This window comes from Paenibacillus solanacearum, assembly GCF_910593845.1.
GTDB classification, from domain to species: domain Bacteria; phylum Bacillota; class Bacilli; order Paenibacillales; family NBRC-103111; genus Paenibacillus_G; species Paenibacillus_G solanacearum.
In genome coordinates, this window is record NZ_CAJVAS010000045.1 from 1 (window position 1) to 46,483 (window position 46,483).

Annotated in this window: 32 protein-coding genes, 15 tRNA genes, 2 rRNA genes, 2 pseudogenes and 1 riboswitch; of the genes and pseudogenes, 8 read left to right on the forward strand and 43 right to left on the reverse strand. The window is 54.1% G+C overall.

All coding sequences use genetic code 11. From position 1 onward, the window contains the following. Positions 1–142 precede the first annotated feature (142 nt). A complete protein-coding gene (locus KXG62_RS28480; protein WP_218095416.1) occupies positions 143–433 on the reverse strand; it encodes a transposase in 291 nt (96 codons plus the stop codon). A 168-nt stretch (positions 434–601) separates the two neighbouring features. Between KXG62_RS28480 and KXG62_RS34240 the strand changes: the two are divergent. The 3 genes and pseudogenes from KXG62_RS34240 (at position 602) to KXG62_RS28500 (ending at position 4,016) form a co-directional block, all read left to right on the forward strand. Further along, positions 602–1,008, forward strand: a pseudogene (locus KXG62_RS34240) (transposase). A gap of 211 nt (positions 1,009–1,219) precedes the next feature. Next, positions 1,220–1,479, forward strand: a pseudogene (locus tag KXG62_RS34725) (transposase); the annotation flags it as partial. A gap of 44 nt (positions 1,480–1,523) precedes the next feature. Beyond that, positions 1,524–4,016: an O-antigen ligase family protein gene (locus tag KXG62_RS28500; protein WP_218095419.1), complete on the forward strand. Its 2,493-nt coding sequence runs from the start codon at positions 1,524–1,526 to the stop codon at positions 4,014–4,016. Between the two features lie 320 nt (positions 4,017–4,336). On the opposite strand, the gene groL is transcribed toward KXG62_RS28500, so the two are convergent. The 9 genes from groL to KXG62_RS28545 form a co-directional block, all read right to left on the reverse strand. Next, entirely contained in the window at positions 4,337–5,971 is a 1,635-nt protein-coding gene (gene groL, locus KXG62_RS28505; protein WP_218095420.1) for a chaperonin GroEL, read from the reverse strand. Positions 5,972–6,160: 189 nt separating this feature from the next. Beyond that, on the reverse strand, positions 6,161–6,442 hold the full coding sequence (gene groES, locus KXG62_RS28510; RefSeq protein WP_218095421.1) for a co-chaperone GroES: 282 nt from the start codon (positions 6,440–6,442) through the stop codon (positions 6,161–6,163). A gap of 277 nt (positions 6,443–6,719) precedes the next feature. Further along, positions 6,720–7,472 (reverse strand): twin-arginine translocase subunit TatC, encoded by a 753-nt coding sequence (tatC, locus tag KXG62_RS28515; protein ID WP_218095422.1) that lies wholly within the window; start codon positions 7,470–7,472, stop codon positions 6,720–6,722. A gap of 40 nt (positions 7,473–7,512) precedes the next feature. Beyond that, a complete protein-coding gene (tatA, locus tag KXG62_RS28520) occupies positions 7,513–7,818 on the reverse strand; it encodes a twin-arginine translocase TatA/TatE family subunit (protein ID WP_218095423.1) in 306 nt (101 codons plus the stop codon). A 36-nt stretch (positions 7,819–7,854) separates the two neighbouring features. Further along, positions 7,855–8,859, reverse strand: a complete 1,005-nt coding sequence (locus KXG62_RS28525; RefSeq protein ID WP_218095424.1) for a molybdopterin-binding protein — start codon at positions 8,857–8,859, stop codon at positions 7,855–7,857. After that, complete coding sequence (gene mog, locus KXG62_RS28530) at positions 8,859–9,350, reverse strand: molybdopterin adenylyltransferase (RefSeq protein ID WP_218095425.1); 492 nt, start codon at positions 9,348–9,350, stop codon at positions 8,859–8,861. The genes KXG62_RS28525 and mog overlap by 1 nt, the downstream gene beginning before the upstream one ends. Before the next feature lie 115 nt (positions 9,351–9,465). Next, complete coding sequence (gene moaC, locus KXG62_RS28535; RefSeq protein WP_218095426.1) at positions 9,466–9,972, reverse strand: cyclic pyranopterin monophosphate synthase MoaC; 507 nt, start codon at positions 9,970–9,972, stop codon at positions 9,466–9,468. Further along, positions 9,965–10,597 carry a 5-formyltetrahydrofolate cyclo-ligase gene (locus tag KXG62_RS28540; RefSeq protein ID WP_218095427.1) on the reverse strand — a complete coding sequence of 211 codons (633 nt, stop codon included), beginning with the start codon at positions 10,595–10,597 and terminating at the stop codon, positions 9,965–9,967. The genes moaC and KXG62_RS28540 overlap by 8 nt, the downstream gene beginning before the upstream one ends. A gap of 201 nt (positions 10,598–10,798) precedes the next feature. Next, positions 10,799–11,494: an endonuclease/exonuclease/phosphatase family protein gene (locus tag KXG62_RS28545; RefSeq protein ID WP_218095428.1), complete on the reverse strand. Its 696-nt coding sequence runs from the start codon at positions 11,492–11,494 to the stop codon at positions 10,799–10,801. A 298-nt stretch (positions 11,495–11,792) separates the two neighbouring features. Here KXG62_RS28545 and KXG62_RS28550 point away from each other — a divergent pair, with 298 nt between their 5' ends. Further along, positions 11,793–13,760, forward strand: coding sequence for an ABC-F family ATP-binding cassette domain-containing protein (locus KXG62_RS28550; protein WP_218095429.1), 1,968 nt, complete (start codon positions 11,793–11,795; stop codon positions 13,758–13,760). A gap of 273 nt (positions 13,761–14,033) precedes the next feature. Here the strand turns inward: KXG62_RS28550 and KXG62_RS28555 are convergent, their stop codons facing one another. The 12 genes from KXG62_RS28555 to KXG62_RS28610 all read right to left on the reverse strand — a co-directional run bounded on the left by KXG62_RS28555 (position 14,034) and on the right by KXG62_RS28610 (position 31,568). Further along, positions 14,034–16,514: a hypothetical protein gene (locus KXG62_RS28555; protein WP_218095430.1), complete on the reverse strand. Its 2,481-nt coding sequence runs from the start codon at positions 16,512–16,514 to the stop codon at positions 14,034–14,036. 608 nt (positions 16,515–17,122) lie between these two features. Next, complete coding sequence (locus KXG62_RS28560; RefSeq protein ID WP_218095431.1) at positions 17,123–18,538, reverse strand: NCS2 family permease; 1,416 nt, start codon at positions 18,536–18,538, stop codon at positions 17,123–17,125. 100 nt (positions 18,539–18,638) lie between these two features. Then, positions 18,639–18,739, reverse strand: a riboswitch (purine riboswitch). Positions 18,740–19,012: 273 nt separating this feature from the next. After that, a complete protein-coding gene (gene guaA / locus KXG62_RS28565) occupies positions 19,013–20,551 on the reverse strand; it encodes a glutamine-hydrolyzing GMP synthase (RefSeq protein WP_218095432.1) in 1,539 nt (512 codons plus the stop codon). Between the two features lie 461 nt (positions 20,552–21,012). After that, positions 21,013–23,433, reverse strand: a complete 2,421-nt coding sequence (locus KXG62_RS28570; RefSeq protein ID WP_218095433.1) for a transglutaminase-like domain-containing protein — start codon at positions 23,431–23,433, stop codon at positions 21,013–21,015. Next, positions 23,414–24,652, reverse strand: a complete 1,239-nt coding sequence (locus KXG62_RS28575; protein ID WP_218095434.1) for a DUF58 domain-containing protein — start codon at positions 24,650–24,652, stop codon at positions 23,414–23,416. The genes KXG62_RS28570 and KXG62_RS28575 overlap by 20 nt, the downstream gene beginning before the upstream one ends. Before the next feature lie 9 nt (positions 24,653–24,661). Then, on the reverse strand, positions 24,662–25,630 hold the full coding sequence (locus KXG62_RS28580; RefSeq protein WP_425517385.1) for an AAA family ATPase: 969 nt from the start codon (positions 25,628–25,630) through the stop codon (positions 24,662–24,664). Between the two features lie 132 nt (positions 25,631–25,762). Then, positions 25,763–27,202 carry a polysaccharide deacetylase family protein gene (locus KXG62_RS28585; RefSeq protein WP_246627680.1) on the reverse strand — a complete coding sequence of 480 codons (1,440 nt, stop codon included), beginning with the start codon at positions 27,200–27,202 and terminating at the stop codon, positions 25,763–25,765. A gap of 134 nt (positions 27,203–27,336) precedes the next feature. Continuing rightward, complete coding sequence (locus tag KXG62_RS28590) at positions 27,337–27,804, reverse strand: peroxiredoxin (RefSeq protein WP_218095437.1); 468 nt, start codon at positions 27,802–27,804, stop codon at positions 27,337–27,339. A gap of 144 nt (positions 27,805–27,948) precedes the next feature. Next, the gene (locus KXG62_RS28595; RefSeq protein ID WP_218095438.1) at positions 27,949–28,632 is read right to left on the reverse strand and encodes a hypothetical protein; all 684 of its coding nucleotides are present in this window, start codon (positions 28,630–28,632) and stop codon (positions 27,949–27,951) included. A gap of 308 nt (positions 28,633–28,940) precedes the next feature. Next, the gene (locus KXG62_RS28600) at positions 28,941–29,726 is read right to left on the reverse strand and encodes an ABC transporter permease (RefSeq protein WP_218095439.1); all 786 of its coding nucleotides are present in this window, start codon (positions 29,724–29,726) and stop codon (positions 28,941–28,943) included. Positions 29,727–29,731: 5 nt separating this feature from the next. Beyond that, positions 29,732–30,526 carry an ABC transporter permease gene (locus KXG62_RS28605; protein WP_218095440.1) on the reverse strand — a complete coding sequence of 265 codons (795 nt, stop codon included), beginning with the start codon at positions 30,524–30,526 and terminating at the stop codon, positions 29,732–29,734. Beyond that, complete coding sequence (locus KXG62_RS28610) at positions 30,519–31,568, reverse strand: ABC transporter ATP-binding protein (RefSeq protein WP_218095441.1); 1,050 nt, start codon at positions 31,566–31,568, stop codon at positions 30,519–30,521. The genes KXG62_RS28605 and KXG62_RS28610 overlap by 8 nt, the downstream gene beginning before the upstream one ends. Positions 31,569–31,769: 201 nt before the next feature. Between KXG62_RS28610 and KXG62_RS28615 the strand changes: the two genes are divergently transcribed. The 3 genes from KXG62_RS28615 to KXG62_RS28625 all read left to right on the forward strand — a co-directional run bounded on the left by KXG62_RS28615 (position 31,770) and on the right by KXG62_RS28625 (position 39,584). Next, positions 31,770–32,822, forward strand: coding sequence for an LCP family protein (locus KXG62_RS28615; RefSeq protein ID WP_218095442.1), 1,053 nt, complete (start codon positions 31,770–31,772; stop codon positions 32,820–32,822). A gap of 326 nt (positions 32,823–33,148) precedes the next feature. Beyond that, positions 33,149–34,474, forward strand: a complete 1,326-nt coding sequence (locus tag KXG62_RS28620; protein ID WP_218095448.1) for a glutamate-1-semialdehyde 2,1-aminomutase — start codon at positions 33,149–33,151, stop codon at positions 34,472–34,474. 559 nt (positions 34,475–35,033) lie between these two features. Next, complete coding sequence (locus KXG62_RS28625; RefSeq protein WP_246627681.1) at positions 35,034–39,584, forward strand: glutamate synthase-related protein; 4,551 nt, start codon at positions 35,034–35,036, stop codon at positions 39,582–39,584. Between the two features lie 654 nt (positions 39,585–40,238). On the opposite strand, the gene KXG62_RS28630 is transcribed toward KXG62_RS28625, so the two are convergent. The 4 genes from KXG62_RS28630 to bioB form a co-directional block, all read right to left on the reverse strand. Further along, complete coding sequence (locus KXG62_RS28630; RefSeq protein WP_218095443.1) at positions 40,239–40,901, reverse strand: bifunctional 2-keto-4-hydroxyglutarate aldolase/2-keto-3-deoxy-6-phosphogluconate aldolase; 663 nt, start codon at positions 40,899–40,901, stop codon at positions 40,239–40,241. Positions 40,902–40,937: 36 nt separating this feature from the next. Next, entirely contained in the window at positions 40,938–41,921 is a 984-nt protein-coding gene (locus KXG62_RS28635) for a sugar kinase (RefSeq protein WP_246627682.1), read from the reverse strand. Next, positions 41,921–42,676 (reverse strand): 2-dehydro-3-deoxy-D-gluconate 5-dehydrogenase KduD, encoded by a 756-nt coding sequence (gene kduD / locus KXG62_RS28640; protein WP_218095444.1) that lies wholly within the window; start codon positions 42,674–42,676, stop codon positions 41,921–41,923. The genes KXG62_RS28635 and kduD overlap by 1 nt, the downstream gene beginning before the upstream one ends. Positions 42,677–42,939: 263 nt before the next feature. Further along, complete coding sequence (gene bioB / locus KXG62_RS28645) at positions 42,940–43,917, reverse strand: biotin synthase BioB (protein WP_425517386.1); 978 nt, start codon at positions 43,915–43,917, stop codon at positions 42,940–42,942. A gap of 324 nt (positions 43,918–44,241) precedes the next feature. Between bioB and KXG62_RS28650 the strand changes: the two genes are divergently transcribed. Then, complete coding sequence (locus KXG62_RS28650) at positions 44,242–44,457, forward strand: hypothetical protein (RefSeq protein ID WP_218095446.1); 216 nt, start codon at positions 44,242–44,244, stop codon at positions 44,455–44,457. A gap of 194 nt (positions 44,458–44,651) precedes the next feature. Here the strand turns inward: KXG62_RS28650 and KXG62_RS28655 are convergent. The 17 genes from KXG62_RS28655 to KXG62_RS28735 all read right to left on the reverse strand — a co-directional run. Then, positions 44,652–44,725: transfer RNA gene (locus KXG62_RS28655), tRNA-Arg, on the reverse strand. Between the two features lie 5 nt (positions 44,726–44,730). After that, positions 44,731–44,804, reverse strand: a tRNA-Gly gene (locus tag KXG62_RS28660). 6 nt (positions 44,805–44,810) lie between these two features. Then, positions 44,811–44,887, reverse strand: a tRNA-Pro gene (locus tag KXG62_RS28665). 10 nt (positions 44,888–44,897) lie between these two features. Next, positions 44,898–44,977: transfer RNA gene (locus KXG62_RS28670), tRNA-Leu, on the reverse strand. 8 nt (positions 44,978–44,985) lie between these two features. Continuing rightward, positions 44,986–45,060: transfer RNA gene (locus KXG62_RS28675), tRNA-Gly, on the reverse strand. 20 nt (positions 45,061–45,080) lie between these two features. Then, positions 45,081–45,153 (reverse strand) — tRNA-Lys (locus KXG62_RS28680). A 7-nt stretch (positions 45,154–45,160) separates the two neighbouring features. Further along, positions 45,161–45,235, reverse strand: a tRNA-Gln gene (locus KXG62_RS28685). An 18-nt stretch (positions 45,236–45,253) separates the two neighbouring features. After that, a tRNA-His gene (locus KXG62_RS28690) sits at positions 45,254–45,329 on the reverse strand. 13 nt (positions 45,330–45,342) lie between these two features. Next, positions 45,343–45,414 (reverse strand) — tRNA-Thr (locus KXG62_RS28695). Between the two features lie 79 nt (positions 45,415–45,493). Further along, a tRNA-Asp gene (locus KXG62_RS28700) sits at positions 45,494–45,570 on the reverse strand. A gap of 14 nt (positions 45,571–45,584) precedes the next feature. Further along, positions 45,585–45,661, reverse strand: a tRNA-Met gene (locus KXG62_RS28705). A gap of 16 nt (positions 45,662–45,677) precedes the next feature. After that, positions 45,678–45,753: transfer RNA gene (locus KXG62_RS28710), tRNA-Val, on the reverse strand. Positions 45,754–45,764: 11 nt separating this feature from the next. Continuing rightward, positions 45,765–45,836: transfer RNA gene (locus KXG62_RS28715), tRNA-Glu, on the reverse strand. Between the two features lie 30 nt (positions 45,837–45,866). Next, a tRNA-Ser gene (locus KXG62_RS28720) sits at positions 45,867–45,955 on the reverse strand. Between the two features lie 9 nt (positions 45,956–45,964). After that, positions 45,965–46,040: transfer RNA gene (locus KXG62_RS28725), tRNA-Asn, on the reverse strand. Positions 46,041–46,079: 39 nt separating this feature from the next. After that, positions 46,080–46,196, reverse strand: a 5S ribosomal RNA gene (rrf, locus tag KXG62_RS28730). Between the two features lie 178 nt (positions 46,197–46,374). Then, positions 46,375–46,483: ribosomal RNA gene (locus tag KXG62_RS28735) — 23S ribosomal RNA — on the reverse strand; the annotation flags it as partial.

Here is a 46,483-nt window from a genome sequence, read left to right on the forward strand (position 1 = left end):
TGCCGCGAAGGCAGGAAAGCGAATCTCAATGCTAATTCATCGTCAACTCCAGAATTGGACTGCCGGTTTGCCTAGCTACATCAAGGCTTATTTGCCAATTTCAAGCTGCGAAAGTTGAGTTCATAAATAAAATTGAACGTATTTATTTCAGATATTTCGCGAAGTAGGCCGCCGCTTTTTTTAAGATTTCATTCTCTTCCTTAAGATCAGCCAACTGCTTACGAAGTTTCCGAAGCTCTTCGTCTTCGGGCTTAAGGTTTCCGCTGCATGGAAAGGCGCTTATTCCATCCTGCTTGTAGTTCTTCACCCAGTCTCGAACTGTGGTGTAATGAACACCAATCTCCTTTGCTGTCTCCGAAGCTGTCGATTCTCCACTAAGAATACGGAGTACAGCCTGTTCTTTAAACGCCTTATCAAATTTCTTCTGCCCCATTCGAATCCCTCCATCATTTATTTTAGAGATTTTCTATGTGTCTATCTATTTGGGGCAGGGTCAGGATGAAGTGAAATAGTTTGTGTAACAAAATTCGTAGCCTTCACAGACAACAAAAAAGTAGGGTATTCTCGGGTTTGCTGAAGTCACCAAGAAAAGAACCTACTCATGAACACTTTACATGAAATAGGCCTTATTGATCTACTTGAAAATCTTGTTAGGAACTTTGTCAAAGAAAAGCTAAAGCACATTATGAACGAAGAAATTCGAAACTTCATCCATGTCGAGCAGGCGAACGAACGCAACTCACGTAACGGCTACTATAAACGGACATTAGACACACGCTACGGTAAAATTGACGTTCTACAGGTGCCACGAGACCGTAGAGGCAAGTTTCAAACGCATGGATTCGAACCTGCCAGCGCCGTGATGGCTGGCTAGAAGAGGCCGTTATCCACAAGTACAAGGGTGGTATGAGCACACGTGACGTAGCTCGCTTTATCGAAGGGATGTTCGGACTCTCTTCCACAGTAGGAAACATAACGGGCACGGTGCTGGAAGACATTGAACAATGAGAGAAGGGCCGCTAGAGAACCGTTATTCGGTCATCTATCTGGATGGGCTCTACTGCAAATTGAAGCGGCAAAGCATTCAAAGCGAAGTCATTTACTTCGCTATGGGGATCATTTGAACAAGGGTACCGACAAATCCTCGGCTTCTACATATTTGTGGCCATGAAAGTTCAAACGGCTGGCGAGACGTTCTTAAGGACTTACACGCTGCGGAGCTACGGAAGTCTTGCTTGGTATCTTCGATGGCTTACCGGGATTGGAAGAAGCCTTTAAAGAAACGTATCCGAAAGCAGATGTTCCGCGTTCCATTACGCACAAAATGCGGAACACGTTCCCAAAGATCCGAGGAAAGTTGAAGTCATGAACGATCTGAAGACGATCTACAACGCGGCTGACGCCGACTTGGCACAGTCTGCATATAAACTTCTTGACGCTTCCACTAAAGCTAATGATTTAAACCAAATAATATGCTAAAATGAAAAGGATTGTCAGGTAATATCGAATAAAAGGAGTTAATCATGAAAACCAAGAAGAATCAGACTTACGGGTATTCATCAGGCACAAAAAAAAACGCCACTTTATCCGAAAATAATTCATTACTCTTTTGGCTTCTAAGTTCTTTCACTATACTATTTCTTATCTGGTCCCCTTTTCAGAAAGGCTTATTCAATGGAAACAGCTTCGACTTCGAAAGACCGATCTACTCAGCCTTCGTTTGGTCGAGCATCATCCTTTTACTAATAGCGATTTACGGCTTTTATTATTGGAAGATGAAGACAACATCCGACATGGTTAGCGTGGCCGCTTGGCTCATTCCACTAACTTATGTAATATCTCTTGTTAATGCAGGTTCGCACTATAATGCAATCAATATGATTTACATCCAATCGATCTATATCATCTTTTTGTTGCTAGCATATTATGTCGCCAGAAATGACCTTGGGGCGGCAATTCTCAAGAATGGCTTCATAACTTCAGCCTATATTATCGTATTGTTCGGGGTATTTAATTGGCTTGGAAACAAAATCACGACATATAACTGGATCAAATGGTTCGCTTCAGGCATGGTTGAACCTTATTATCGCGATGCTGTAATGATAGACTCAAACGGTCTGCGGCTTACATCCGTATTCCAATATGCAAACAGCTATGCCGCTTTTTTGATTGCCGCGTTACTCTGCACTTTATTTTTAGTGTTATCATCAAAGAAATGGTACAGTGTCGGAATACATGGCTTTATGGCAATTCCAATTATCATTTCGTTTTTTCTAACGTTATCTCGCGGCGGTTTAGTCATCCTCCCTGTTGTGCTGTTGTTGGTGCTTCCATTCTTGAAACCATACAGACAAGTGCTTTATATCATTCATTTAATAGTTTCATTTGGCTTATCACTCATTATCCTTACAAAAATAACAAATCTGGGTATTCAACTCAACAAAGACTTTAATGTAAGTCAGTACATCACAGGCTGGACTACGCTGCTTACTGTTTCTTTGATAAATGCTATACTTGCGGTTTTAATTCAAAAATTTGCTGCTTCCTGGTTGCAGAAAATACTGGATCGTTTTAACAAGTTTCGTTTCGCTAATATTGCAATTCCCGTCGTAGCCATCGTAGTCGGCGGAATCGGTGTTACGGTTCTATTCAGTGATCTTGGATTAACCAAACTGCTTCCGGAAAATGTACGGACCCGGATCGAAAATATCAATTTCCAGCAGCACAGCGTTCTTGAACGCGGAACATTCTATATAGATGCATTAAAACTTTCGGCCGACTACCCGGTATTTGGGGCCGGCGGTGGTGCTTGGTCCGCGTTATATGAAAAATATCAAAATAACCCGTATACCAGCCGACAAGCACATAACTTCTTTCTTCAATATCTCGTAGAGGTCGGAATTGTCGGACTATTGGTTTTCATATTGATTTTAGCAGCTATATTGTACGTTTATATTCGAAATTTTATAAAGCAGGACGATACGACAAGGGACAGACGATTTATTTTTTACATTCTTGCGATCTCTTTGCTCGTGCATAGTATGATTGACTTTGATTTAAGTTATGTATATTTAGGAATGCTGGTTTTCTTAAGTTTGGGAGTCATGATCTCTTCCGATGCGATTGAATTAAAAGGAAATTGGAAGGAACGAGTAATCAAATACAGATGGATATATCCCTCCATACTTATCGTGTTATCTGTCATATGCTTCGTAGCCGCGGTCAAATCGCTTTCAGCAAACAGCTTATTTCGAGCGGCGGCTGCCGCATCGTCCAGCGGCAAAGGACTTACTGAGATTACAACGCCGTTAGATAAAGCTTTAAAAAATCGTCCGCTTCATCCGGATTATACGAACAGTAAAATAGATATGCTCTTGCAGCTCTACAACCAAAGCAAAGACGAGAAATATTACACAGAGGCCTTGGCTTTACTTGAGCAACTGAAGCGGCAAGAGCCTCATAACAGACCGGCTGTCGATAAACAAATATACGCTTATGCTGTAAAAGAGCAGCTACCAAAGGCGTTAGAGGTTGCCAAGGCTGAAATTAATAATTTCAAATGGGATATCTCTTTATATGAAAAAAGCATTTCATTAGCAGCCGATCTGGGAAATAAAGCTAGAGCGGAAAAGAACACGCAATTACAAAACCAGTATTGGGATGTAGCATTTGAAACTTATAATATTGTACTGAATAAAATGAAAACATTGGAATCCCTGCCAAAAGAACAAGCGCAAGGCCGAGAGTTTTCTGTCACGCCGAATATAGGGCTTGGTTTGGGACAAATCGAATTCATTCGGGGCAATTACCCTGCCGCGGAAAATTTCCTTCGAATTGGCATCAATGGCTCACTGGATGATCCTCAAACAGCAGCCCAGACGCGTATGATTATCCGCTATTACCTCGCCACGCTTCAGAAGCAAGGCAAGAACGATCAAGCTTTAATGGATAAGCTGGCGGCTAAAGATCCTAACGAAAAGCAGCAAGTTCAAAATTTAGTTAACGCGCAGTTTTAGTGCTTCGAACAAAGACCATTCTCCGTCTGGTAAAGACGGATGAATGGTCTTTTCATTTGGATTCGGCCGTTATGGAGAGCAATGTTTTAAAAAGTTCAACGACAGGCAGTTAAGAAGAACTCCCTCACATCAACACTCTCCTCGGCCTAACCTTTCTGTTATATATATCATCACCGATGCCTTATGCTCTACCTGCTGGCAACCTGCACGTATCGACGTTTCGCATAGGGGATGATGTCATCCTAGGTGGACGCGCCTCATTAACATAAAAAAACGGCAGCCATCCCAAGGGATGCTGCCGTTTCTCCATCATGGCCGGATTAGAATCCGCCCATGCCACCCATACCGCCCATGCCACCCATATCAGGCATAGCTGGCTTTTCTTTTTCCGGTTTGTCTGCGATAACCGCTTCAGTCGTCAGGAACATCGCCGCAACGGAAGCTGCGTTTTGCAGTGCGGAGCGAGTCACTTTCGCAGGGTCAACGATACCTGCTTCGATCATGTTCACCCATTCGCCGCTTGCTGCGTTGTAGCCTACGCCTACAGCTTCTTTTTTCAGGCGCTCAACGATAACGGAGCCTTCTTGACCTGCGTTCGCTGCGATCGTGCGTACAGGCTCTTCCAGAGCGCGGAGAACGATGTTTACGCCTGTTTGCTCGTCGCCGTTCGCTTGAACAGCGGTAACCGCGTTATACACGTTTACAAGCGCTGTACCGCCGCCTGCAACGATACCTTCTTCTACTGCTGCGCGAGTCGCGTTCAGCGCGTCCTCGATGCGCAGTTTGCGCTCTTTCAGCTCGGTTTCGGTAGCTGCGCCTACTTTTACTACGGCTACGCCGCCAGCAAGCTTAGCAAGACGCTCTTGCAGCTTTTCTTTATCGAAGTCGGAAGTCGTTTCTTCCAATTGTGCACGGATTTGCGTGATGCGTGCGCCGATGTCTTTTTTGTCGCCAGCGCCGTCCACGATGATCGTGTTTTCTTTTGTTACGCGAATTTGACGTGCGGAACCGAGTTGGTCAACAGTCGTCGATTTCAGCTCAAGGCCGAGTTCTTCGGTGATCAGTTGGCCACCCGTAAGAGCCGCGATATCGCCCAGCATCGCTTTGCGGCGGTCGCCAAAGCCAGGAGCTTTAACGGCTACGCAAGTGAAGGTGCCGCGCAGTTTGTTCACGACGAGCGTAGCGTTAGCTTCGCCTTCTACGTCTTCTGCGATGATCAAGAGCTGCTTGCCGGATTGAACGACTTTCTCAAGCACAGGCAAGATCTCTTGGATGTTGGAGATTTTTTTGTCCGTGATCAAGATGAACGGATTGTCGAGAACAGCTTCCATTTTATCCGTGTCCGTGATCATGTACGGGGAAATGTAGCCGCGGTCGAATTGCATCCCTTCAACCACTTCCAGCTCCGTAGCGAAGCCTTTGGACTCTTCCACGGTGATAACGCCGTCTTTACCTACTTTTTCCATGGCTTCGGCGATCAGTTGACCTACCTCTTCGTCAGCAGCGGAGATGGCCGCTACTTGAGCGATAGAGTTTTTGCCTTCGATCGGCTTCGCGATCTTTTGCAGCTCCTCTACAGCCGCTTTAACGGCCTTGTCGATGCCTTTGCGAATGACCATCGGGTTTGCGCCTGCAGTTACGTTTTTCAGGCCTTCGCGGATCATCGCTTGAGCGAGTACCGTAGCTGTCGTCGTACCGTCGCCGGCAACGTCGTTCGTTTTCGTAGCGACTTCTTTAACGAGTTGTGCGCCCATGTTCTCGAATGCGTCTTCGAGCTCGATTTCTTTGGCGATCGTTACACCGTCGTTCGTGATCAGCGGGCTGCCGAATTTTTTCTCCAGCACCACGTTGCGGCCTTTTGGACCCAAAGTAACTTTAACGGCATTTGCAAGCGCGTCAACCCCGCGAAGCATGCCGCGGCGAGCTTCTTCACTGAACTTGATTTCTTTAGCCATGTGTGTACCCTCCCAAGATAATGGTTTGAATGTATTTTGCGTTTCGGATATTTTCCTAAGTAATTGCACAAAACTTAAGTATGTGCGCTGCAACGGCTAGATCAAATGCAACGATCTCCGTTGTTAACGAATTGCAACGGTTAGATCGTTTGCCGCGATCTCAGTTGCCAACAGGTTTTGGCGATGGTCTTAGCCCAGAATGGCCAGAACGTCGCTTTCGCGCATAATGAGCAGCTCGCGGCCGTCGAATTTCACTTCAGTACCGGCATATTTGGAGAAAATGACGCGGTCGCCTTCCTTCAACTCAAGCGCAACACGTTCGCCGTCCTTGAGTGTACCGCTGCCTACGGCTACGACTTTGCCTTCTTGCGGCTTTTCTTTCGCCGTGTCAGGCAGTACGATTCCGCTTGCAGTCGTTTCCTCCTTAGCGATGGCTTCGATAACTACGCGATCACCCAATGGTTTGATCATGAGAAAATAGCCTCCTTTGATATGGTGGTACGGTCTTATCAGCACTCGAATGTGGCTAGTGCTAACAACAATTCTTATAATAATCACTTCGCGACAATTTTGCAAGTAGTTTTGTATTGTTTTGTTGTCAAATTAAGATAAACCCGCACTCACCTCATTGTATCCACACCATTCGAAAATATACGACATTTTCCAACAAGAACTGCCGGCTCTCCTGCAAAATGCAGTTGTGAAAGCCGGCAGCCCATGAGGTATATATTCGGTTAAAATAGCGAGATTAGCCCCGCTCCGTCTCCCACTGCTGATCCTGCAGCAGCTGCTTGCGGTATACGATACCGGACAAGAAGACGCTGAACTCGTACAGCACGATCATCGGCACGGCGACGATAATGGCCGATGTGGCGTCTGGCGGCGTAATCATCGTGGCCACGACCACCAGCAGCAAATAGGCATACCGGCGCATTTTGCGCAGCCTCATCGGATTGAGCAGCCGCAGCTTGGTCAAAAACATGACGACGATCGGCAGCTCAAACAAGAGGGACAGCGGCAATATAATGTTGAACATGAAAGAGAAATACTGCGTAATGCCGTAGGTCTCCTGCAGCTGCAAATTTTTCGTAACAGCGGACGTAAAAAGAAATGCCATCTTGAACACGACGAAATAGCCGAAAGCCAGGCCGATCAAAAACAAAACGAGCGCGAACGGAACGAACATCAGCGAAGCTTTCTGTTCCTCTTCCCGCAGGCCCGGTTTGAGAAAAGACCACAGCTGATACATCGTAAAAGGAAGCGCAATGATAAGTCCCATGACGAAGGCAAAGTTCATGTACATTTTGATCGCATCCCACGGCGAGAACACGTTCCAAAAAATTTGGTTGGCCGGGGGGACGCTTTTTAAATAGACGATCAGCGGTTGAGCAAATATAAGTCCGATTACCATACCGACGACAAGTACGAGGGCCACCCATATCAGTCTTTTGCGCAGCTCTGTCAGGTGCTCGACAAGCGACATGCCTTCATCGTTTTCCATGTAACGATCACCAACCTACCATTCCAAAGTCTCCAGTCCGTTAATCGGGAAGTCTGCGTGAATCTTGACGATCGGCTTGCGGCTGCGAAGCGGATGGCTCCGTTCCCGCTCCCGGCGGCTTTGGAGCGTCCGGTTCCGGTGCCTGCGCTGGCGCCGGCGGCGTCACATCTTTGCGCGCGCGCGGCGCCTCTGGCTCGTCTCCGAGCAGATCACGTGCTCCCTGCTTGAATTCGCGGATCGTTTTCCCCAGGGAGCGGCCCAGCTCCGGCAGTTTATTCGGCCCGAACAAAATCAGTGCAAGAAGCCCGATCAGCAGCAATTCTCCGAAGCCTATGTTTCCAAACATCGGAATCGTTCCTTTCCGGTAAAAGTATGTGCAAGTTTAACAGCCATACAGGCCGCTATACCCCATCTCCATAATATCTTCGCGGGTAATCTCCTCGCCGGCGCAAATACGCGGCAGCAGCACGTCGAAGGACGTGTACGGATCATGCATCACGCAGCCTGGCAAGCCCATTACCGGCACATCGCCCAAATAGCCGATGAGCAGCATCGAGCCGGGAAGCATCGGCGTACCATAACTGACAACGCGCGCACCGGCCTGTTTGATCGCTCCCGGTGTCCGGTCATCGGGATCTACCGACATGCCTCCGGTGACAAGAATGAGATCCGCACGGTCTTCGTGCAAAAACCGGTGAATCTCGCGAACAATCGTGTCGCTGTCGTCCGGTGCCATACGCTGCTCGATCACCTCCGAGCCAAGCGCTGCCAGCTTCTCACGGACGATCGGCCCGAATTTATCTTGTATCCGGCCTTTGAATACTTCGCTTCCTGTCGTGATGAGACCGGCCCGCAGCTTGCGGAACGGTTTCACCTCGACGATCGGCCCATCCCCATCCGCGGCAATCCGTTCCACTGCGGCTATTTTGGCTTCTTCCATAATGAGCGGAATCACCCGGGTACCCATCAGCGGTTTGCCTGGCGCTACGACCGTATTGGTCTTGATCGTTGACATAATCACTTGATCCAACGCATTGACCCGGTCAATGCGGGCTTTATCGATTTTGGCCAGCCCATGAATAGCCGCTTTTAGCGTAATTTTGCCTTCATGAGGGTCCGTCAGCTCCACCTGAGACCCTTGCGCCGCTTTCGCCATGCGGAAAGCAGCCTCGTCCTCGTGCAAATATCCTGCCTCCAGCCGAATCGTATAAATATGTTCCTTCCCGATGCTGAGGAGCGCAGGAATATCTTCCTCACGAATCACATGACCTTTTTTGAACAAACGTCCTTTGAATTGCCCCGGGATGATTTGCGTCAAATCATGCGCCAGCACCATGCCGACGGCCTCTTCGACCTTAACCTCCTCCAGCATCGATTGCTGCTTCATCAGCCGTGATCCCCTTCCCGTCCAGTCAAAATCCCAAGCGCATGCGGCAGTTGATCGATAATGGCGGAGAGATTCTCAGAGACGCCCTTGGGGCTGCCTGGAAGGTTAATGATCAGCGTCCGGCCGCGAATGCCCGAGACAGCGCGGGAAAGCATCGCACGCGGCGTCTTCGTCATCGAATACATGCGCATCGCTTCGGCGAAGCCGGGGGCATGGCGGTCGATCACCTCCAGCGTCGCTTCCGGCGTCACATCGCGGACAGCCATTCCTGTCCCTCCGGTCGTCAATATGAGATCGGCTTTGAAGTAATCCGTCATCTCGATGAGCGCAGCCATAATCTCATCCTTCTCGTCCGGGACGACGCGATACTCGATAATCTCTCCGCTCATCTCCTCCTCGATCAGCTCCCGGATCACCTGTGCACTAGTGTCTTCTCTTTCTCCACGGAAACCGCGGTCGCTAGCGGTTAAGATAGCCACTTTCCAGCGCATAAGCCTGCTCCTCTCCCGTACAGTTCCTTGTCATTATAATATGTATGAAAAGCTTCTATTCGAAGCTATCCGATGATGATATATCCGTTATCCGTGCCTATGCAAAGCTTCCGTTCTAGGATGATAACGACGGATGATGGAAATCGCCGCTCTTTCCGCCGGTTTTGCTGACGAGCAGCGTCGGTCCGATCTGCATTGCTTTCTCCGCCGCCTTACACATATCATATACAGTGAGCGCAGCCGCGGATACAGCGGTAAGAGCCTCCATCTCCACGCCGGTCGGCCCCTTTGTTTTGACAGTCGCTTCGATTTGCAGACGCCCGTCCTCAAAGTCGGCAAACCGAACGTCCACGCCGCTTAACGACAGCGGATGGCACATCGGAATCCAGTCGGATGTTTTTTTCGCCGCCATCACGGCCGCTACTTGCGCGACGGCCAGCACGTCGCCTTTGCCGATCTTCCCCTGCTTGATCAGCGCAAGCGTAGAAGGCTGCATGGAGACCGTCGTTCGAGCGGTCGCCGTCCGGACAGTGTCCTGCTTCTCCGTGATGTCCACCATGCGGGCGCGCCCCTGCTCGTTAAAATGAGTCAAACTTCCGGCTTGCTCCATGGAATCAGACATTTGTCTCCGCCCCTCTCCCTACTACACGTAGATCCGTAACGAGTTCGTCAATCCGAAAGTCAAACAGTCCCATCGGAACCTCATCGATCACCTGCTCGTCGAAGGCAGCGGCGATAATATACGGTTTCGGTAGTCCCGTACGCACGTACTGCTGCATGAACCGGTCGTAAAAGCCTCCGCCGTATCCGAGCCTGCCCATCTTCAAATCAAATGCAAGACCTGGCACAAGCGCCACGTCAAGCTGACGGATATCGTACAGCTGCGGCGCTTTGGCCACCGGTTCGGGGATGCCCCACGTCCCTTGCTCCAAATCCTCGTAAGATCGGATTTCGAACAATTTGAGCTGCTTGTACGCCGGAACGACCTTCGGAACGACGACGCGCCATGACCGCTTCCAGCAAGCTTCCAATACGGGCGTTACATCCACTTCTGTTTTGACTGGCATGTAAGTAAACAGTGTCGGCTTTCGTCTGACCGAAGGATCCGGCCTCAGCAGATCTTCCAGCCGGCCGAGCAGCGTTTCACATATTTTATTCGATTTCTGCCTGCGTCCTTCCTCCGTAATGGCGGCGCGGACGGCCTCCGCCTGTCGGCGAAGCTCGATCTTTTTCTCTTTTATATTCATGAAACGGCCTCTCTTCAGCGGGTCGATTCTTGGTTAACCACATTCTAATGCTGCGAACGATTTATGGCAAATCTTTTCTTGCGAGTGTTAACATACGAACGTCTTTGTATATATAGTGTACCATAATTGCTTGTAAAATCGCGAATAAAGGCGGGAATCGAATATTTCCCGGGAAAACTGCCTCTGCGCCGATGTTGCGGCTTATCTTTCGCCTTTTAGAACAAGATCGGCTACAACAGGAACATGATCGGATGCCTTGCTCGGTACGACGGCGGCCGGCGTCTCATAAGCAAGCTCGGAGCTTATGAAAATATGATCGATTTCTCCACCCTTCAGGACCGTGGGAGTCGGTTCGGGAAACTTCAGACGAAGAAGCCCTGGGCCTTCCATTCCTGGCGATTCGCTGTTAAAATCCCCCATAAGCAGCAGCGGTTCCTGAATATCCCCTAACCAATGACTCAACTGCGGCATTTGCAAATGCCTGTCTGCAGCCGCGACTCCGAGATGCGTCGTCGCAATGGTAATGGTCCGCCCGCCAAGATTCAGCTCTGCCGTCAATAGACTTCTTGGCTCCCGACCTCCGCTCAGCTTATACTGCCGCGGCGCCTTCAGCGGATAACGGCTTAACAAGGCAATGCCATATGCAGATATTCCGCTCCGGATCGAAGGCGCGAACACATAATGCATCCCCGCCTCGCGGGCCAAATACGCCGCCTGATCGCGAAACCCGCTGCGCCACTTATAACGGTCGACTTCCTGCAGCGCGATGACGTCCGCATGGAGCCAGCGGAGCTGCTCGGCAATGGCCTCAGCACTTACCTTCCCGTCCAAGCCTTCTGCATGCCGTATATTATATGTTGCGACGCGCAGCTCAGCCGGAGCTTCATCCCGTTTCAAAGCGGAGGTAGCCACCTGGGCTGTCGTTAATGAATCTATGAGCATCATGGTTCCTATCCACATCATGAGCAAAAGCAAGAATCGGCCAGCGGTTCTGCTCAGCACAGCAGTCGGCAGCATAGCGATTCAACCCCATTTTTCGTAAAATGGTTCAGACAGTACACCGAGCATACGTTACAGCGATTCCGTTTGTATACAAGTAAACCGTTGGAAATCGAAATCAGGCGCAGAATGTGCTACACTGATGGAGCATACTCTACATTTTTAATAGAAGAAACCGAGATTCGGGAGGCTTATCATGCTGCTGCAAGTATCAGGAATTCAGAAGAGCTACGGCGTCACGGCCGTGCTTTCCAATATATCACTCCAAGTCGAGCCGCGGGAACGCATCGGGCTCGTCGGCGTGAACGGCGCCGGCAAGTCAACCCTGCTGCAAATTATCGCCGGCGAGCTCTCCTATGACAGCGGAAACATATTTAAAGCAAAAGAAACAAAGGTCGGCTATTTGAAGCAAAACAGCGGCCTGCATTCCAACCGTTCGATATGGGACGAGCTGTTGAGTGTGTTTTCGGGGCTGATCGAAACCGAGCGCGAGCTTCGCCGGCTGGAAACGTTAATGTCCGACCCGCTCATCCTCGAGGATGAAAAAAAGACCGAGGAAACGATGTCGCGCTACGCCAAACTGTCGGACACGTTCCGCGAACAGGGCGGCTATGAAATTGAGGCGAAAATTCGCGGGATTTTAAGCGGTATGGGCTTTGGCGAGATGGACCCCTCCACTCCGTGTCAAGCGTTAAGCGGCGGTCAGAAGACCCGGCTCGCCCTTGCCAAAATGCTGCTTGAAGCGCCAGACCTTCTCCTGCTGGACGAGCCGACCAACCATCTGGATATTGCGACCTTGACATGGCTCGAGCAATATTTGCGATCGTATGCCGGCGCAATTGTCGTTGTATCGCACGACCGGTATTTTCTGGATGCACTCGTGGATGCCATCTATGAAATCGAACGAACGTCCTCCCGCCGTTACACCGGCAATTACTCCCGCTTCATTGAACTGAAGGCGGCCGATTACGAGGTACAGCTGAAGCAGTTCGAGAAGCAGCAGGAAGAAATCGCCAAGATGGAGGAGTTCATTCAGCGCAACATCGTCCGTGCTTCCACGACCAAGCGGGCGCAGAGCCGCCGCAAAGCGCTCGATAAGATGGAACGTCTGGATAAGCCGCAGGGCGAATTGAAACGAGCGAGCTTCTCGTTCGAGGTCGAAACGCCTTCCGGGCGCGATGTACTTGACGTGCGCAATGTCGCCGTGTCGTATGACGGCAGCAAGCCGCTGGTGAAAAACGTCACGTTCCAGCTGCACCGCGGGGATACGGCCGCCTTGATCGGACCGAACGGTGTAGGCAAGTCGACACTGCTCAAAACGTTAATCGGACAGCACCAACCGGACCGCGGGGCATTCGAATGGGGCGCCAATGTGCGTATCGGCTACTACGATCAGGAACAAACGGGGCTGAATCCGAATCATACCGTTCTGGACGAGCTTTGGAACGCGTATCCCCATATGGAAGAAGCGCGCATCCGGACCGTTCTCGGCAACTTCCTGTTCAGCGGCGAGGATGTGTTCAAAAAAGTCAGCTCGCTCAGCGGCGGGGAGAAAGCACGTGTGGCGCTCGCCAAGCTGATGCTGCAAAAAGCAAACGTCCTTATTCTCGACGAGCCGACCAACCACTTGGACTTGTACAGCAAGGAAGTGCTTGAATCCGCCCTGATCGATTACGAAGGCACGCTGCTGTTCATTTCTCATGACCGGTATTTCCTCAATAAAATGGCCGAAAGCATGCTGGAGCTGAGTCCGGAAGGCATCACCGGCTATTTGGGCAACTACGACGACTACGTGGAGAAAAAGCAGGAGCTCGCGGAGATGGAACAGCAGCGACTGGCCGAAGAAACGGCGAAGCGAACGGCGGCAGGCGGCCAAGCGGGCGCAAGCCCGGCCAGGGAGAGCGCCGGTGCTGACGGGATCGGAAGCGACTACGAAGCCGGCAAGCAAGCAAGGCGCGAAGAGCGGAACCGCCAGCGGAAGCTGGAGCAGCTCGAGCAGCGGATTGCACAGCTGGAGGAGGAGACCGGCGCGATCGAAGCGGAGCTGGCGCTGCCTGAAGTGTACAACAACTATGTGCTCGTGCAGGAGAAAAATGCGCTGCTCGAAGCGAAAAAAACGGAGCTGGCCGATTGCTATGAGCAGTGGGAGCAGCTTGCGGAATAAAGGGACGATCTGTGCGCGGAGCTGTTTAACGGAGGATCGCATGGATCTGCTTGGCCGAGTAAGAAGCAGCGTTGATTGATTGAGCAAAAGCGGCGGCGTTCCATGCGCTGCCCGGTCAAACGACGAGTCATGATACGAGCATATCTTGGCAAGCGGTTCAACGTAGGCATAGGAATCACAACGTAACTTTACAATCGACAAAAAGACCTTGGAGTTCATTCGGCATGATGATGACTCCAAGGTCTTCTTTTTAGGAGATAGGGAATAGAAGGACTATGTCTCTCCCGCCTCCGCCAATCGCAGCAGCAGCAGCGGCACGCTGCTGTACACAATCATGGCGGCGGCGGCAACGATGCCCGAATCATTGAGGGCCAAGGCGGCGAAGACGCCGATCACGCTCGCGTAGAACCCGTGCATCAAATACGGGTACCGCTCTCCCCACCGGCGCAGCCGGCCCTTCGGCCGCAGCACCAGCACGGCCATGACGACAAGGCCGGTGAGCAGCACCTTACTCCAGGCGGAGACGCGGATCAAGTGCAGGTTCATCGCAAGCTTGCGCGCGATCATGGCACGGATGGCGTCGTACCGCCCCTCGCGCAGCGCCTCGAAGGCACGGCCAATATGGCTGCCGTGCCCGCCGGTGACGCCGCCGGAGCCGGCAGCCGCCGAGGCAGGCGCGCTTGCGGCTGCGACAGAGCCTGGCCCGCCGGCGGAGCCGGGGAGCCAGGCGACGTTGAGCAGCCACAAGCCCGCGAGCGCCGCGGCCATCGGCAGCGCGAGCGCAAGGGCGAGCCGGCGTCCACCCAAGGCGCCGCCGGCATGTAGGCGCGCGACGAGCGCGCCGAACGCCGCGGCCGCGGACAGGGCGCCGCCGGCGTTCGTGCCCAGCGCCGGCGCCGCAAGATAGCCGGCGATGCCGACGCCCGCGAGCGCGACCGGCGTGATCGCCTGCCGACGCGGCATGGACGGCGGCAGGCATGGATCCCGCTCCGCCCGTACCTGCAGCAAGGCGGTGAGCCCGAGCACCGCCGCACCGAGCAGCACGCCCATGAACTCGTTGCCGATGCCGTAGTAGCGTGCGCCGATCATGACATCGTAGCCGAGTACGGAATATTTCATCGCCGGTGCACCGATGAGTCCGTCTACCAATATAAGCAGTGCAACAACGGCTCCCGCCCAGCCACAAGCCCGAATCAATCGAGGCTTCGACGTGGCATAGAAGGAGGCGGCGCAGCCCCCCGCAAGCATGCCGGCCACGACCATCACCGTCACGCCGGAAATATCCCCGCGAATAAGCCATCCCATCATCAACAGCGCAGCCGGAAGCAGCAGAACCCCGAATAGCAACGACCGCGTGACCGCTTGCAGCAGGACGGAGCGTCCGTTCGTCCAGATCGCATAAAGCCCCAGCAGCATAGCTCCTACCTCGAACACGGCAAGCCCATAGAGCAGCGGCGGACGAAGCTTATACACTTGCGCCTTGCGCTTCACGTCCTGCAAAAGTGCATCAAACGCCGCCACATCAGCGTCGCTCTTCCACTGCCCTTGGGCGGCCGCCCGTGCCCCCAGCCCGATATATTTAGCATCCAACCGGTCGTCCGCCTCCACCGGGAGACCCGCCATGGAATGCGGGACCGGCAAGCCGAATTCCCGCAGCATCGTAGGGGCAATATCGGCAGCCGCGATAACGCCCGGTCTTTGCGTCGTCCCCGAGACAAGCAGCCCGCCAGCTGCCGTCACCGCCTGAGCCTGCCATCGCACGGCCGGCGTTAGCATCCATTTCTCCTTCATCGCCTCCGGATGTACCTGCGGGCTGAGCAGCCACAGCACTCCGTCGTTTCCATAAGTACGGAGGTCCATCAGCAACCGGCCGAGAAAACGATCGATACGGGCCATAATTTCTTGTTTCAGCCGAAGGAACTGCTCGGGCACATAGTTATCTTTTTCCTCATACAACCGGTATAAATCCCCGATTTCCACAACCGCCAATACTCCGTTGTCGCCCCGCTTCAGTTCCCGCTCCCATTGGTCATACAGCAGCTCGTACCGCGTAATCACGCCATAAGGCATCCGGCCATCCGTCTCCAGCATGCCGCTGCCGACGGTTCCGTGCTCGACCGTTCCCCGCTCGTCCATCACCATCAGCGACGCGGGCCGGCGCGCATGGACCTTTCCGCTGAGCGGGATGTCCAGCGCACTCCATACGGCGAGGCGAACGCCATGACGTCTGAGCGTTTCGCCGAGCTGTCCCGGCACGGCTTCGCTGCCGCCGGATTGTTTGCGCCGAATCGCCTCGATGGAGGGAACCGTCACGCCAGACAATGATTGTCCCGCATTCCGCCTGGCATATCGTTCCAGCATCGCCGCAGCCGTTTGACCGTCCCGCCGTTCCGAAGCGCCCCACACCTCCGCCCCGCGTGCGTCAACCGACTGCCCCGCCCCCCATGTGGCATACACAGACTCCAGCCCTTTGTACGGCAAACGAACATTCATCGCAGCCCAGCTGCCGTTCGACGCAAGCTCGCGAAAGCCAGGGTACGCTTCCAACCCGCTTGCATCCAATTCCATAAACGAAAGATACGGAATGGAAACAATCGTAACTCGGCGATGCATGCCCGCGCTCGAATCATTCGATGCCCTATACTCCTGTAATGGCACATCGCTTTCCCCATTGGGCAGCGGAAGCGCATAACCAAGAAGCGGATCAGCCGCCGTCATCAGAAGGAGCCCTAGTACGAAAACCCGCACAGCCAAGGGCAACCCGGCTTCCCCTCGTATCCAACCATATCCGCAGCCACGCATCGTCATGCTCCCCCGTTTCCGCTCATTACGGTGCGCTCGTCACAGTGGAAAGCTTGAGGCACGAACCGTACCGAGCAGTGCACTTGCCGTATCGAACCGGCTTATTTACCCGTACTTTGCCCATTTTCAACCGCTTTATCCGGCATGTGCATAAGGAGGAGGCTGCTTACCTTTATCCCCAACATTATCCCCAGAAAAAAATGTCGTTTTCCCCAGAAAAATCAGCGTTTATTTTTAAATCCACAGACTTATTCACACTATCCACAGACCTCTTGTGAAAAAATTATCCACTCGCCTGCAGTATGCCAGTGTATATTTTTCATGATTATAACGCCATTTTTTCGACTTATCCCCATTATCCACAAAGGCTGTGGATAACTAATATCCACAGCCTTTTCGGTCCATTATGAGATTGGATTAGTATGCGATCACACCGTTGTCAAATGCCTCATCGCGTGCTCTGTCGTTTCGTATACTTCCCTATAAAAAAGCCCCGATACCCGAACATTGTCGGATACCGAGGCTGGTCACACGAGTAAAGAAACGCCGTCAGCGAATGCTTAACCTTCGCCGCCAATCAACACATAGCGCAGAACGATCAGAATTGCCAAAACCCACATAAGCCAGTGAACCTTATATTGCCCTTTGCCGCTCGCATTCGCTACGGTACCAAGGATGACATACGTCACGATACCGAACGAAATGCCGTTAGCGATATTGTAAGTGAAAGGCATCAGCGCAATCGTCAAGAAGGACGGAATCGCGTACACCATGTCTTGAAAATCGATTTCGCGTACCGCTTGCATCATGAGCACGCCAACGACGATTAAGGCCGCCGATGTCGCTGCGCCCGGAATCAACGCCGCAATCGGAGCGAGGAACAGCGCGAGCAGGAAGCATACGCCTGTCGTTACCGCCGTCAAGCCCGTGCGTCCGCCTTCCGCGATCCCTGCCGAGCTTTCCACATAGGCCGTCACGGTGCTTGTCCCGACAAGCGCGCCGCCGCTTACGCCGATCGCGTCGACCATCATTGCTTTACCGACTTTTTTGTTGCCTTCTTCTTTATTTTTCATAAAGCCGGCGCGGTTAGCCGTACCGACCATCGTACCGAACGTATCGAACAATTCAACGAACGTAAACGTCGCAATAACAGATACAATCCCTGCATTCATTATGCCTGCAAAATCAAAGTGGGCAAATGCCAGTTTGCTGAGATCCGGCACCCAGGTGGTTTTATCCGATCCCAGGTTCGCGAAGTTGACAACCGGGCTGCCATCCGGATTGTGCAGGAAGACGCCGATCAGCGTCGTAAGCAGAATGCCGAACAAAATCGCGCCACGCACGCGCATGACCATCAGGATGGAAATGAGAATTAGCCCGATGACGCAAAGAATGACGTTGACATCATGCATGCTGCCGATATGGAATACGGTCTCGAACGACAGGACGTCCGTATATTTGCCTTTTGGAATATCGTTTGCCGCCTCTACGGCAACCGTCAGCAGGCCGCTGTTTTTCAAGCCGATAATCGTAATGAACAAGCCAATCCCGACGGTGATTGCATGCTTGATGCTGTCCGGAACCGCCACGAGCAGCAGTTGTCGAACCTTCGTCACCGTAAGAATGATAAAGATAATACCGGAAATAAATACTGCCGTAAGCGCCATTTGATACGTAAACTGGCCTTGCGAAGACAAAATCACCGTAGCGAAATACGCATTTAAGCCCATGCCCGGCGCCAAAGCGACCGGAAAGTTAACGAACAACCCCATGGCAATGGTCATGACCCCTGCCGCAATCGCGGTCGCAAGGAACACGGCCGTCCAATCCATACCGGTCGCACCCGAGCCGAATGCGCTAAGGATGTTCGGATTTACGGCGAGCACATACGCCATCGTCATGAACGTCGTCAATCCGGCCATAATCTCGGTGCGTACCGTGGTGCCGTTTTCCTTCAGCTTAAAATACCGATCCATTCCCGAATCCCTCCAAATGGTTTATCGGAACAACGAAAAGCCCGGGTGCGCGAATGCCCCAGGCTCCAAGCAAAAGAACGCTCCACAGCATATCCCCCGTGAACCGTCATTTCTTGTTCGTAGCCAGATCATTTACGGTGACCTCGTAGAAACTCCCGGGCCCATTCCCGGGATTATACGAAACTTGTTATTCCCTTGATTTCCATACCTTATTCTAAGAGGGAAGTCGAATGTTGTCAATCGTTTTTCCGAACATTATGGCTAAAAATTTATTTTATGTTCGGATAACGCAAATTCTTATAATCTCTGCAGACGCACACACCGCAGCCGCGGATCTTATTTTCGGATAGCCTTCCTTCACGCATCAAGCTCCTCCTGGCCTTGGGCTCAATGCCCTGTCATCGCAAAAAGACCTGTCTCTCCATTCGAGAGTCCAGGTCTTGCTGCATCCGGATCGAGGATGCGACTATTCGGTTATTCCCACTCAATCGTCGCCGGCGGCTTCGACGTGATGTCGTACACGACGCGGTTGACGTTGTCGACTTCGTTAACGATACGCACGGAGATTTTCTCCAGCACGTCCCACGGAATTCGGGCCCAGTCCGCCGTCATCCCGTCAATGGACGTCACGGCGCGGATGCCGACGGTATAGGAGTAAGTGCGCGCGTCGCCCATTACGCCGACGCTCTTCATGTTCGGCAATGCCGTAAAGTACTGCCAAATCTCGCGATCGAGGCCCGCTTTGGCAATTTCGTCGCGCAGAATCGCATCCGATTCCCGTACGATCTCCAGCTTCTCTTCCGTCACTTCGCCGAGCACGCGAATCGCAAGCCCCGGTCCCGGGAACGGCTGGCGCCATACGATCGCCGCAGGCAGGCCGCATTCCTCGCCCACTTTGCGCACTTCGTCCTTAAACAGCGCTTTGAGCGGCTCGACGAGCTCGAATTTCATGTCTTCCGGTAAACCGCCGACGTTATGATGAGACTTGATCGTCTGTGCCGTTGCCGTGCCGCTTTCCACGATATCCGTGTACAGCGTGCCTTGCGCGAGGAATGCAAAGTCGTCAAACTGAGCCGATTCCTCTTCGAACACGCGGATGAATTCATTGCCGATAATTTTCCGTTTTTGCTCCGGATCGTCCACGCCGGTCAGCTTGCCGAGAAACCGTTCGCGAGCATCGATCTTGACGACCTTCATATCGAACTTGCCGACGAACGTCTCCATTACGCTCTCGGCTTCCCCCTTGCGAAGAAGGCCATGATCGATAAACATACATGTAAGCTGGTCGCCGATCGCCTTATGAATAAGCATCGCCACGACGGAGGAGTCTACGCCGCCGCTAAGCGCGCACAATACTTTCTTGTCGCCCACTTGATTGCGAATGTCGCGCACGGTGTCTTCGATGAACGTTGTCATGCTCCACGTCCCCTCGCAGCCGCACACTTGATACAGGAAATTGCGGATCATTTCGTTGCCGTACACAGAGTGGCGCACTTCCGGATGAAACTGAACCGCGAACATGCGGCGCTCCGGATGGCTCATCGCGGCGATCGGCGCATGCTCCGTGCTGGCGTCAACGACGAAACCGGCCGGCGGCTGAACGACCAGATCGCTGTGGCTCATCCATACCGTCTGTTTTTTGTCGAGCCCGTGCACCAAGCCGCAAGCATCGGCAAAATCGACCTCCGCTTTGCCGTACTCCCGCTTCGATGCCCGCTCCACTTTACCTTCCAGCTGATGGGCCATCATTTGCATGCCGTAGCAAATGCCAAAAATCGGCACGCCGATGTCATACACAGCCGGGTCAACCAGCGGCGAGTTCTCCCCGTATACGCTGGCAGGGCCTCCTGAGAAGATAATGCCTTTGGGCTGGAGCGCTTTGATTTTCTCAGCCGGCGTGTTGAAAGGAAGCAGTTCGCTATATACCCCCAGATCGCGGATGCGGCGCGCAATCAACTGGTTGTACTGTCCGCCAAAGTCGAGCACCACAATAATTTCATTCGGCTTGTCCATTGATAATTTTGATCCTCCTGATATTCGTTCGATTTCATAATGAACTATATTATAAGCTTACGATGGAGAAAGGGCAATGCGTCCCGGGGAAAAGTGTTGTCCATTCGGCAACAAATCGGCTTGTGGATTGTGAATAAACTGCACTTAGCTTTGGCGGATGCACACAAGGGATAACTCGCGCAATGTGCAGCATGCTGGGGATAAGTGTATAAATTAGAAAAGACAGGCCGACCATCCCAACAACAAACAGACGCTTACATCGCCTTGAAGAAGCATAAGGCCATGAAAGCGTCTTTCGCGTTGCAGATTCCCATCTCGAAACAACGGACGGTATAGCAACCCCTGGAATGCAAGGCGCAGCGATACGGCCGTGCTTGCTCTTGCATCCAAAAGGCCAATCCATTAAACGCAGCCGCAACGCGCTGCGTTTGAACTGGCGGTTGCGTGCAGCGGGCCGCGTCTTATTTGGCCCGCTTGAGCTTGGCCCACGCGGCCGACAGCTCGCGGCGCGTCACAAGCAGCGCTGCACGGTTCGGTTCAGCATAGCGCGATGCTTCGAGCAGCTCTGTCAACCGGAGCAGCTCCTCCCGCTTCGCTTCGCTGTCGACCTCGCGGGTGCCTGCGTACTCGCGCAGCGTCTGCTGCGGCTTCGCTTTCCCGTACACTCGCTGCAGCCGCCGCCATAGGCGGTCGCTGAAGCGAAGCAGCCGGTCCCGGCCATACCCGGAAGCCGCCAAGCCTTCAACAAGCGAACGCGGCGCCAAGTCCGTTCCGGAGCGGTCGGGTGCATGCGCTAGCCGCGTCCACAAGTGGACAACCGCCGCAAGTCCCAGAATCACAGCGACACCTAAGCCCCCGGCCGTCCACAAGGATACGCCCGCCAAGGCGTTCCGTATGCTGTCAGCCATCGACCGTAGCGATGAACGTGCGGCAGCAGCCACATGCTGCGCGGTAAATTTCGCCGACAGCATCGCTTGCTCCAGCTGGCGCTGCATAGCTTGAAACCGGGTTTCAGTTTGCGGCTCTGCGGCAGTAGCCACCACAGCAGACGGCTTGACTTGCGCTGCGCTGCCCGCCGCATAGCTCGGCGTAGGCTCGAATGTAACCCAGCCCGCGCCAGGGAAATATACCTCCGTCCACGCATGCGCATCCTTTTGCCGCACCTGCACCGTAAATGTGCTGCGCTCCCCCTCCGCTTCGACCGACAGCACCTCTCCGGGCGCAAAGCCCTTTACCCAGCGGGCCGGCACACCAACCGAACGCAGCAGGACCACCATGGCCGTCGAGAAATGGTCGCAGTAGCCCGCCATTTGCGTGAACAAGAAATGATCGACGAAATCTTCATCCGCCCCGGGCTCCCGGCTGTTCTCGAGATTATAAGCATAGTGCTCCTTCAAATACCGCTCGACCGCGATTGCCTTCGCATACGGCGTCTTCTCCTGACCTGCGATCGTCTCCCCCAGCTCCCTCACGCGCAGCGGCAGCGATTCGGGAAGCTGCAAGTACCGCTCGGCAATTTCCGCGCCGTACGGAAGCTCTGGCATTGTTTCAAGCTGCGAACGATCGGCCAGTACGAACGATTCAATGGTGTACGAAGCGAGCGGATCGGTTAGCACCGGAAGCGCGTAGCGGTCCGTCGCCGACTCCCGCCACACCCAGTCGGCCGGGATCGCCTTGCCGCTCGCCGCTTGCAGCGACGTCACCGATCGCAGCTCGCCGCCGGCAAACAGCTGCCGCGACAAATCGCCCGATTGGAGTCTCACTTGCTGAATCACCATTTCTTTCGCCAGTCCGCCGCCCGGAGACGAGAGCGGGGCCGCAGCGGCATTGGCATCAGCGCCCGCAGGTATGAAGGTGTTGTCCGCCGTCGCCCATCCTTTTCCCGTATAGACGCTTCTCGTCTCGCCACGCCAATACGTCAGCATCGTCGTCACCGCGGTGAATGCCGGTCGGTCGTCCGCCCGCAGCGGTCTCCCGAGCTCGGCGTCATCCGAGCTGTAGCCCGTAACGCCCCAGCGGGCGGAGCCGCCGTTTGCGAGGTACTGATCGGTCCAGGTGTGGCTCTGCAACCGGTTCTCCCACGCAGCGATATAACGGGACCAGTCCATCGCCTTCATGGCGGACGGGTGGAAGCCCGACCCCAGCCAGCCTACGGCCAGGCAGACAGCGGCAAACGCGACGCCGGCCATGAGCGATGAAGAACGGCCGGCCGAACGCTCCTCGGTATGGGCCGGTGCCGGGGAAGGTCCATGCCCGGCTCCGGCTTCATGCGCGTCCGCCTCCTCCTGCCACCGGGTCCAATACCCGCGCTGCAGGAGCGTCTGAAGCAGCAGGCCGATGCCGAACGCGCGCAGCATGGAGACGGAAGAATCGACAGCGAACACGAGCTGAATCAACACCAGGAAGGAACCGGTCAACATGAGAAACCAGAGCACCGACCGGCGCTCCAGCACAAACGATTGAACGACGGAGATGAAGAACGACCATCCCGTCAAAAACAGCAGCGTCCGCGTCGCCGGCTCCCACGCCGCCAAATGGCCCTGCAATCCTTCAACTACATCGGTCAGGAGCCCGCGACTCCATTCGCCCCACCAGTCTGCGGAGGGCAGCGCCTGTCCGTTATGCAGCCAAGCCGTAACTGCTACGATCCACAGCATCTTGGCCGGCCATACGAGCCAGGGGTTCCAGCGAAATGTATCGACGAGCACGAACACGCTGAACGCCATGACAAACGGACGGATGGAATACACTTCGGTGATGGCCACCAGCTCGCGCAGCGGATACAGCCACTCCAGCAGCACAAGCAGCAGCAGGCCCGACAGCAGCGCATCCGCAGCCAAGCGAGCGGGCGTCCGCGCAAAGTCACTCGCCGATGACGGCATAGCCTGCACCCCCTTGCCGCGGAGCAAACGCAGCGGTCGCGGCGCCTGCCGCGAACATCGTCACTCGGCAGCCGATCGCTTCAAGCTGCCGTTTCCAGCCGTGCACGGCGTCAGGCAGCGCCCGCCCCGGCTCGTGCACGAACACGACCTGCGCGGCGCCTCGGGGCAGCCCGCGCATCGCCGCCGGCAGCCGCGCATCGGCCCGGGCGGTGACGAGCGCTACCGCCTCGGCGTGCCGCCGCGTCTCGCGCCGCACGAGCGCGGCGAACGCGCCCGGGTCGCAGCCGCCCTGCGGCACCGCGGCCAGCGGCTGCAGCAGCTCAGGCAGCCGAGCCCGCCCTTGCGCCTCGGCGGCACTGCCCTGCGCGTCGCTGACGGCGAGGCGCACGCGCTGCCCGCGCTCCAGCCCGCGCCGGGCCAGACCGGCCGCGGCCTCCACCGCCGCCGCAAGCAGCGGGTCCGCCCACAGGGCGGCCCCTTCGCTGCCGCCGCTGCCTGCCGCGTCGAGCAGCACGAGCTGCCGCCCGCCCGCGGGCAGCTCCGTCTCCGTCGCGCGCAGCTCGCCCGTGCGCGCAGTGCTGCGCCAATGGATCCGTTTCAGCGGATCCCCGGGCGCATACGGACGCGTGCCGCTCACCTGCGGCACGGCAGGGTTCGCTGCCGGCGAAGCCGCTTTCCGCCCCCCCACGGGGGCCCCGGAAAGCCCGGCCGCCGCGGCAGGGCGGGGCAGCACCCACAGCTGCCCGCCGCCTGCGCTCCGGCGCTCCGCATGCAGGAGCCCGAGCGCTTCGGAGGCGCTCACAGTCAACGCCTCCCGCACATAGACGCCGCGGGGCAAGCCCGGCAGGCGAACCAATCGGGCGCCGGGCGCAAGTTCGCCGCGTACGACCGTGCGCACGCCCGTGCCTTGGTGCACCCACTGCTCCTCCCAATGGAGCCGGGCGCCCGGCAGCAGACGCGACGCTTCGCTCCAGAGCGCGGCGTAATGAACGCTCTCTCCGGCATAGCAGCGCCGTATCGGCCCCGCCTGCGAGGAAAGCCCCGCTTCCAATCGCGCAAGCCCGCGCTTCAAGGCGCCATAAGCGGCCAGCGCGTAGAGCGACAAGTAAGCGAAGCTGTAAAACAAAAACCACGCCGTCCGCCCGTCCCACTCGATTGCCCACCAGCCGGACACCGCGCATAAAACAACCAGCCCACCAATACAAACCAGGCTCCGCATGGCTCCCCCTTATCCCGCCGCATGGCGGCGAACCGGGACCGGCGCCGCCCCGACGAGCGAGGCGATTACCGACGAAGCGTCTTTGCCGGACATAAGCGCGGCGTCGCTCAGCAGCAGCCGGTGCGCGAGCACCGGCCCGGACAGCGCTTTTACATCGTCCGGGATCACGTAACTGCGCCCCTTCATCAAGGCTTGCGCCTGCGATGCCCGCATCAAGGCGACCGAAGCCCGGGGGCTGGCCCCGAGCGCGACATCCGGATGCGTACGGGTCGCGCCCGTCAGCTGAACGATATACTGTTTAATCGCTTCGTCGACATGTATCGCTCGCGCTTCTTTTTGCAGCGCGGCAAATTCCTCCTGAAGAACAACTGTTCGCACCTGCGAAAGCGGTGCCGCATCTCCCATTCGGCTGAGCATCTCGATCTCGTCGCGGGCGTCCGGATAACCGAGGCGCAGCTTGAGCGTGAACCGGTCGAGCTGTGCCTCCGGCAAGCCGAACGTGCCTTCAAAGTCCACCGGGTTTTGCGTGGCAAGAATAAAGAAAGGCTCCGGCAGCGGATACGTCGTCCCGTCCACCGTAATGCGTTTTTCCTCCATCGCCTCCAGCATGGCGGCCTGCGTCCGCGGGGAAGTCCGGTTCAGCTCGTCGGCAAGCACGATATTGCCGAGCAGCGGCCCCGGGCGAAACTCGAATTCTCCGGTTCGCTGGTTGTATACGGATACGCCGGTCAAATCCGAAGGGAGCAAATCGGGCGTGCATTGAATCCGTTTGAAGCTGCTGTCGATCGTCCTTGCGAGCGCCCGCACCAGCATCGTCTTACCGACGCCCGGGACGTCTTCAAGCAGCACGTGTCCGCCGCACAGCAGCGCCACCAGCAGCTTTTCGATCACGTCTCGTTTGCCGACGATCGCTTTCTCCACTTGATAAATAATGCGTTCCACAACCGTTTGCGGCTGATCCGACAAGAATGAGGGCATAGTCATCGTTCCGATACCTCCAAGCATCCATAATAGAATCATAGTCTTCTACTCTATGAATATAGTATGGACGTATCCTGGAGCTTTTAGACGCCTTCTCTCCCGCTTCCGGCCGATCCGCCTGACCGTTCGTTACACGCTGAACCAGGGCAGCGCATAGCCTCGCCGCTGCGCAATACGTACCTCCGCCCCGCCTTGCCCGTCATCCATCGTATAAGCGGCAATCGCATCGCCGAGCCACTCGACCGTGCTGCGCAAAGGAACATACATCGTCCCGTCGATCAATTCCATATCCGGGAGAGCCACACGTTTCACTGCAGCATGTGTATCAGCAGCGCTGTGGCTTGGCCGCGGCGAACCGACGCGCAGCTCATGACGGCTCCAATCGTATTCCAATGTATAGAGTCCGTAAGCGATCTGAGCCGTACGCCGTTCTCCCAGCCACTCAATCTTCGCCCCCATCGCCTCCCCCAGCTTGCGCAGCGGCACGATGTAGGCGCCGTTATGAAGCCGGAATTCACCTTTTTCCAGCGTCAACGCGCGTCCGTCCATTCGGATCGTCAGCTTTTCCGCTCCTCCCGCGTCTTCAGGCGCGAGGCCGGCAGAGGCGATCGCCGTCGGCGGAGGAAGTTCAGTCTCCATCCCGGGTTCCGTACCGCCGTCTTCCTGCAGCCCGCCCCATACGATATGCTGGTGCTCCGACGCTGCGGAAACGAACTTCTCAAACCCTTGCTCGCTAACGGACCGGGACCATTTCGGCTTGCCGTTCGAGAAGTGAATCGGTTTCACTTGTGGAGACAATACTTCGAATTGATAGCCTTTCGATTTGAACAGCGCAATGATTTGCGGCAGCGCCTTCACCGTTTCGCCGTGGCCGGAGCTGTCATGCATGAGCACGACAACTTCATGGCGGAACGGCCCTTTGGCCACCGTCTGCACAATTTCTTTAGCCGGGACGCCGACGCGGGCAGAATCGCCGCTATCTATATTCCAATCATAGATTTCATATCCCGCCTGATCCAAATAGTAGAAGTAGAACGGGTCAAAATTGCCGAACGTGCCTCCAGGCGCCCGTACCATGCGAGGACGGATCCCCGCCGCATCCTCCACCGCCTGCTCTGTCCGCTGAATTTGCTCCCAGAACACGCTGAAATCCGAATACAGCTCTTTATACACGTGATTATACGTATGATTGCCAATCGCATGCCCTTCCTGAACGATGCGGCGCGCCAGCTCCGGCCGCGCCTTCACCTGTTCGCCGAGCACGAAGAACGTGCCTTTCACGTCCTCTTCTCTCAATATATCAAGCACCTGAGGCGTCTGTTTGCTTGGACCGTCGTCAAAGGTCAAATACACCGTCGGCTTCTCCGGCGTGACGTAGCTTTTCTCCGTCTCCACGCGCTGCCCCGATTTCAGCGCTGCATACACGTCGCTCCCGCCGGCGCCCGCCGGGGCTTGCGCCCATGCCGCTTCGTGGCCTATCGATAGGAACAGCAGAGGAATGCAGAATACCCAGACCCATTTCCGCATGAGCTGACTCATTATACCGTTCGGTCGTCCGTCGTTCATCATCAGGAAATCCCTCCGCATATTCTATTAGGTTATGAATTTATGAATTTTAATAGAATATATGAGAGAAACGGCCCGGTTATGCCAAAAAAACGCAAGCCCCCAGAGGAGACTTGCGCGATGCCGACAAGGCAGCGTTATATGGATTTTACGGCTTGCAATACTTTATCTACGTGGCCTTTCACGCGAATATTGCGCCACTCCTTGACCAGGACCCCCCGCTCGTCGATCAGGAACGTCGACCGGACGACGCCCATGTACTCCCGGCCGTACAGCTTCTTTTGCTTCCATACGTCGAAGAGATGGCAGACGGCCAAGTCCGGGTCGGATAAAAGCAGGAATGGCAGCTCATATTTTGCAGCGAATCGATTATGCGAGGCAACGTCGTCCGGACTGATGCCGATGACGGTCGTATGCCACTCCTCGAACTGCCCGTTATAATCGCGGAACGAGCAAGCCTCGTCCGTGCAGGTCGGGGTATCATCCGTCGGGTAAAAGTAGATGACGACTTTCCGCCCCCGCAGCCGGCTCAGCGAGAACGATGCCTCGCCTCCAGCCTGTAATGAAAAGTCCGGGACGGGCTGTCCGATTTGGACCGTTTCCATGATCATGTCAACTCCTGTATTTCGAGAAAGTCCCGTTATCGTTTGTACGGACATTATACCTATAACAGGCGGCATGTACAAACGGTAGGTATGCCAAAGAGACCGCCCTGCTGCCCGCGGTCTCCGTTGCTAGTAGATAGCTTGCTATTTCTTATGAATGAAATCTTGAATCGAAGGCGAGAGTTCATCCTTCAGTTTGGCGATCAGCTGTTCTTCGGAGATGCCTTTGCCCGCGGCGAACTCGGCAATCGACTGCCCGTCGCCAATTGCTTGCTTCAGTTCTTTTTTGTTTGCGCCCAGCACCGCTGCGAGCGCCTCCAGCTTCGGCGTGTATCCGAGATGCAGGCCGCTAACCTTGGAAGATCCGTCGCTCGTTGGATCCTGATACCCCGCCGTGCTGAATGCCCGCTGCGCGCCATCGGCAATCCGCTGTTTCAGCTTCGCCGCTTCACTGGAACTGATACTATGGTCGCTCAGCGCCTGATCGACAGGCTGCTCCATCGATTTCACAAGCTGCTCCTTCAATTCGGAGGCATGCAAGCCGTGCTCGGAAGCAATTTCCATGATCGATTTGCCGTTTTTCAGCTCGCCGTTCACTGTCTCGGAGGTCAAGTGCAGCAGTTCCGCAGCCGAAGGCACAATCGCCCGCAGTCCCTGACTGACTTGCTTCTTGGCCGGCACCGCCGGCGCGGAAGATTCCGAGGACGTAGATTCGTCCCCTCCGTCGTCATCGGCAAAAGCTTGATGCGTCCATCCTCCGAATCCTCCGAACAATACGGCTGTCGCTACGGCGCCGGCGATCCATTTGCCTTTCCAAGTGTTGTTCATGGTCTCTCCACCTTATCCTCGATTGGAAGCTGTCCCCGCCGATCACGATTTCCCGTTTCGCCAGGCCGCTTCGTTTGTGTATGTATTGCCGCTTACAGTTCCAAGTATAAAATCGAATTATGAACGAAGTTTTACGCTAACCTTAGGGCGAGATAAAAGGTTGCTTAAAATAACTTTAATTTAACCAACGGTTAATTAAATGAAGGTTTCTGCACCTAAAAAAAGCCTTGCCGCGGATCATCCGCAGCAAAGCTTATCAATCCAAGCGATCATTGTTTTCGTTCGGAAACAATTTCCCTCGCCTCTTCCTACGACCCGGCTCCCCGGTACCGTTTCACGCCGATGTTCCAGATGACGAGCGCTCCCGTCAGAAAGACAAGGCCGACCGCCGGCGTGAGCAGTGCAAACATTCCCCAGTTGGCTCGATCAAGGAAATAGGCGGCCGGGTAAAAGCCGACGAAGCCGAACGGCAAAATCCATGTCAGCATGATCTTCAACATACTGTTGTAGATTGTGACGGGATACCTGCCGTAGTTTTGCAAATTCCACATTAGCGCGAGAATGCCCGTCGGCGCATCCGAGTAAAACGAAAGCGACGTAAAGAAAATGTAGACGCCCCCGTAAATCATGATCGAACCGAGAACCAGCAGCACGAAAACGAGCGGATCATACCACATCAGGCTCAGATCCAGCTGACTCCAGGAGTACGCCATAATGAGCAGCCCGACCAAGGCGCTGAACAGCGACGACGGGTCCATATTTTCCAGCATCAACTGTACGAGATTATGCGCCGGCCTCGTCAGGATGCGGTCCATCTCGCCTTTGACGATATACCGCTCGCTAAAGCCCCATAGATTGAAAAAAGTAATAAACAAGCCGTACGGCACCATAAAATAACCGTAAATGAACATGATTTGCTGCTCGTTCCAATTCCCGATCGCTGCCGTATGCTGGAACACGACCAGTATAAAAAACAAGTTGAGCCCATTAAACAGCAGGTCCGACAAAATTTCGATCCAGAAGTCGGAACGGTACGTCAGCCGCGTCTTCATGTAGTTTTTCAAGTAATCGGCAAGCAAGCCCGCATAAAACATCCGCCTCAACCTCCTTGTACGAACAGCCGCGTGCGGGCGCTGCGCCACAGCACAAACAGCGGAATGATGAGCAGCGCAAACCAGACGAGCTGCGTCGCGAACACGCCGTATACCGCGCTTCCTGCCACTTTCCCCGTAAACACGGAGCCCGGCAAATACGTAATCGCCGGAAACGGCAGCAGCTTCATGAGCCCTTCCGCCCAACCCGGAAAGAAGGACATCGGCACGACAAGCCCGGAGAACAAATCGACGGCGACCCGCTTCATCCGCATCATGCCCTCGTTGTTTTCAAGGAAGAAGGCGAACAGCCCGGTAATAATGTTAATCTGCGAATTGATCAGGAAGCTGAAGAACAGCATGATCAGGAAAATGATCCATACTTTCGGGTCAGTCGGCAGCTCGACATGGAACAGCAGCGTCACGATCACCATGCCCGGCGTCGAGAACAGCAGGAACCGGAACAGCCCTTCGCCGAGCCCCTGCATCATTTTGACGATAATATAGTTGTACGGTCGAATGAATTGCGTAGCCACGCTGCCGTCCTTAATCTCACTGGCAATCTCCCGGTCCAGGTTATTGAAATAAAACGCCCGCGCCATCCAGGAAACGGCCACATATGTCGTCATCTGCGTGACGGTCATGCCGCCGAGCAGCTCCTTCGAGCCGTAGATCGCCTTCCATAAAAAATAGTACGCTCCGATATTCAGCGCATAAATGATAATTCCGCTATAATAATTGACGCGGTATGCCAGCATCATCAGGAAGCGCATGCGAATGATTTCCACGTAAGCGCTAAGCACGCACAGTCACTTCCCGTTCTTCTGTAAGTTCTTTCTTCACCTCGGCCGAACCGGTCTTATAAATTTCGCGAACGATATCGTCGGTATTCGTCTCGACAATTTTGATATCTTCGATATTCATCACCCCAACCACGCGGCTCAGCACTTCCGATACGCCCACGCCTTGCTGAGGAATCCACACTTTGGCCGTGCGGTCCGTTTCCGCCGACCAGCTCACTTCCAGCCCGCGGGTCAGCTCCTGCAGACGGAACAGCGAGACCGACTCCGGAAACCGGAGAATGACTTCCTTGCCTTTGCCCCAGCGGGCCTTGAGCTCTTCCAGCCCTCCGTCGTATATAATGTTCCCGTCATCCAGCATAATGACCCGCGAGCAGAGCGCCTCAATGTCCTGCAGGTCATGCGTCGTCAGCAAAATCGTCGTCCCGTAGCGGGCGTTCATCGATTTCAAAAACTCGCGTATTTCCGTCTTGACCACAATATCGAGTCCGATCGTAGGCTCGTCCAGAAACAAGATTTGCGGATTATGCAGCAGCGAAGCGGCGAGCTCGCAGCGCATCCGCTGTCCGAGACTGAGCTTGCGCACCGGTCGGTTCAGCAGCTCGCCCAGGTGCAGACGTTCCACCAATTCATCCAGCCGTTCCTTATAATCGGTCTCGGATACGCGATATACCTTTTTGAGCAGCTGAAACGATTCGATCACGCCGATATCCCACCACAACTGGCTCCGCTGCCCGAAAACGACGCCGATCCCTTGAACGAATTTCTCCCGCTCCTTATGCGGAATATACCCGTTCACCCGAATGTCGCCTGCCGTCGGAACAAGGATGCCGGTCAGCATTTTAATCGTTGTCGATTTGCCTGCGCCGTTCTCGCCGATATAGCCGCAAATTTCGCCCTGCGGGATTTGAAAGCTGATGTCTTTAACCGCCGTAACCTGGTTATACTCTCGATTAAACAGATCGCGAATGGCGCCTTTCAAGCCCTCCCGATTTTTTTGTACTTTGAATTGTTTGCGAAGTCGATGTACGTCGATAGCCAGCATAATTTCTCAGGTTCCTCCTGTCGTAAATTGCCGAAGCTTGCAGGCATGAAGCGAATCATCTTATAATGAACTGTACAGAAAAAGTTTCCTTCCATTCCGTACGCATGTTTTTCTACCATTGTCAAAACCTATACACGTTATCATACACGAACCGTCCCCATTGGAAAAGCAAGCGATACGACAAGAAAGGATGGGATATTTATGGCTCGGACGTTCAAATGGTTTTTTATCATGCTCGGCTTGGCTTTGATCGCGGGTATCGGTTATTTTACATATTCGTTCCTCCATTTTGCAAATAACATTCAAAGCCGACCGGAAACGACAAAATTCGGAGGAATCACCGCCAAGCAAATCGGCATGACCGAGGTGTACACTCCGCCCAAGTGGGAAGGGAAGCAGCGGGTGAACATATTGCTGCTCGGCGGCGACTCGCGAGGGCTGAAGAAGAATGAAGTACCGCGTTCCGACTCCATTATGGTCGCTTCCATCGATCCGGTAACGAAGAAGGCGTACTTGTTCTCCATCCTGCGCGATACGTATGTGAAGATTCCAGGGCATGGCGACGACCGGATTAATACGGCGCTGGCCATCGGCGGACCGAATTTGGCGGCTCGCACCGTCAGCGATCTGATGGGTATCCCGATTCAATATTACGTGTATACCGATTTCAAAGGCTTCATCGCGCTGGTCGACGCCATCGGCGGAATCGATCTGGACGTCGAGAAGGACATGAAATACAAAGACTCCGAAGACGGACACGAGTACGATATTAATTTGAAAAAAGGCATGCAGCATCTGGACGGCAAAACTGCGCTGCAGTACGTGCGCTTCCGCCATGACGCGCTGAGCGATTTCGCAAGAACGGAGCGGCAGCGGAAGTTTCTGCAAGCCGTTGCGCTCAAGATGCAGACGACCGGCTCGCTCATCCGCTTACCGAAGGTGCTGAACAGCATCGACCCGTACATCGAGACGAACTTAACGACGACCGATATGCTCAAGCTCGGTTCTCTCGGCTTCGAAGCGAAGACGGAAGGCATGGTCAGCCAGCAGATCCCGCCGTCGGAGCTGCTCGTCGAGAAACGAGTCGGCGGCGCCGAGGTGCTGTCCGTCAACCGCGACAAGCTGCAAGCTTTCGTGAAGGCGCTGTTTGAAGGGCTCGATCCGAACGCTCCGGCGGAGAAGTCGCAGCCGAGCAAGACGACAACGAGCGCGGGCGGAAGCAACACGGGAAGCACGGCTTCGTATAAGAAATAAGCGGCGGTTCCCGAATTCTTCACAAGCGCGATGTCCAACATGCGTTCTGGTGCTGCATCAGGCGTCGCCCGTTCCATTGCCCGTGTGAGGAAGGGATCGGGCGTCCGCCTGCGAAATATAGCGTGAATAGGGTCACAATAAACGGAGAGCGGCCGCTCTCCGTTTATTGTTTGTTTTCCAAGCGGGACGCAATTCTTTATAATACATGGAGAGACACATTCCAATCGAACGGCAAAAGAAGGTACGACCAGCGACATTCCTGCGCAAGGCGCAGCAGCCGTGTCCGTGACCCAACACCGAATATGAAAGCTATGGAGGAGATACATATGACTTTGCAGAACCAGCGATCCGAAGCATTATACAAGGAAGCGCTCGAACATATCGTGGGCGGCGTCAACAGCCCGTCCCGCTCGTTCAAAGCCGTCGGCGGCGGCGCGCCCGTATTCATGAAGCGCGGGCAAGGCGCCTACTTCTGGGATGAAGACGGCAACCGCTACATCGACTATCTCGCCGCCTACGGCCCGATCATCCTTGGCCATGCGCACCCGCATGTCACGGCCGCGATTTGCCGCGCCGCGGAGAACGGCACACTGTACGGCACGCCGACGGAGCTGGAGATCGAGTTCGCCCGCATGCTGAAGGAGGCCACCCCTTCGCTCGACAAGGTGCGCTTCGTCAACTCGGGCACGGAGGCGGTCATGTCGACGATCCGCGTCGCCCGCGCCTATACGGGCCGCAACAAGATCATCAAGTTCTCCGGCTGCTACCACGGCCACTCCGATCTGGTGCTCGTGGCCGCGGGCTCCGGCCCGTCCACGCTCGGCATCCCGGACAGCGCCGGAATCCCGGTCAGCATCGCGCACGAGGTCATCACCGTGCCTTACAACGATCTCGGTGCGCTCGACGAGGCGCTCGCGCGCTGGGGCCAAGACGTGGCCGCGGTCATGGTCGAGCCCATCGTCGGCAACTTCGGCATGGTCATGCCGAAGCCGGGCTTCCTCGAAGGGCTGTGCGCCGCCGCGCGCCGCAACGGCTCCCTCGTCATCTACGACGAGGTGATCACCGCGTTCCGGTTCCATTACGGAACGGTACAGACATTCGATGGCCTGCCTTCGGGCACCGACCTCGCGGCCATCGAGCCGGACCTAACGGCCCTGGGCAAAATTATCGGCGGCGGACTGCCGATCGGGGCTTACGGGGGCCGCAAGGACATTATGGCGCAGGTGGCGCCGCTCGGCCCGGCTTATCAGGCCGGCACGATGGCGGGCAACCCTGCGTCGATCTCCGCAGGCATCGCGTGCCTGCAGGTGCTGCAAGAGCCGGGGACGTACGCCAGGCTTGACCAGCTCGGCGCGGCACTCGAAGCCGGGCTGGCGGACGCGGCGCGAAAGCACGGCATCGCGCTGACGATTAACCGCATCCGAGGGGCGTTGTCCACCCACTTCTGCGACCATCCCGTGACCAATTACGAAGAAGCGCAGCAAACCGACGGCGAGCAGTTCGCGCAATTTTTCCGGCTCATGCTGGAGCAAGGCATCTGCCTCGCTCCGTCGAAGTACGAAGCTTGGTTTACGACGCTCGCCCACACCGAGGAAGATATCGCCGTCACAATCGAAGCCGCCGGCCGCGCATTCGCGGCGATGGCTCAATAAAACGTTATTTTATGGAAAGCGCCCGGTTTTGTCCCTTGCGACAACGGGCGCTTTTCAAGCTTATAAATTCCGTTTATCACTCAAATCACGAACTATTATCGGACAATATTAAAATTTCGTTCGTCTTTAACAAACCGCGCTGTTATGCATAAAAATTGGTTTTATTCACCAGTTATGCACAATAGATAGCGCTTACATCGTTAGAATCCCTGTAAAGTTCTATTGTATCGTCGAAAATTTCATGTTATTCTATTAATACTTTTTCAAGTAATAAAATCGGCTCTATTGTAAGGTTTACAAGCCATGTGAGCTTTGAAAGGCGAGTGCTTGTCAGGACGAACCGGGTACATTTATTCCTTTCTTATTGTCTCTTCCAGGCAGCTTCAGACGAAACAAACGGACCGATGGAAAAGTCGATTATGCAGTATAAATGTATTTTTATTCATTACAACCCACCTGATTTCGTCCGCTTTCTTTCCGCGACATGAACAAACCTTATTACAGAAATAAATCTGCATAATTCATTAGGGAGGTGACGGTCAGCCTGCTGACCAACTGTATGAACCAAGTAATGCGCAATGAAGGCCGCTTTCAGAACCTTTTGGCCACCGAGCACGACAGCTGCGGCATCATTTGTATCGTAGAAAAAGACGGGTTCCCTTCCCGTGATAACATCCAAAAAACGATTGAAGCTCTTGTCAAAATGGAGCACCGCTCCGGATTTATTAACGGGGAAGGCGACGGATGCGGTATTTTGACCGATATTCCAAGAGCCCTCTGGGAGAGAAAACTGACAGAGGCTGGTCTGGACGGCAAGCTTGCTTACGACGAACGTTTTTCCGTCGCCCACATCTTTGTTCCGCGCAAGCTGGACATCTCGGCGGCCGACATGCAAAAAGGCATCCGCGAACTGTTCGACAGCTTCGAGGTTAACATTTTGCTGGAGCAGGAAAACCAAGTTGACAGCTCCGTCCTCGGTCCGAACGGCCGCGCCGACGAGCCGACCTTTTGGCAAATCGCCGGTCTTTGCGAAAAGCAAGAAGCTACAGTTGCCGATCATCTCTTCGAACTGCACATCGCCATCGAAAACAAATACACCGTACACGTTGCTACCCTCAGCAATGTAACAGCCGCCTATAAAGTCATGGGCGCCGCGAGCATTTTGCCGAAATATTTTAACGATACGCGTGATCCGTTGTTTGCTGCGCAAGTCACCATCGGTCACAATCGTTACTCTACCAACACCCAATCCAGTTTCTTCCGCGTACAGCCATTCTCCTTACTCGGCCATAACGGCGAGATCAATACGGTCAAGAAAATGCGTCTTGAAGCCGAAATGGTCGGCGTTCCGCTCGTAGACGGCGGCAGCGATTCGCAAGACATGAACCGAACGATCGAAACGTTCATTCACCGCTCCGGTCTCAGCTTGTTTGAAGCAATGGAAGTCGTCTTCCCACCTATTATTAATGAAATGAAGCTGTATCGCCAAGAACTTCAGGACTTGTACGTCTATTACCGTCAAATGTGGGGCCATTACGCCCAAGGTCCGGCCGGTATCGTATCCCGTTACGGCAATGAATGTATTTTCAGCGTCGACGCGCTCGGTCTTCGTCCGGTATGGATGGTGGAAAGCGATACATCGCTTTACTTCTCCTCCGAGCAAGGCGTTATTACGGTCGGCGAAATGGTAGCCGATCCGAAACCGATCGCTCCAGGCGAAAAAGTCGGCGTTGTGTTGACGCCAGGCGAGCACGTGCAAGTGATTCCTTATCATCAGGTGCAAAATAAAGTGCTTGATCGCGCTTCGGTCCGCATTGGTTTCGAAGGCTTGCGCAAGCATCTCAATAACGCGGTTCCTGCGGTAGAAGCAGCTCCATCCGCTGACATGACGCCGACCGATTCGATTTACAGCGCCTTTGGCTGGGATCGCGACGGCATTCAAATGATCGAAACGACCGCCGAAACCGGCGCCGAACCGATCCGCTCTCTCGGTCATGACAGCCCGCACGCCGCGCTGAACTGGGAACGCAACAACATTCCGGATTTCATCAAGGAAAGTGTTGCTGTCGTCACCAACCCGGCGATCGACCGCGACCGCGAAATGGAGCATTTCTCCACCCGTATCGTCGTTGGTCCTCGTCCTGCCGTCTACGGGCAGCCGGATGAGCGTCTGCGCATCGAGCTGTTGTATCCGGTCGTACTGGAAGGCAGCAACGGCATCGATTCCTTGAACGAACTGAAGCAGCCCAGCTTCGAGCAGCTTATGGCGATGTTCGGCTCGCAGAATGGCGACGCCATCGCTACGCTGTCCACGACGTTCGCACGCGGCACTTCTTTGAAGGACGCGCTGGATCAACTCGCTGCCGATGCCATTCAGGCCGTTCGCGGCGGAGCAATGCTGCTCATTCTCGACGACAGTCAAGCGCATCAGAACGATCGTCTGTGGATCGATCCGCATTTGGCCGTTTCCAAAGTCGACATTGCTTTGAGAGCCGAGAAGCTTGGCTTCGGCGACAATCTTCGCCGTCAAACGACGCTCGTGCTTCGCAGCGGAGCGATTCGCAATCTGCATGATATCGCCGTAGCCTGTGGCTTGGGCGCCGATGTACTCTCGCCTTACATCATGTTCGCCACCGCTTCTACGAAAAACGGCGCACCGGCGGCGCGCAAAGTGTTCACGGCGCTGATGAAAGGCTTGGAGAAAGTCATTTCCACCATCGGGACACACGAGCTTCGCGGTTACACCCGTTTCTATTCTTCCATCGGCCTGAAGCCGGAAATTGCGGAAGTGCTCGATATTGTCAACTACTTGGGCAGCGACGCGGCAGGGACCGGCTTCGCCGAGCTTCAAGCCGATGCGGAAGCCCGTTACACCGATTACTCGAACGCAAAAGCTAAAGCGGCGCGCAATTTCCGTTTCTTCCAACGGATGTGGAAAGCGCTCGGCGACGCGGCATCCGGCGCGGCTCCTTATACGGACTACCGCGATAAGCTTCGCGAAGAAGAGACGAAAAATCCGATTTCGATCCGTCACGTTGCTGCTTTCGACTTCGAGAAGGCATTGGCGGAAGGCCACAAGCCGCTTGATCCTTCCGGGGTCAACATTGGTATCGGCGGTCATGACTTGCCGATGCTCATCTCCTCCATGTCGTTCGGCTCGCAGAACGAAACCGCGTTCCGCGCTTATGCGGAAGCCGGCGAGCGTCTGAACATGGTCACGATGAACGGCGAAGGCGGCGAGATTAAAGATATGCTCGGCCGTTACAAGCGGACACGCGGCGCACAAGTCGCTTCCGGACGTTTCGGCGTGAACGTTGAGCTTGCTACTGCGGTAGCTTTCCTTGAAATTAAGATCGGCCAAGGCGCGAAGCCAGGCGAAGGCGGTCACCTGCCAGGCTCCAAGGTTACGGCCAAAATCGCCGCAGCGCGTAACGCAACGATCGGCTCCGACCTGATTTCGCCGTCCAACAACCATGATATTTACTCCATTGAGGACTTGGCGCAAATCATCTCCGAGCTGAAAGAAGCGAGCGGCCGCAAAGCGAAAATTATCGTAAAAGTACCGGTTGTACCTGGTATCGGAACGATCGCCGTGGGCGTAGCCAAAGCGGGCGCGGACGTCATTACGCTGTCCGGCTTCGACGGCGGTACCGGCGCGGCGCGGATTCACTCGATCACGCATGTCGGCTTGCCTACCGAAATCGGTACGAAGCTTGCCCACGTCGCCCTGATCGAAGCCGGCCTTCGCGATAAAGTAGAGCTTTGGTCCGACGGTGGCATGAAATCCGGCGCTGACGTCATCAAGATGGTTATGCTCGGTGCAAACCGCGTAGGCTTCGGTTCCATCGCGATGCAATCGATCGGTTGTACGACTTGCCGCGGCTGCCATCTGGATACTTGCCACGTTGGTATCGCCACGCAGATCGATTCCATGGAAGAAGCGGAAGAGAAAGGGCTTCGCCGCTTCGTACCTCGCCAATTCGATCTGGCGGTCGATTCCCTCGTTCGCCTGTTCGGCGGCATTGGTCAAGAGATTCGCGAAATCGTGGCACAGCTCGGCTTTGCCGATCTGCAGCAACTGGTCGGCCGTTCCGACTTGCTGCAGCAAATCAGCCATCTGGATAAAATCGATCTGTCCGACCTGCTCCGCCCGGCGCCGTTTGCCGTATCCAGCGAGCAGGAAGCGCTGGCCGAAGTGGCCGCTGCCGTATCCTCGGATATCCGAATCGCAGCAGGCGCTGAAGGTCTCGATTTCTTCCCGGATTCGGTTTCGTTCAACGGACCGGTCGTGCGCAACTGGAGCAAAGTGGATGCGGAGTCCCGCATCTTGGGAGCCCGCTACTCGAGCCATCGCGTAAGAGACCGCTTCGACGGCAGCTACGATCAACTGCCTCCGGTGAACATCACGATGACTGAAGGTTCCGTACCGGGTAACGGTCTTGCAGCGTTCAACGCTCGCGGCGTAGAAATTACGGTTCACGGCGGTGCAGAAGACGGCGTCGGCAAAATGTCGCTCGGCGGCAAAGTCGCCATCCTGAAGGCGCCAAGCAAGCATAAGCAATTCATTAACGGCTCCGTTGGTAAATCGTTCGGATACGGAGCACAGAAAGGTCTGTTCCTGATCCAAGGCAACGCGGATACTCGCGCTTGCATCCGTTTCTCCGGCGCAGACGTCGTATTCGGCGGCGAAATCACTACTCCGCTGCGCGATGAACTTGGCGGTATCGCCGCTCGCGCGAACATGAAGGGCTTCGCGTTCGAATACATGACCAACGGCCGTGCCGTCGTTCTCGGCGACCCGGGTCCATGGATCTGCGCAGGGATGACCGGCGGCGTGATCTACCAGCGTCTCGTTCCGGAGATGGGCCTCGATCAAGCGGCAATCGAACGCCGTATCGCTAAAGGCGCGAAAGTGAAAATCGAGCCGATCGGCGCGCAAAGCTCGAAAGACTTGAACGAACTGCTCGGCGCTTACCACGAAGAACTCGTGAACTCCAGTCAGCCGGAAGCCGCTGCAAAAATTCAAGCGCTGCTGAACGATCTGCAATCTAACTTTGTACGCATTGCCCCTGTAGGTCTGCAAGCTGACCAATCGGTGGCGACGGAGTAAATTGGGTTCGCCTCCCCTGGACCACGATACGGGCGGATGAGTTACTTGGGAGCTCGTAATGGTGTATAGATGAATTAAGCGCGTTTATCGGCCTCGGTCTGGCTTTTCAAGCAGACACGAGGCCGATACGCTTTACGGCGGGTGCAGGTTTGCGGAGAGTGGAACGTTTGGCGGGGGAAGCTCGCTTTCGTCCTTCTTCTGGCATTGTATTTTTCGATGCCTAAGGACGGACACGCTTTACGGTGGTTGGATGATAAAAGATTGCCTGGCTTTCAGCAGGCATTTCATCAGGCTTACGCCGATGGATTAGTGAGATCAGCTCAACTGCGTCCGAATGACGTGTTTCAGTGCAGCGTGGTGGTCGGTCGGGCTCCAAACAAAAGTAACCCTCCTTCGCTTATTGGCGAGGGAGGGTTACTTTGTTATTCCAGTTGGCGATTCGGTGCTGTGATGCGCTCAGAATATGCTACGAATTCAGCGTAATTCAGCGAGCTAAGCCCGAGCTGCGAATGCACTGCGCCTTGTCCGGTAAACTTGCGCTAGGAGATGCTCTGTCACGTTACGTGTTGTTCCGTTGTGCTGCTCAATTGCGTTATTAATAACACGATTTACTTTTATAGCGCTAATTTTCCGCATTGCCATAATGTTTACTTATTACTTTTTGGCTTCGCGGTAGGCTTCGATGTATTGCGCGGCTTTTTTCGCGACGAGGCTGTAGTCGCCGGTTTTTACGGCGTCGGTCGTCAAATCGGAGCCGATCCCTACTGCGACGGCGCCGGCTTTGATCCATTCGCCGAGATTGCTGAGCGATACGCCTCCGGTCGGCATAATGTTCGCCTGCGGCAGCGGGCCTTTGATGTTCTTAATCATCGCCGGAGAGTACAGGTTGCCCGGGAACAGCTTTACGATGTCGACGCCGAGCTCCAGCGCCTTCTGAATCTCCTGGATCGTCATCACGCCAGGCATGACCGGAATACGGTATCGGTTGCAGAGCGTTACGGTATCCGGGTTCAAGCACGGGCCGACCACGAACTCGGAGCCGCTCAGTATGGCGGCGCGCGCCGTTTCCGGATCAAGCACCGTTCCTACACCAATAATCGCATATTTGGATGCGTCCTGCGTCGTGCTGGAATACTTTTTGGCCAGCTTTTCAATCGCTTGGAGCGCGAACGGCACGGTCATCGTCACTTCAATGACTTTGATACCGCCTTCGATCGCTTGCTCCGCCATTTCTACGACTTCGTCCGGCGTTTCGCCACGGAGTACCGCTACAACGCCTTCGTTTACGATCTGCTGTACAAGCTTCAGTTTTTTCATAAGTTTATCCGTTCCTTTTTCTTGGAGTCTAACTTATTATCTTTCCACGTGCTTCACATTGTTCATGAACGCATCGACTTGCTCCCATGTCGGAATGCCTTCCCAATCGCCTTCCGCTTGCACGACCATGCATCCGATCAGGTTGCCGAGACGGACCGCTTCATAATGGCTGTAGCCTTTGAGCAGACCGACAAAGAAACCGGCGCAAAATCCGTCGCCTGCGCCAACCGTATCGACCACATGCTCCGCCTTGAAATATGGAACCGAGCTGACTTGCCCGTTCTCCACCACATACGTTACATCTTCGCCGCCTTTTACAATCGAAACGGCTCGGAGCTCACTCAAATGCGCAACGATTTCATCGAAGCTTTCCGTCTGATAGAGCAGCTTCAGCTCGTCCAGCCCCGGAAGGAAGTAATCCGCTTCCTTCGCAAATTCCAGCAGGACGCCGCGCGCTTCCTCAATCGACCACAGCTTCAGCCGCAGGTTCGGATCGAAGCATATCTTTACCCCGTTTTTGCGCGCTAACCGGATCGCTTCCTTCGCCGTCTCGCGGCAGCTCTCGCTTAAGGCGGGCGTAATGCCCGTCACGTGCAAATACTGGGCCTGCTTAATATATTCCTCGTCCAGATGCTCCGGACGCAGCGTGCTGGCCGCAGAGCCTTTGCGGTAATAATATACCGATGTCTTGCCCGATACGACTTCTCTCAGCATGAGCCCGGTAGGCGCCTCGGTCGTCAGCTCGGCACGTGAGACGTCCACGCCCTCGCCGCGGATTTTTTTCAAAATCATCCGTCCGAAAGGATCTTTCCCTAACCGGCTAAACCAGCCTACCCGATGACCCAACCTCGCGACGCCAATCGCAACGTTGCTTTCCGCACCGCCGAACAACCCTTGAAAATGAGGGGAATATTCAATTCCTTTGGAGCCTGTCGGCATCATGAGAGCCATCGTTTCGCCAAAAGTAATAATATCCGGCTGAAACATCTGCAACTGTTCGTTTTGCTGTTCTTTATTCATTATCTTGTCATCCATCCGCCGTCAACGCACAGTACGTGACCGCTCATGTAATCGGAAGCTTGCGACGCAAGGAAAACAACCGGTCCTTGCAGGTCTTCCGGAGTTCCCCAGCGGCTTGCCGGAATGCGAACCAATATTTGTTCGCTGCGTTCTTTATCGGCTCTCAGCGCCGTTGTATTGTCCGTCTCCATGTAACCTGGAGCGATTGCATTCACTTGAATGCCCTTGCTTGCCCATTCGTTGGCCAGTGCCTTCGTTACCCCCGTTATGGCATGCTTGGATGCCGTATACCCCGGAACGTTGATGCCGCCTTGGAAGCTAAGCATGGAAGCGATGTTAATAATTTTGCCCGACCCTTGTTTAATCATTTCGCGGCCTACGAGTTGGGACAGAAAAAACGCTGCATTCAAGTTCAAGTTCAGCACATCGTGCCAATCTTGAGCGGAATGATCGGCTGCCGGCGTACGGCGAATAATGCCTGAGTTATTGACCAAAATATCGACTTTGCCAAACGTGGACAACGTTTCGCTCACAACGCTTTCAAGCGCGCTTTGGTCCATCAGATTGGCAACAATGGTATGCGCTTTACGGCCCATCGATTCGATTTGCTGCTGCACTTCCCGCGAACGGTCATTGCTCGTGACGATCGCAACATCGGCTCCGGCTTTTGCAAGTCCCAGCGAAATCGCTCCGCCCAAACCAACGGCACCGCCGGTTACGAGAGCCACTTTTCCGGTCAAATCAAACAAACTCATCTTTATAGCACCCCATTTAAACGTTTTAAGCTGATCCGAACTCGCGCCAACTACGGATTGCTTGTCCTTTCTATTATAAGTCAAAATAACCGAGTGCGCCATACCGGAAGCAGTATGCAGAGCATTCTCACATCAGATATAACGACTTTATTATGATATTTAACATAATCATTCCTATAATTTCTTATTACTGTCACTATAAAAAGATGACTATCGTTGTAATGGCGTCGGATGATAGCTCTATTGCTGCCCGTCTTTATTTTTTACAATGCGCAGCTTTCAATAACGAATCCGGCATCCTCAATCATTTGCCGATCGATGGCGGCCTCCTGACCCTCCGTCGTTAAATAATCGCCGACAAATATCGAGTTCGCCGCGTACAGCGCCATGGCCTGAAGGGAACGCAGTTGAATTTCCCTGCCTCCGGCTACGCGAATTTCTTTGGTCGGGTTAATGAAACGCATCAGCGCCAACACTTTCAAGCATTTGCGGGGATTCAACAGTTGATAGCCCTCGAGCGGTGTGCCCGGTATGGCATTCAAAAAATTAACCGGAATCGAGTCCGCATCCAACGATTTCAGAGCATAGGCGATTTCGACAATCTCTTGATCCGTTTCCCCCATACCAATAATACACCCTGAACATGGCGACATGCCGGCTAGCTTCGCCTGCTCTACCGTGTCAACCCTTTCCTCGTATGTATGTGTGGTCGTAATATTTGAAAAGTTCGTCCTGCTCGTATTCAAGTTATGATTATACCGGTCAACACCGGCTTCTTTCAGCTGCGTTGCCTGTACCTCATTCAATATCCCCAGGCATGCGCATACTTTCATCGGCATCGTCGACTTGATTTCTTTAACAGCTGCGATGACCTGATCCATCTCTTTGCGGCTTGGTCCGCGCCCGCTGGCCACGATACAATACGTGCCCACATTCATAGATAATGCTTTTCGCGCGCCATCCACCAGCGTATCTTTATCCAACAAAGGATATTTGGAGATTGGAGCCTTAGAAACGATCGATTGCGAGCAATACCCGCAGTCTTCCGGACATAATCCACTTTTCGCGTTAATAATTAAATTCAGCTTTACCTTGTTTCCATAATAATGTTTTCTTACCCGAAACGCCGCACTCATGATCTCTAACAACTCATCGTCATCCGATTCCAGCACCGCTAATGCCTCATTTCTACTTATCCCTTCGCCTCTAATTGATTTCTCCGCTATTTCACACCAATCCATACGCAATACATTCATTCGAAAACTCCTATCATGTCATAATCCACTTCACCGGTCTACAGACAAAGTTATATGTCAACCTATATAACAATAAATAGGTTAACATACAATCCATACGTATTGTACTATAAGGGACATTCGATCGGCAAGCCCATTGCGCAGCATTCGCTATAGCGGGACAGTCACAGCTCTTCGCCACAAAGGAACGCTCAACTCCCTTTACATAGATTGATAATTGAAATGAGCAGGTGCGACCCGCATAATCTTTTCGTTTTTTTCTTAAAAAGTATATAATAGTTACATCAAACAGAAGAGGCTAGGTGTAAAATGAAAACTGGACATCAGTTAGTAGAGGATAGTGATTTCGAAGAGGCAAAAAAAATGGGTTACTTTGTAAGAGCTTATCAAGGAAACATTACCATTTACCCACCAGGAAAAATAACTGGATTTTCAAACGATCATATCGCGATTGACGAAAAACGGGTTTTCCGAGATGCAAATCACTTCGAAATTGTTGATCCTCCAAAAAGCTCTAAGAAGTAATGACTCTGTAACTCCCTACACGCCTTGATTTCAGCACTCTCAACCGAGGGTGCTTTTATCATGTCTCTGATTTGTGTACAAACAATTTATTTCCTGTGCACTTCTATGCAATTCTCAAAACACAAAAGAACCGCCAAAACCTTCATGAATCAAGGTTTTGGCGGTTCTACATCTAACCACTATTTTTACATTTACGTCCCAGGAGGGATTCGAACCCCCGACCGACGGCTTAGAAGGCCGTTGCTCTATCCAGCTGAGCTACTGGAACATAGATGGAGCGGGTGATGGGAATCGAACCCACGCTACCAGCTTGGAAGGCTGGAGTTCTACCATTGAACTACACCCGCTTGTGATGGTCGGGACGACACGATTTGAACATGCGACCCCCTGGTCCCAAACCAGGTGCTCTACCAAGCTGAGCTACGTCCCGAGAATATGAATGCCGGTAGAGGGACTCGAACCCCCACGGTTTCCCTCACGATTTTGAGTCGCGCGCGTCTGCCAATTCCGCCATACCGGCAAATGTGATGGAGCGGAAGACGGGATTCGAACCCGCGACCCTCGCCTTGGCAAGGCGATGCTCTACCCCTGAGCCACTTCCGCAAAATACTATTAAAATCAAGTGAGCCATGTAGGACTCGAACCTACGACACCCTGATTAAAAGTCAGGTGCTCTACCAACTGAGCTAATGGCTCATGCAAATGGCTGGGGATCTAGGATTCGAACCTAGGCATGACGGAGTCAAAGTCCGTTGCCTTACCGCTTGGCTAATCCCCAATGATAGTTAAAAAAACATGGGGCGATCGAAGGGAATTGAACCCTCGAGTGTCGGATCCACAAACCGATGCGTTAACCACTTCGCCACGATCGCCATATCTAGATGATGCCGTCGAGAGGAATCGAACCTCCGACCTACGCATTACGAGTGCGTTGCTCTACCGCTGAGCTACGACGGCAAAACAAAATACGGAGTGACGGAACACTTCCGTTCTACTCCGAACTTAATGTATTCCAAGTACGTTATTTTAAAAATAATGGCGGAGCCGACGGGATTCGAACCCGCGGTCTCCTGCGTGACAGGCAGGCATGTTAGGCCTCTACACCACGGCTCCACACAAAATAAAATTGGTTGCGGGGGCAGGATTTGAACCTGCGGCCTTCGGGTTATGAGCCCGACGAGCTACCGGGCTGCTCCACCCCGCGTCAGTAGTAAATCTTATGGTGGAGGCTGACGGGATCGAACCGCCGACCCTCTGCTTGTAAGGCAGATGCTCTCCCAGCTGAGCTAAGCCTCCATGGGATAAAGTGACCCGTAGGGGATTCGAACCCCTGTTACCTCCGTGAAAGGGAGGTGTCTTAACCCCTTGACCAACGGGCCTAATAAATAACGATCATGATGTCGAATCTACGGAGAGAGAGGGATTCGAACCCTCGAGACGCTTGTGACGCCTACACGATTTCCAATCGTGCTCCTTCGGCCAACTCGGACACCTCTCCAAGAAAAGATGGCTCCCCGAACAGGACTCGAACCTGTGACAACTCGATTAACAGTCGAGTGCTCTACCAACTGAGCTATCAGGGAATATTATGAGTTGTCCTTTGAAAGAACATAAAACTATCCGCTTGGCGACGTTCTACTCTCCCAGGACCCTGCGGTCCAAGTACCATCGACGCTGGAAGGCTTAACGTTCGTGTTCGGGATGGGTACGCGTGGTTCCCTTCCGCCATCATCACCAAACAGAAATTTTCTCAAGGCTTGTGCCCTGAAAACTGGATCGAAACGGGCTCCAATTTATCTTTTCTCGTTCCTTTGTGCTTCGCACAAAGGTCACTTCCAAAAGATAAATCTTCGCTGCAACAAAAATCAAATGCTGAATCTTTAACTACTGCTTCCGAAGCTAGCTTTCGGAAAGCTCTTGGATAAGCCCTCGACCGATTAGTATTCGTCAGCTCCACACGTTACCGCGCTTCCACCCCGAACCTATCTACCTCGTCGTCTACAAGGGGTCTTACATACTGGGAAAT

Bases quoted from the DNA above. Each gene is read 5' to 3' on its own strand.
- KXG62_RS28480 (WP_218095416.1), bottom strand. From the start codon at position 433: ATGGGGCAGAAGAAATTTGATAAGGCGTTTAAAGAACAGGCTGTACTC.
- KXG62_RS28500 (WP_218095419.1), top strand. From the start codon at position 1,524: ATGAAAACCAAGAAGAATCAGACTTACGGGTATTCATCAGGCACAAAA.
- groL (WP_218095420.1), bottom strand. From the start codon at position 5,971: ATGGCTAAAGAAATCAAGTTCAGTGAAGAAGCTCGCCGCGGCATGCTT.
- groES (WP_218095421.1), bottom strand. From the start codon at position 6,442: ATGATCAAACCATTGGGTGATCGCGTAGTTATCGAAGCCATCGCTAAG.
- tatC (WP_218095422.1), bottom strand. From the start codon at position 7,472: ATGGAAAACGATGAAGGCATGTCGCTTGTCGAGCACCTGACAGAGCTG.
- tatA (WP_218095423.1), bottom strand. From the start codon at position 7,818: ATGTTTGGAAACATAGGCTTCGGAGAATTGCTGCTGATCGGGCTTCTT.
- KXG62_RS28525 (WP_218095424.1), bottom strand. From the start codon at position 8,859: ATGAAGCAGCAATCGATGCTGGAGGAGGTTAAGGTCGAAGAGGCCGTC.
- mog (WP_218095425.1), bottom strand. From the start codon at position 9,350: ATGCGCTGGAAAGTGGCTATCTTAACCGCTAGCGACCGCGGTTTCCGT.
- moaC (WP_218095426.1), bottom strand. From the start codon at position 9,972: ATGTCTGATTCCATGGAGCAAGCCGGAAGTTTGACTCATTTTAACGAG.
- KXG62_RS28540 (WP_218095427.1), bottom strand. From the start codon at position 10,597: ATGAATATAAAAGAGAAAAAGATCGAGCTTCGCCGACAGGCGGAGGCC.
- KXG62_RS28550 (WP_218095429.1), top strand. From the start codon at position 11,793: ATGCTGCTGCAAGTATCAGGAATTCAGAAGAGCTACGGCGTCACGGCC.
- KXG62_RS28560 (WP_218095431.1), bottom strand. From the start codon at position 18,538: ATGGATCGGTATTTTAAGCTGAAGGAAAACGGCACCACGGTACGCACC.
- guaA (WP_218095432.1), bottom strand. From the start codon at position 20,551: ATGGACAAGCCGAATGAAATTATTGTGGTGCTCGACTTTGGCGGACAG.
- KXG62_RS28570 (WP_218095433.1), bottom strand. From the start codon at position 23,433: ATGCCGTCATCGGCGAGTGACTTTGCGCGGACGCCCGCTCGCTTGGCT.
- KXG62_RS28575 (WP_218095434.1), bottom strand. From the start codon at position 24,652: ATGCGGAGCCTGGTTTGTATTGGTGGGCTGGTTGTTTTATGCGCGGTG.
- KXG62_RS28580 (WP_425517385.1), bottom strand. From the start codon at position 25,630: ATGCCCTCATTCTTGTCGGATCAGCCGCAAACGGTTGTGGAACGCATT.
- KXG62_RS28585 (WP_246627680.1), bottom strand. From the start codon at position 27,202: ATGATGAACGACGGACGACCGAACGGTATAATGAGTCAGCTCATGCGG.
- KXG62_RS28590 (WP_218095437.1), bottom strand. From the start codon at position 27,804: ATGGAAACGGTCCAAATCGGACAGCCCGTCCCGGACTTTTCATTACAG.
- KXG62_RS28595 (WP_218095438.1), bottom strand. From the start codon at position 28,632: ATGAACAACACTTGGAAAGGCAAATGGATCGCCGGCGCCGTAGCGACA.
- KXG62_RS28600 (WP_218095439.1), bottom strand. From the start codon at position 29,726: ATGTTTTATGCGGGCTTGCTTGCCGATTACTTGAAAAACTACATGAAG.
- KXG62_RS28610 (WP_218095441.1), bottom strand. From the start codon at position 31,568: ATGCTGGCTATCGACGTACATCGACTTCGCAAACAATTCAAAGTACAA.
- KXG62_RS28615 (WP_218095442.1), top strand. From the start codon at position 31,770: ATGGCTCGGACGTTCAAATGGTTTTTTATCATGCTCGGCTTGGCTTTG.
- KXG62_RS28620 (WP_218095448.1), top strand. From the start codon at position 33,149: ATGACTTTGCAGAACCAGCGATCCGAAGCATTATACAAGGAAGCGCTC.
- KXG62_RS28625 (WP_246627681.1), top strand. From the start codon at position 35,034: ATGAACCAAGTAATGCGCAATGAAGGCCGCTTTCAGAACCTTTTGGCC.
- KXG62_RS28630 (WP_218095443.1), bottom strand. From the start codon at position 40,901: ATGAAAAAACTGAAGCTTGTACAGCAGATCGTAAACGAAGGCGTTGTA.
- KXG62_RS28635 (WP_246627682.1), bottom strand. From the start codon at position 41,921: ATGAATAAAGAACAGCAAAACGAACAGTTGCAGATGTTTCAGCCGGAT.
- kduD (WP_218095444.1), bottom strand. From the start codon at position 42,676: ATGAGTTTGTTTGATTTGACCGGAAAAGTGGCTCTCGTAACCGGCGGT.
- bioB (WP_425517386.1), bottom strand. From the start codon at position 43,917: ATGGATTGGTGTGAAATAGCGGAGAAATCAATTAGAGGCGAAGGGATA.
- KXG62_RS28650 (WP_218095446.1), top strand. From the start codon at position 44,242: ATGAAAACTGGACATCAGTTAGTAGAGGATAGTGATTTCGAAGAGGCA.